Origin of the sequence: Vibrio sp. 10N.247.310.23, from assembly GCF_041467155.1 — a bacterium.
Lineage (GTDB): Bacteria > Pseudomonadota > Gammaproteobacteria > Enterobacterales > Vibrionaceae > Vibrio > Vibrio crassostreae_C.
On record NZ_JBFSTZ010000023.1, the window covers coordinates 57672 to 100349 of the forward strand.

Here is a 42678-nt window from a genome sequence, read left to right on the forward strand (position 1 = left end):
GCCTAAAGGTGCGCAAGAATCCTAATTATAGTTTACGTGACTTAATGCAAATGAGTCGTGTCGTGAAAATAACTTATACGTTCTTAATGTTTATTTTGGCGTTCCAGTTTTTCAAATTGGATAACCCAGTAATATTGTACGCATATATTCTCACTATGGTTGGGTACTTCTTAACACCATTTATTACTGCCTCTACAAGATCGGAGTACGTGTAGTATGGATCAAGTAACTACCGCTCACGAATACATAGAGCATCACTTAACCTTCTTAACTACAGGTGATGGTTTCTGGGCGTTCAACATCGACTCGATGTTGGTATCTTGGATTACGGGTTTACTGTTTATTGGAGCTTTTCGATACGTAGTGACTAAGGGCACCAGCGGTGTTCCAGGTCGATTTCAATGTTTTATCGAACTGATATTTGATTTTGTAAACAACCTAGTAAAAGAGATTTTTCAAGCGGAGGATAAATTAATAGGGCCACTGGCATTAACCACTTTTGTTTGGGTGTTGTTAATGAACGCGGTCGATTTATTTCCAATAGATTTCATACCAGCATTAAGTCGTGCAATGGGTCTAGAACACTTTAGAGATCTACCAACGGCGGACGTAAATATTCCAATGTCGATGGCACTCGGTGTATTTATCTTACTGTTGACTTATACATTTAAAAATAAAGGATTGAAAGGCTTTATCAAAGAGCTTACTACGCAGCCATTTGATAACCCTCTTTTATACCCTGTTAACTTAGTGCTTGAATTAATAACATTAATTTCAAAACCTATATCACTAGGCTTACGATTATTTGGAAACATGTATGCAGGTGAGATGATATTTATTCTGATCGCATTAATGCCATGGTGGATGCAATGGGCACTGAGTGTTCCTTGGGCACTATTCCACATATTAATCGTATTCTTGCAAGCATTTATATTTATGGTACTGACCGTTGTTTATTTAGGTATGGCAACAGAAGAACACCACTAATTAATAACTAAAAAATTTAACTAACAAATTATTTATCGGAGATACAAATGGATATCGTAAGCGCAGTTTTATATGTAGCAGGTGCATTACTGATCGGTTTAGGTGCAGCAGGTGCAGCATCTGGTATTGGTAACTTAGCAGGTAAATACCTTGAAGGTGTTGCGCGTCAACCAGACCTTACTCCAATGCTTCGTACTCAATTCTTCATCATGATGGGTCTTGTGGATGCAGTACCGATGATCGGTGTTGGTATCGGTCTATACATCATCTTCGCCGTGGCTTAATCAAACCGCTTTGAAAGATCGATTTGTAAATAATCAAGATTTAGTGAGGAAGGTATGAACTTAAATGCAAGCATGTTTGGACAAGCAATCTCATTCGTGATTTTTGTTTGGCTCTGCATGAAATATGTATGGCCCCCTCTCACCGCGATGTTAGACGAGCGCCAAAAAGAAATCGCTGATGGTTTACGCCACTCAGAGAACGCTGCGAAAGAGCTAGAACTAGCAAAATCAAATGGCGCGCAACTCATCGAAGATGCAAGAAAAGATGTGACTGAACTGGTTGAACAGGGCCGAAAACGCCGCAATGAAATCATCAGCTTAGCGCAACAAGAAGCCGAGCAAGAAAAGGCACGCATCTTAGAACAAGGTAGAGCTGAGCTAGAAGGCGAACGCCAAAAGATACGCCGTGAACTTCAGGCAGATATGGCAGACGCAGTAATTCAAAGTGCACAGAAACTGATTAGCAAAAACCTAGATTCCGCAACGAACCGAGCGCTAGTTGACCAAATGATTAGCGAACTCTAAGGAGAGGCAATATGTCAGATTACACCAATATTGCTCATCCCTACGCCAAAGCATCGTTTGAATTTGCTTTAGGTGAAAACCAGTTACAAGAGTGGCACTCAATGCTGTCCATTCTTGTGGCTGTCGCGGAAGAAGAAACGATCGCTAGTCAGATTTCTTCAGCAGAAGGTGCTTCTACACACCAAACAGAAGAGCTGGCAAACCTCATCATTCATATTTGCCAAGGACTCGTTGATGACCACGTCATTAATCTTATTCGAGTCTTGGCCGAGAACGGCCGCCTTTCTGTTGTAAGAGACCTGTTTGAATTGTACTGCGAGCTAAAGGACGAACATGAACGTGTAGTGCCTGTCACTGTCACCAGTTCAGAAATGCTGACACAAGATCAAGTTACGTCACTAACAGCTGCACTTGAGAAGAAATTAGAGCGTCAGGTTGAAATGAAGCAGGTTATTGATGACACGTTAGTAGGTGGAATGGTCATCAAGGCGGGTGAAACCGTTATCGATGGTTCTTTAAACACATCAATTGACCGATTGGCTCATCAACTTCACGCGAGATAGGTAACAATTATGCAATTAAATTCAAATGAAATCAGCGATCTAATCAAAGAACGCATCTCGAAATTTAATGTGAGCACCGAGGCTCGCAATGAAGGCACTATCGTATCGGTTCGTGATGGCATCATCACAATCAATGGCCTTGCTGATGTTATGCAAGGCGAGATGATTGAGCTACCAGGTGGCAAATACGCACTCGCACTTAACCTCGATACGCACTCAGTAGGTGCGGTGGTTATGGGCCCCTACACTGACCTATCTGAAGGTATGAAAGTGAAAGGTACAGGTCGTATCTTGGAAGTCCCCGTCGGTAACGGTCTTCTTGGCCGTGTTGTGAACACATTAGGCGAGCCAATCGATGGCAAAGGCCCAATAAGTTGTGACCGACTCGACCCTGTAGAAGTGATTGCACCCGGTGTAATCGAACGTAAGTCTGTTGATCAACCTATTCAAACTGGTTATAAAGCGGTTGATACCATGGTGCCAATCGGTCGTGGTCAACGTGAGCTTATCATTGGTGACCGTCAGACGGGTAAAACAGCGTTAGCTATCGATGCGATCATCAATCAGAAAGATTCTGGCATCAAATGTGTGTATGTAGCGATTGGCCAAAAAGCCTCCACTATCGCTAATGTGGTTCGTAAACTCGAAGACCACGATGCGCTAAAAAACACCATCGTAGTCGTGGCATCAGCATCAGAGTCTGCAGCGCTTCAATACCTAGCCCCTTATGCGGGTTGCACCATGGGTGAATACTTCCGTGACCGCGGTGAAGATGCGCTGATCATCTATGATGACCTATCAAAACAAGCCGTTGCTTACCGTCAAATCTCATTGCTATTGAAACGCCCACCGGGTCGTGAAGCCTTCCCTGGCGACGTATTCTACCTTCACTCACGCCTACTAGAACGTGCAGCACGAGTGAATGCAGAGTATGTAGAGAAGTTCACTAACGGTGAAGTGAAAGGCCAAACAGGCTCATTAACGGCGCTTCCTATTATTGAAACTCAGGCGGGTGATGTATCAGCGTTTGTACCAACCAACGTAATCTCAATCACTGATGGTCAGGTTTTCCTTCAAACCCAACTGTTTAACTCAGGCTTACGTCCTGCAGTAGACCCAGGTATCTCGGTATCTCGTGTGGGTGGTGCGGCGCAATGCAAGATCATCAAGAAACTGTCTGGTGGTATCCGTACTTCATTAGCTCAATATCGCGAGCTGGCGGCCTTTGCTCAGTTCTCTTCTGACTTAGATGAGATGACGCGCAAACAGCTAGACCATGGTGAGCGTGTTACCGAATTAATGAAGCAAAAACAATACTCTCCAATGTCAGTCGCTGAGCAAGCAACGGTTATCTACGCAGCAGAGAAAGGCTACTTGGTCGGTGTTGAGCTAAACAACATTGCCCGTTTTGAAGAAGAGCTGATTGCTTATGCCAAAGGTCAGAACCCTGCGTTGTTCGAAAAAATCAACGCGACAGGCGATTACAATGACGAAATCGACGGTGCTCTTAAAGAGATCCTAGAAGGTTTTGTTGGGATGAAAGCTTGGTAAGTGCTCCGGTTTGTTAGCTGGAAATCAAAACAAATAGGAGCAGATTATGGCAAGTACTAAAGAAATTCGCACCAAGATAGCCAGTGTTAGTAACACTCAGAAAATCACTAGCGCAATGGAAATGGTTGCAGCAAGTAAGATGCGCAAGGTTCAAGACAACATGACGCTAACTCGCCCCTACGCCGAGAACATGCGAAAAGTTATCTCTCATGTTGCATCGGGTTCCCTGGAGTACCAGCACCCTTACCTGCAACAGCGTGAACCTAAGCGTGTCGCTTACATCATTATCTCGTCCGATCGCGGCTTGTGTGGTGGCTTGAACTCAAACTTGTTCAAGAAAGTGTTAGAAGAAATGGAGCAATGGCGCACCAAGGGAGTCGAGGTAGAAACAACCTTAGTGGGATCTAAGGCTATCTCGTTCTTCCAACGCGGCGGCAACGTTATTGCACAAACGTCAGGTCTTGGCGATACACCTAAGTTAGAAGACATCTTAGGTACGGTGAATGCGATGCTCGGGCATTACGACGAAGGTAAAATCGATAGCTTGTATCTCGTTTACAACCAGTTCGTCAACACCATGGTTCAAGCGCCAACGACCTTGCAGTTGCTCCCCCACCCTTCGGATTCTGAGGAAGGTGGTGAGCCTAAAAAAGCGCGTCGTTGGGACTACATCTATGAGCAAGCACCCAAAGACATACTCTCAGAACTGTTACATCGATACATCGAATCGCAAGTGTATCAAGGCATTGTTGAGAGCATTGCCTGTGAGCAAGCAGCCCGAATGGTCGCTATGAAAGCGGCGACTGATAACGCAGGCCAACTCATTGATGACTTGCAGTTGGTCTACAACAAGGCGCGTCAGGCTGCCATTACCCAAGAGCTGAGTGAAATAGTCTCAGGTGCCCAAGCTGTCTAGGGCTAGAAAAGACTGGGTCAAGAACAGAATTTGAGGATTTAAGAATGAGTGTTGGAAAAATAGTTAAAGTAATCGGCGCGGTGGTTGACGTCGAGTTCAGCGGCGGCAACAGCCCACGCGTTTATGATGCATTGAAAGTGACTAGCGACGAAGCAAGCTCGTTAGTATTGGAAGTACAACAACAACTGGGTAGCAATATCGTTCGTTGTATTGCAATGGGTACGTCAGATGGCTTACGTCGTGGCCTAACGGTTGAAAACACAGGCTCTCCAATCACGGTTCCTGTCGGCGAAGAAACGCTAGGCCGTATCATGAACGTGCTTGGTCAACCTATCGATGAGTGTGGTGAAATCGGTCAGAAAGAAAACTACGAGATTCACCGTGAAGCCCCTTCTTATGAAGAACAAGCAAACAGCACTGAGCTTCTAGAAACAGGCGTTAAGGTTATCGACCTTATCTGTCCATTCGCTAAGGGTGGTAAAATTGGTCTGTTCGGTGGTGCTGGTGTAGGTAAAACCGTCAACATGATGGAGCTTATCAACAACATCGCCAAAGCCCACTCAGGTCTTTCTGTGTTTACCGGTGTAGGTGAACGTACTCGTGAAGGTAACGACTTCTACTACGAGATGAAAGAAGCAGGTGTACTAGACAAAGTAGCCATGGTTTACGGTCAAATGAACGAGCCACCGGGAAACCGTCTACGTGTAGCACTTACAGGCCTAACTATGGCTGAGCGCTTCCGTGATGAAGGTCGTGACGTACTGTTGTTCATTGATAACATTTACCGTTACACGCTTGCGGGAACAGAAGTATCAGCTCTGCTAGGTCGTATGCCTTCAGCAGTAGGTTACCAACCAACACTGGCTGAAGAGATGGGCGTACTTCAAGAGCGTATCACGTCAACAAAACAAGGCTCTATCACCTCTATCCAAGCAGTATACGTACCTGCGGATGACTTGACTGACCCATCGCCAGCAACAACCTTTGCTCACTTAGATGCGACCGTTGTACTGTCTCGTAACATCGCGGCACTGGGTCTATACCCTGCGATTGACCCGTTAGATTCAACGTCACGTCAGTTAGATCCGCTGATCGTAGGCCAAGAGCACTACGACATTGCACAAAAAGTACAAACAACGCTGCAACGCTACAAAGAGCTAAAAGACATCATCGCGATTCTTGGTATGGATGAGCTGTCTACTGAAGACAAACAGACCGTATCTCGCGCTCGTAAGATTGAACGTTTCTTAACGCAGCCTTACCACGTAGCCGAAGTGTTTACCGGTCAGAAAGGTGTCTTTGTACCGCTAAGCGAAACACTAAGAGGCTTTAAAGGTCTATTGAGCGGTGAATATGACGATATCCCAGAGCAAGCGTTCTTGTACTGTGGCTCTATCGACGAAGTGCTTAACAAAGCAAAATCACTCTAAGAGGCAGGTGCACCATGGCTATCGGAATTACAGATAATACATTTCAACTTAATATTGTAAGTGCGGAAGGTACGCTGTTTTCAGGTCCAGCGTATGCCCTAGCCGTTTCTGGCGCTGATGGTGAGCTGGGGATCCGCCCGGGTCACTCCCCGCTTCTCAGTAAAATAAAGCCAGGCGTGACCGTGTTTGTCACAGACCCTAAGTCAGAGGGGCAAGTGCTTTATGTTTCTGGTGGGATGCTGGAAGTTCAGCCGGATGTGGTGACGGTGTTAGCCGATACTGCCTTGCACGGCCAAGATATTGACCGCGCTCGCGCAGAAGAAGCGAAATATGCAGCTCTAGAAAATATCAATAAGGGCAATGTAGACATCAACTTTGCACAAGCTCAGCTTGAACTAGCAAAAGCCGTTGCTCAACTTCGTGCATCAGAACTGACGTCTTCTCGCACTCGACACTGAGAATAGAACTTAGATGCTTAGTGCTTGATGTGTAAATAGTCTACCCACTTAAAAAACAGTTTAAGTGGGTAGACTACATCAGGAACCCTTCTCTCCTTTCCAGCTTCCCCTCCCTTTCAACCGTCCCTAGTACATCCTTTTCAACAACGTTTACACCATTACTTCTCTGAAAAACGCGCTTGGTGCGGATCAAGTTCATGACCAAGAGGTTGTGTGAGTGAATGATATAACTCTGGCTTACGGCCACGAATCCAGCGTCTACCAGTACACATGTCTAACTCTTCTGCTTTTAGCTCTGCAATCACCATGTCGTTATCAACACTATCGGTCTCAGCAATGATTTCACCATAAGGGCTGAGGATCATCGCATTGCCTGTTCTTACTTCATCCATATCAACGCCGACACCATTACTAAACACCACAAACATACCGTTGTCGTGCGCTCTTGCAGGCAACCAACGCATTAACCACTCGCGGCCATTCTTGCCCTGCATTTCAGCACGAATCGCCTCTGGGTTTTCATCTCGGTTAAACCATAATTCAGGGTCAATTCGCTTCATCGCATTCGGGCTTCGTGAATGACAACCGCCCGTTTGGTGTGGCGCAATCAAAATATCGGCGCCTTTCAATGCAGTAATTCGTACGTTCTCGACCAAGTTGTTATCCCAACAAATCAAGATACCGACTTTACAACCATGGGGCGTATCGAACACCGTGTATTGGTCGCCGCTGCTCATATGTGGGCTCACAAAGGTGTGCAGTTTACGGTGTTTCTGAACTTCTCCATTGGGCATCACGAACACATAAGTGTTGTATAACTCGCCATCCACACCCTGCTCTATCAAACCAGCCCCAACACTGATGCCAAACTGTGTTGCCAGTGCAATCAGATTTTGAGTCGATTCACCACTCGGCACAGGTTCCGCTAGCGCTTCTATCTCGTCTCGCGACAAAGCAGACACATGCCAGTAGCCAGTGATGCACATCTCTGGGAAACTGATGATCTCCACACCACTCTTCGCAGCTTGTTGAACGTATTGACCTATCACCGACAAGTTATACGCCTTATCGCCTGCATGATGGTTAAACTGAACCGACGCTACTTTGATGTCTCTTTTCATTATTCGTCCTCAAATTTCGCTTTATCTGATTTGGTATGAACTCAGTATAAAAAATCGATTCAATTCCATATAATGAAAGATATTCTTAGTTCAATGAGCATTCGGAATGGAATTTGATTTACTGAAGGCGTTTTGTCAGTTGGCTAAGTCGGGCAATTATCGTATGGCATCAGAGCAGCTCTACATTACTCAGTCGGCACTGACCAAAAAGATTCAACGACTGGAATCCAATATAGGAGCGAGTCTGTTTTCTCGCGGCAGGAACGGCGCAGAACTGACACACGCAGGTAAAACCTTACTACCCGAAGCCCAACGTTTGGTTCATTCAATGCAAGCGTTTGAGCAGCTTTCAGGCTCCGTAGTGAATGGAACGCAGGGGCATTTGAACATTGGTTTTGGCGTATCTAATTATCACGAAGCACCTAAACTGATTGCCGCCTATAAACAACAGTACCCAGACGTTCACATCACCTTAAATGACACACCTTCTAAGCAGCAGACCGACGAGCTATTGAGCCATGAACTCGATATCAGCTTCAATCGAATACCCGACGCCTCGGATTTAAAGAGCCTAACGCTTTTCAATGATTCGCTTGTGATTGCGGTTCACAAAGATATTCTCAAGCAAGCGCCAGGTAACGATCAGGTTCTCTTTGAGTTATCGAAATGGCCTTATCTAAAATTGGCTCAGCACCGTGGCCCCGGATTAGACAGACAGATTCAACAATATTGTCTTGCCAATAAAATCGACTTATCTAAGACACAAGAAGCCGATGATATCCTCACCCTGCTTGCCTTGGTTTCGGCCAATATCGGTTTCACCATCGTACCCAGCAGTGCGCAGTACATTAGTAACACCGATGTGGAATTCATTGCGTTAGAAGGTGAACACGCGACTTGGCCTGTCGGGTTAATCTGGAATGGAGAGAGTGACAACCCACTCAGGGATAGGTTTGTAGAGTTTGTGGCTCATCAAAAAGGAAATTAGACCAGAAGCTAAATTTCACCAACAAAAAAGGCTCACTAAATAGTGAGCCTTTTGATATTTTCTTAACGTAAACCTAAGTCTAAGGTTGATTGCGTTTTGAAAGAATAGCTTTAGATCAGTAGGTTAGAGCTATAACTTAGAAGAACTCAATCGAATTACGGCCGCTTTTGTCATCACGTGTTGGCTTTGGCGTATCCGCTTTCTTTTTCGGTTTCTTCTCTTTTTTCTCTTTCTTTGGTTCAGCCTTTGCGCTTAGCATTTCTGCTTTGCTTTTCTTAGATTCCTTCTTCTTAGAATCCTTTTTAGACTGACCTTTCTTCGCCTTGTTCTCTTTTTTAGGCGTTTCTTTCTTTTTCGGCTTTTCTGATTCTTCTTGTACTGGCTGATCACACACCACTACATAGTATTCTTGGTTGAATTCAAAGAAGTCGCCATCGTACATTTTACGACGCTTACGGGTTTCTAGCTCACCATTTACCGCTACGTAGCCTTCAGAGATGATGTGCTTAGCTTCGCCGCCACCACTCACTAGGTTAGCAATTTTAAACACTTTGTAGAGCTCGATTGGCTGTGATGAAACATCAATACCAATTGCTTCAATTTCAATCTCTTCGCCTTCTTCGCCCAGCTCTTGGCCTTCGTAATCAGCGTCTTCGTAATGTTCTTGGTCCATGGTGACCTCTACCTAAATATGTACTTCTGAAATATTGGGCGCAGTGTAATCTTAAAACAACTAAATGACCATGTTGAATTTATAGCTCAAGCCGAGGAAACGACAAGGCAAAACACGCACCATCCAAGTAACTTTCACCAACAGTGACATGTGCTTGGTGACGGTCACACACCTGTTTAACAATAGCTAACCCTAAACCATGGCCCGTTTTCCCCTTGTTCCTCGCTGCATTAGCGCTGTAGAAAGGATCAAACAAAAAAGGCCAATGCTCCGCTTCAACGCCTTTACCGTCATCATGAACCTCAATAACAAATTCATTGTCGGTATACCACAACTCAATAACGATCTTAGTATCGGCAAACTTAAAAGCATTCCTTACTATATTATCCACCGCCCTATTGAATAACTTTAGATCGACATACAAAGAGGCTGGGACTTTTAGTGGCACCTTAATGAGATCGAGTGTTGTCTCTTTCTCCCAAATGCTAAAACGCTCGTTTAGCCATTCATTGGCATCAATAGGTTGCTTAAGCAATTCAAAGCCCCCTCTTTCCAATCGAGCGTAATACAATAGCTCATCAACCATGTCTTCCATTTCATCCGTATCAGCAAGAATACGGGCTATCGCCTTAGATTGTTGCGGAGTTGGTGCTAAGTCACTCAACAACTCAGCCTGCCACTGAATTCGGAATATAGGCGTCCTTAGCTCGTGAGCAACGGCATTAGTCAAAGACTTATTACTATTGATTAAGTCTCTTATCTTGTCCGCCATAACATTAAAGCTACGGTTTAACGTACCTAATTTTATGCTATTTTTTTCGGAAGCTCTTTCTAGTAGATCCCCATGAGAAAAAGCAACCGTCGCCATTTCAAGGTTATTTAATCGGCGCTTGATTCTCCAAACCAAAAACAAGCCGCTAAACGCGAAACCTGTTATTGCAAAAACCCAAATAAGCCGGTTTTCAAATTTGATTTGCTTCCTCAGATAAGAATTTTTGTTCTTAGATAACTCATATAAATCATCACTTCCAACTAACCTTAACCACAGGAAGTATTCGTCATGGTAGTAAACATTTCGGCCTTGCTGCTGAAACGCTTTTCTCACTAGTTCTGGAGCGTTATCAAAAGGTATGATTCGCAGGTTCTGCCGAGTCTTATCCGCATAACTTTTTAATAGATTCTGCGTTTCAAGCAAACCTTTTTCACGGAAAACCACATCAATTAATTCTTGATAAGCTTCTGCTTCATGGTCTCGTAATATGTATTCGTAGTCAGTGCTTAACTTGTAAACAATAAAAGCATAGGAATATATACTCACTAAGAAGATGACTGTCAGCCCCGCTAGGTATTCAAAATAGATACGTCGCATATTATTTATTCAGCTACCGTTACCAACGTTCTGGTACGAACAAGTAGCCTTTACCTCTTACAGTGATGATCTTTTTAGGTGGGACAGTTATGTCATTAAGCTTTTTACGTAAGATTACGATTTTATTGTCGATAAAGCGGTCAATGCCATCGTAATCAATACCTCTCAACTGTTGAGTCAAAAAATTACGTGATAACACCTGTTCTGGCGAGGAAGCCAATAGCCAAAGCAGTTCAAATTCACTCTCCGCTATGGATATATCTTTTCCAATATGCGTACAGGCTTTGGTTGTGCGGTTTAAATTTAACTTACCAAAAACTAACTCATTCTTACTCACTTCAGCACTTATTGAACTGTCAGGAGTGCGACGCAAAAGCATCCTCACTCGAGCAAGTAATACTCTTTGGCGAATTGGTTTACTAATAAAGTCATCGGCGCCAGTTTCTAACGCTGCAACATGGTCAAAATCATCATCACTAGCTGTAAGAATGAGTATCTTTCCCTTAAACTGACTCCGGACTTGCCTACAGATAGTTAGCCCATCAACTTCTGGCAACATAAGATCAAGTAGAACAATGTCGGGCTGAATATTTAAGATTTGCTCACTCGCTGATGCGCCATCAGAAATAGTGATTACATCAAAAGATTGGCTTTCAAAATATTCCTGTAACATCTCTCTTAAGATGGGATCGTCTTCTACGATCACTAGTTTCGGGTTGGTCATAAATCCTTCTCACCATTCCTATTGCTACCTTGCGAACCCGCGCCTCTCTATTGCGAAATTCAGCATATTCTTTTTACATAGCTTGTATTTATAAAATTAACAAAAACATCTATATAACATATAAATATAAGGTAATGCAGCTAAAAATAGACCAAAAGCTCTTAATTTTAGACTCAAAAAAACCGGTCACCTTAGTAAGGTAACCGGTTCAATTTATGGGTTTAATTAAACATTTGTTGTCTAGTCATCATAAACAGGGAACTGTTCAAATGCGCGACGATAATTCACGTACTCATTAGAGCTCCATAACCTCAATTCTTCTGGGTCATAGTTGTACACTTCTTTATGAGCCGCATTTGTGGAACTGGTGTTGTTATCCGCAATCTGATTACCAAAGATTTGTGCTAAATCGAATATACGTTCGTGCTCTTCATCTTCGAATTTACCAATCGAGCTATTTTGTACCGTCTGCAAACTGGATTGAGAGTTACACTTACGTTTCATGTGATCTTCGGTCGACTCGCCATCGACTTTAAATCGTAAACACTTCTGACCATCTTCATCATATTCTTCGAACTGATTATCAAACATAAAAAAGCGTGCGAAACCAGTGGTGTCACGAAGAGCAACGAGCGCCTCTTTATCACCGACAGCGATAATACGAGCTTCGTTGCGATCTCGCGTATTCTTAAACACAGACAGCGCGTTACGGACTCGGTAAGGCAAACCGTTTAATTTTTCTACGCGAGCTTGCTGCTCTTCTGTGTATAAGGCGCGTGAAGCTAAAGCATTTGCAAGTGTGTTACGTGAACTCAACGAGTAATTTGTCCCTTTCCAAGTAAAGTTAATCCCATCTTCGTCGGCATAACTACTATTTGCATAGTTGACATGGATAGAGTCGCTAAAACCAGATACTGAGTCACTCAAACCATATTCATTTGCACGATTATACTTGTTTAGGTTAGCCAATAAGGTTCCAAAGTACGGCACCTTCGTATCTTGGCTAGCTCCCTCAGTCCAATACACAAATGCTTCATTACCGCCCATTGAGAAATAGCGCTTCATTGGCCACAGGTATGAAGGTGTAGCCTCAATTGTTTCGGTAATGTCTTGTTTGTATTTCAGAACCGTTTCTACGTAATCCCCTTTCCCATCAACAAAGATAGCTTGGCGAGCTTCAGCTCTACCCGTTAAATCGGATAGATACGTATACAAGTGTGAAATTTTGTCTGACATATCAACCAACGCTAAGCTCGAATTCTCAGTTGATTTGAATGGTGTATCACGCCTAACTAACATCTGTGCTGCTAGTAGTTTGTCTGGCCATACGCCTAACAAATCGACAGAAGAAGACGATGTTTGATAAGGGTTGTTCGCTTTTAAGCTCGCCCATACTTTTCCATCTCGAGTTTCAGAGCGAATGACGATCTCGTTAGCTTGACTTGCTAACATCTGAACTAATTCCTCATCGAAACAACTGGTTGGAACATCGCGATTTTGCGACATGCCGCCTTGGTAGGTTAACCAAAGGTCAGATAACTTAGCGAAACGATAGCGGTTAGGAACTCCAACAACACCACTCAATTCTTCTAATTCACAAACTTTATCTGGTGCTGTTAGCACTTCTAAAAAGAAGTCTGCTGCCAAATTTGCTGCATTATAAGTATCACAAATTGGACGAACACCCGCAGACAAGTTCTCTAATGGAATAGCGTTACCGCGAAAATCCACACAGTTGTTTCCGGCTATTTCTTCAAAAACCTGCCCTTTGTTATTCGTCGTATTTGCACCTAAGTAACGAGCAAACATAAAGTCAATTTCACCAACGTTTTCAACGATATCGCGAATTTTTTGGAACTCCCCCATTCGATATAAGAAGTAGCTATATTGATGAAATTGTTCAAATCTCTCACGTCCATTTCTTTGGTTAACCGTGTCGTAGCTATCTTTGTATCGCTGAATTCTAAACTCTGTGGCTTCTTGAAGGCTTGTACCTTCATCAAAACGATCACATAACAAGTTAGTGGTCGTGTGTTCATCCGTACAATAGCGATAGCTCACTAACGAATCTGGAATACCATTTTGACCAGCGTTAGCTCTCAAGTGTGCAATAACACCCGTCGGATAAACCTTATAGTCATTAGATAACTGACGGTCATACTCAGCCAAAGAATAGACTTTGCGCTTTTGTGCTCCTGTGGCGTCTACTACAGCGACATCGTCTCCCTCGCTATTGGTGTTAACGATAAGTTCATTTGTTTCAACCTGACGAGCATAAGCGAAACGTAAAGCGGCCTTGTCATACTTACCGAACGTCAACAGTTCATCAAATATTGATGCACCGTAATCCATGATCGAACTGTACGCAGCTGGCTTATCAAGGTGCCCAATTTTGCTTTGTGCAAGCTCAGCCTCTGTATAAAAATGGCTTTCGTCCGTTGAACCCATAAAGTTATGACGTAAACCAAGGTTATGCCCGAGCTCATGAATCAATGTTGATTTAAACATATGCTTTGAAATCGCTTGGCTTGCTAGCTTCTGCTGATCAATCGTTAGCGCTTCCCACGTTTTCATTTTGCTCTGATCAGCATCGGCGAAGAAGCCACCTTGGATATAGTCTAAACCCTTCACTAAGCCCTTTGACTGGGTACTTAACCACATCGCATCAACGCTATATACATTCTGCTCAGAGAATCGCTTCAACATATCTTGGCGTTTATAGAATGATTGCAAAGCGAGGTCTTGGTTGCTGGTATCGTATTTGAAATCCAAATCGGCTTCAGGCAGTGAATCGACTAAATTATCTTTGCCCACCAAATTAATTTCGCGTTCACTCAACGCTGGAACATTGATCGAAGGTCCTCGATCTTCCTCGAGCATTTTATTGAACAAATCGATTTCGGTTGGCTCAGAGCTTGATTTCGAAGCGTTGCTTTTTTCCGCCACAACCACAGGTTGTACTTTTTCAATTTCTTGGCGGTTGTAACGCTTAGCGAGATCATTCCACGTATGGCGACTTGCGGAACGAATCACACCTAAATATTGGTTAACATGCGCATGAATAATTTCACCCGTTAATGGGTTAGTGGCAGATGGGCCATAGCCAAGAAGGCCGTTGTCAACCGGATCCTCGATCAGGTTGAATACGTTGTAACGTAAGTCACCCGTTTTTACACCCGCTTTCTTGTCACTATTAACAATGTTAATGCGAGGAACACCTGTGCCTTCTAATGACTGATTTACCTCTTTCATGGTATCGAGCGTAAGTTGCAGGTACGCTTCATTGCCATCATCGAAGTAGCTGTCGCTTAAGTAGTAATCGATCGACTCTAACTTGGGATTGAATCGGTTAATATAAGAAAAACGAGAACCCTGTACGTTACTCTCACCAGTGTGAGTTTTTACTTCTTTGCTATCGTTGAAGAACCCAAAGTATGCGCTGTCTTGGCCTTGGTAATAGATAGGTTCGTAATTTTCACTTGCTAACTTATCAAGCTTAACAAGAGAATAGAAAAAACGTGTTTTGAATGATAAGTCTTTAAGCTCGCCACCAAACTGGTATTGATCTTCCGCTTCTGCAGTAAAGGTTCGTTCTACTTCAACGTTAATTACCCCACCTTCAGGATCGTATTCGTATGAAATCAAACGAGGCTCTGCAGACTCCGTAACATTACTGGAGGTATACCAAGCTCTAATTGTGTCTTGAGATAGTGATTTAATCTCTTCATATTTAGGTACAAAGTGTGTGGCTTGATCCCAAGAAACGTCTTCATCTGCGTTAATTTCTTCTTTATTTGTACATTCGCCATAACCGTTCTCAGCACAGCGATACTGACGGAATTCTCCAGGAATTTTAAGCACAGGAGCACGGTTAATTTCCGTATCCCAACGACTTTCATCTGTCGAATTCACTTTGTCGCGATCAACTTCTTCGACATAAATACCATTTGTTTCATCAAAACGAAGCGTCACCAACTTTGGATCGCCTTGGAAAAAGCCGCGCTGAGTCATTGCATAACGAGGAGCATCGCCGGTTGACGGCATGTACATCCAAAGTGATTCCGTATCTAAAGATTGAACAGAAATCTCTTCGGTTGGTTTTTCATAGGTGTCATAGGCACGATCTTCGGCCCCACACCCGCTGAGGATTGTGGCAATACTTGCTGCGATAATTGCTTGTTTAAACATAATTTACCTATATTTATAATTATATTACATTTTTACTTCTAACTATTTAAATTCAATGCGAACGGAGCAATATTAGAATTGATAGTTAATCACTGCGTAATAAGTTGTTTTCTTTAAATCGACTAAATCATTAAGAGGGTTTGAGCCTCTTTCTGGATTGTAATAACTAATGCCATTAGTCAAACCAGCAGAAATAGAAATACTCTTAGTTATTTGGTAACCCACCTCTTCCCCATGTAATAAAGTTGGGTCAAACGTGCTCCCGTTATAATCCCATGACTGTCTAGGCATTACGAAAATGTTAAAATAGAAGTCTTCTGCAAAAACATAATCAAGAGAAAATTGGCTGCTCAATTGGTATTCAATAAGCTGATTACCACCAGCTGTTTTATATTCGTGAAAGTTTTTTCTAAGTAATAACGTATTACTTAATGAAAGCCCTTCAATCCAATTATCGAATGGAGCACTCCACCTGACTTTCAACCTAGTTCCTAACGTTAGATCGTTCCTCCTTGACCATTTGGACGTTGGCAATATTACTCTCACCTCACCACTCAGTGATGAACCATCAGTTGGTTTGAATAATCCATTGCGCCCCCATGAGATGGACGTATCATTCCAGAACTGTCCCCTAGTCCCATATTCATCACCGTCGGACAAGTGGTAACCTGACGCCACAACTTGGAGTCGAGATTTGTCTGAAAACGAATATCGGACAACGCCAGTTGCAGAAGCCGAACGGTTTGCTAAAGACGCACTGTCTTCATATCCGTTTCGAGAATAGTCAGCACTAATGTATCCAGACCAAGGGTTTTCATTGTTTTTGGACTCCCACTCATCTTGCAAATTATTTGCTAGGGCGAGCGAAGGCGCCACCAGCATGAACGCTGGCAACATAAGTAGTTTATTCATATTTTCCTTCTTGTATTACACTTCCGTATTATATCTACATTTTCTTTTTCCAGTTTTAAGCCTGTTTAGCTAACCTCGTTGTTTTTATTTTATTCCTTTGAGATGGATGCGTTATTGGAATCGACGCCAATAGAGTTTTTGTATATTCTTCTTTTGGGTTTTTATAAACGTCTTCCACACTTCCAAACTCAATTATTTTACCTTTTTTCATTACGACCACATTATCTGAAATGTGCTTAACGACAGAGAGATCATGTGAAATAAAAATAATGGAAAGGTTCATCTCTTTTTGTATTTTTAGTAATAAGTTCAATATCTGTGCTTGCACAGAAACATCTAATGCCGATACTGACTCATCGCAAATCAATAACTTTGGCTTTAATGCTATTGCTCTTGCTATGCCTATACGCTGCCTTTGCCCTCCAGAAAACTCGTGCGGATAACGGGTTACGGCGGAGTGAGGTAATCCGATCTTATCGAGTAGATCTAAAACCCATTGCTTTCGGTCTTTCTTTGAACCAATCCCATGAATAATAAAAGGTTCTTCAAGTATGCCGCCTACTGTATGCCTCTGATTCAATGATTCTAGAGGATCCTGAAATACAATCTGCATATCTCGACGAAGTGGACGCATTCTTTTTGTACTGTAATGGGTGATGTCTTCGCCTTCGAAAAAGATCTTCCCAGCGGATGGCTCATACAGTTTAAGTAATGTTCTACCAAGCGTACTTTTTCCACAGCCAGACTCTCCAACCAAACCTAACGTCTCACCTTGCTTCACTGAGAATGAAACGCCGTCAACAGCCTTGATTACATAACCTTTCTTAAATAGGTTCTTACCTGATAGAAAATGCTGCTTTAGCCCTTCAATTCTAATGACTTCTGACATAATCAACTCCCCTTGTATTCTGGGAATTCATTCAAATCAATTGGGTTGATTTGAATGGTTTGTTTCGGCTCGACATTGAGATCTGGAATTAAGCTCAAGAGTCTTTTTGTATACGGATGTTGTGGGTGATCGAAAAGTTCGAAAATTTCTGCATGCTCAACAATACGTCCGTCATACATCACAGCGACTTCATCGCAAATTTCCGCAACAACACCTAGATCATGAGTGATAAAGATCACTGCCATCCCGGTCTCTTCTTGAAGCTCTCTTATCAGTTCCAAAATTGATGCTTGAACCGTTACATCTAATGCAGTCGTCGGCTCATCACATATCAAGATGTCAGGCTTACATGCAAGCGCTATCGCTATCATTACCCTTTGTCGCATCCCACCAGACAGGCTATGAGGGTACTCTTTAAAACGTAGTTTCGGCATTGGAATTTCAACTTTCTCAAGCAAACCAATTGCGTACTCTATCTTTTCAGACTTAGACATCTGGCTATGGTGCAAATCCAGAACCTCGACAATCTGCTTGCCAATTGTCTGAACAGGGTTCAAGGCAGTCATAGGGTCTTGGAAAATGATTGAGATACGGTTCCCACGCATCTTATGCATCTCATGTTCAGGTACCTCAGTAAGGTCTGTATCACGATAAATTATTTTTCCAGCCGTGACCTTTCCATAAGGCTTAGGAAGTAGTCCCATAATAGACATGGAAGTTACGCTCTTCCCACTGCCCGACTCTCCAACCAAACCGAGTGTTTTGCCTGATTTCACGTCAAAGGACACACCTTTCAGTATCTTGACAATGCCCTCATCAGTATTGAACTCTGCTTCTAAGTCACGAACTTTTAATATAATATTTTGGTTCATTCCACGGTCATCCTTAGAGCTTATATCTGTCATCAATGATGGTGATGGGTGGATATGCCTTACCTTCTTTAGAAGCCAACTGAGTTTCTTCTTTTAGGTCTGTATCAATCCAGAAATTACTGGTATCTAAAATATTAAACATGGCGCCAGTCTTCTTCGTCATTGGGTTCTTTGGGAACTTAATCCAACGCCAGTAGGCATCTCGCGTATAAGGCACCATATAGCCAGGCACAATCACATACGCATCCTTTATTTTTCTTTGGATGTTCTGAGATAGCTGCTGTTTTCTTTCCATATCAAACTCAGAAATAAACGCCTCAATTTTTTGATCTAGCTCTGGTGAACTGAAATTTGTATGGTTATTAGTTTGAGGACGGTTGGCATTTGTCGAGTGAAAATACTCTTTGTAAGCTGGTATCTCCCCTCCGCCCATATTAAGAAAAGCAAGCTGGTGCTTTTTCTCGAGAATAAATTTGAATGCAGCAGAACCATCGACAAGGTTTAAGTCGAGCTCTAAACCAGCTAACTTCGCTTGCTCTTTTAGATAGGCAATTCTTGGTGTCCAAATGTTGTAGCCATACGTAATCTTGAAACTCAAACGAAGCCCATTAGCATTCATTCGGATACCATCAGAACCGATATTATCGAAGCCTGCAGATTCAAAATAACCAATCGCAAGTTCAGGCCTAAACGGTGGCGGCTCTACGCCTTCTAAATCGTATTTTCCATGCCCAAACCCCATAGCATGAGGTTTTCTAGAGTAATCGCCTCGTAACACGTTTTTGATCATGCCGTCGAAATCAGTCGCGTACGTGATGCCTTTCCGAACATTAATGTCGTTCAGCAGTGGCATGGATGTATTGATCCATAAACCGCCTGCGCCTTGTGGCCTTTGATTAAAGCCCCAGAATTTCTGTATAAAGCCATGACTAAAAGGTTCTGAGTTAGTTTTCTCATGCCACAGTTGAGGCTGTACCATTGCAAACGTGTCTAACTTTCCTTTTTCAAAATGCTTGCGTGCAATATCACTATCACGAATTACCTTGATGCGAAGTTTTTCCACGTTAAATCGGTTTTTATAATATTTATTTCCGTAACCCCACCAGCTATCACCAACATGTGAAAACGTAATGCTGCGGCCTTTATTTACTTTTGATATAAAATAAGGCGATGTTGTTGGCTCTGCCTTGAAGTTGTATTTGCGAACAAAATTATCATCCATGCCATCCTTATTCCCATCGTTAATATCAACAAAATGATGCTTTGGACGAGGCTGGACTCCGTGACTCGGCATATTGATAAGAGCCATAAGTTCATCATTACTTTTAGGCTCGGCCATCGTAATACTTATCGTATAGTCATCGAATTTTTCAACGGTCGTGATGCTATTGCGGAAAAAGTCGCTATACCAAGGATCAATAATGTCTTTGGAACGGTAATACGTAAGCATAAATAGATAGTCGTCAGCCGTTACAGCTTCCCCGTCAGACCATTTCGCGTCAGGATTCAGTTTGAAATAAACCGTCTGGTGATCGTTCCCAAATGCCCATTCATTCGCCAGTTGTGGAATCCAATTGTCGGTATTTGGATGTCGTTGTGCCAATTTAGGCGTGCCATCCATTAAATAGAAACGAATACCTGAATTCGCGTCGGGGCCCACTGAACGTAATGTTTGTGGGAAACTAGGCATAAAGCTACGTAAAGTACCGCCACGCTTAGCCTCTTCAGAAGCAAAAACGGGATCATCCCAATTACTTTGCCATTCCAAGTTATTTGGTGTTTGTTGTGCTTGAGCTAAGAAACTCAACAACAAAGCGAATAGTCCGTATCTGTACATCATCACTTCCTAGTGCCTATCTATAAACTGTGTATTTTTTGGGATCAAAAGCCGTTCTTATCGCTTCACCGATGAATGTAACCATGACCAACACACCGACTATTGCCGTCACAACAGAGCCAACAATCCATGGCGAATCGAGATTCGACTTGCCTTGTTGAAGAAGCTCTCCCCAGCTTGGGGTCGGTGGAATAAGACCTAAACCTAAGTAGTCCAGTGCAGTTAATGCAGTGATATTGGCTGCAATAGTGAAAGGCGCCAGAGTGACGATCATCACCATCGTGTTGGGTAAAATATGATTGAAGAGGATTCTTGCTGTTGATGCTCCTAGCGCCTTTGCAGCTAACACATACTCTCGAGCAGATTCTCTGTAGGTCATCGTTCGCATGTACCAAGTAATACCCATCCATCCAAAAGTCACATTGATCAATACAAACAGCATGAATGTGGGTTGTGCTATCGAGACCAAAATCATGATCACGTAGAGGAACGGCACCATTGACCAAGTCTCAATGGCTCTTTGAACAATCAGATCAAATTTGCCACCAAAGAAACCCATCGCACACCCCACCGTTACACCAATGCTGTATGCGATGACCATAGTTATCAGAGCAAACCCCATTGCTGTTCTAAACCCGTAAACCAATCGTGCTAAAATATCCCTCCCGATTACGTCAGTGCCCAAATAGTGCTTTGAGTAAGCACTTGGAGCATGTGGCGGATATTCACCAGAGAAGTCTTGTTCATACGGATTCCAAGGCACCAAAGGTAAAATCGCAAAGTCACCATTGTTTTTATCTTTAAGCGCTAATTGAAGTAGTCGATAGTTTGCCTCTCCCGAAGACTCCAAACCAAATGTCTTGCCGGAGTAAACATCAGATACAATTGGAAAGTAATATTCCCCCTGATAACGCACCACTAAAGCCTTACTGTTGATCAACGCTTCAGCAAAAAGAGACAGTAATAACATTACAGATAGAATGATCAGCGACCAGTATCCACGCTTTATTTGTTTGAATCGCTTGATCTGCTTTAGCGTCAACGGATTTAATTTAATCATCATCAAGCTCCAAACTTCACTCTAGGATCGACCAATGCAACGCAGACATCAGACAAGATATTGCCAAGTAGCAATATGCAGGCGTTGATTGCGACAATACCCATAACCACTGGGTAATCTCTTTCTACAATTGATTCATAACCAAGCAGGCCTATGCCATTAATATCGAAAATGACTTCAATTAAGAAAGAGCCCGTCATGAAGAAAAGAAGAGAGTTGCCAAAGTGGCTAGCGATTGGGATTAAACTATTGCGTAGTGCGTGTTTACGAATCGCCTCTCTAAAAGGCAAACCTTTAGCGATAGCAGTGCGAATGTAATCTGACGATAAGTTTTCCATCAAATTATTCTTCATGGTCATGGTTAACGTCGCAAAGTCACCTATCAGATAACAAAGCAAAGGTAAGACCGCATGCCACAAAATATCAGTAATTTGCTCTGAGAAAGTATTGAAGTCGTCGAAGTCATCATCCACAAAGCCCCCCATTGGGAACCACTCTAGGTGATAACTGAAAAACGTAATAAGAAGCACGCCGACCACATATCCTGGTAAGGCATAGCCGACAAAAATCATGATTGATGAAACAGAATCAAAGACGCTGCCGTGCTTCATCGCCTTAAAATAACCAAGAGGAATAGAGACAAAATAACTAATGAAAAAGGTCACACCACCATACATAGCAGAGACGGGCAGGCGCTCAAAAATCATGTCACTGACCGGTTCGTAGTAGCGTGTCGACTCGCCTAGGTCAAAATGAACAAGTCGAACTAGCCATTCGAGATACGCTTCCGTTACCGGCTTATCCAATCCATAAAATTTATTAAGATCGGCGAGTTGGTCTTCAGACAAAGCTGAGTTTTGGCCAACGAGACTAGACGCACCACCATCCCCTTGAGGCTGCATGTTAGCGAGCATCCTCTCGACAGGGCCACCTGGAACAAAACGCGTAATCGCGAATATCAAAATCGTAATACCAAGAAACGTAGGTACAACTAAAGCAAAACGTTTCAGTAAATATGCAATCATCCTAACTAGCCAAATTCCATTTAAAGCAATATTTCATCAATTTAATCAATAAAACAAAGTAGTCAAATGGTTACATTTACCTACATTAACTTACAATTTCATTTAGTTTGGATTAATTTACTTAATAAATTTTAATCTTAATAATCAAAAACTTAAATTGGACACCAGAAAGGAATTTTGAATTAGAAGGTGTGGGTAATCTTTGTTTGTAACTTAGAAAGTGAACTGCTTAGACAATTCAAACATGTTTGTAAGCTGCATTGATATGGTGACAAATCGAAATCAAATACAAAAAAATCGCCACTGTTAAACAGAAGCGATTTATTGGTCTAATGAATGAGGAGTTAATCTATGAATAATGTATTTGGCTACACACCACCAACGTTCGAGAGATTCACCAACTGCTTGGTATATTCATGCTGCGGATTACCAAACAAAGTCTCAGTGTCGCCCTTCTCTATTACCTCGCCAGCTTTCATGACGATGGTGTAATGACACAAGGATTTCACGACATTCAGATCATGACTGATAAACAAATAGGTCAGGCCATACTTTTCTTGAAGTGACTTCAGCAAATCCAATACTTGAGCTTGAACGGTTCTGTCCAATGACGATGTTGGTTCATCGAGCAGGATAAACTCTGGCTTTAAAATCAAAGCACGAGCAATCGCAATACGCTGCCTTTGACCGCCAGAAAACTCATTTGGGTAACGGTGACGCGTTTCAGGATCGAGGTCAACCTCTTTCATTACGTCACAGATGCGTTGGTCGAGTTCGTGCTCATCCAATTGTTGATGCACTAACAAACCTTCGCCAATCACCTGAGCGACCGACATTCTCGGGTTTAGCGCAGAAAACGGGTCTTGAAAGACTACTTGCATACGGCTTCTAAACGGAAGCATCTGTTTTCGATCTAAACCTTGAAGCTGTTCACTCGAGTAAGTGATTGACCCTTCACTATCTACCAGCTTAAGTATCGCCATACCGGTCGTCGATTTACCAGAACCACTTTCGCCAACCAAACCGATTGAGTGCCCTTTCTTCAAAGTGAACTCCATGTCGGTCACAGCTTTAACATGAGAAATGGTGCGCTTGAATAAACCGCCCGTGATCGGGAACCAAACACGAAGTTGATTTACATCGAGTAGCGGTTTGCTTTCGGGTGACACAGGAACGGGCAAACCTTTCGGATCAGAGTTAATAAGTTTTTGAGTGTAAGGGTGAGCAGGCGCGTTAAACAGGGTATGACAGTCGTTACTTTCGACCAAGCGACCATCTTTCATTACTGCTACTCTGTCGGCAATCTTACGAACGATACTCAAGTCATGAGTAATGAAAAGCATTGCCATACCCAGCTCTTGCTGCAGGTCTTTTAGAAGGTCGAGGATCTGCGCTTGCACCGATACATCCAAAGCCGTTGTCGGCTCATCAGCAATAAGCAGCTCTGGTTCATTGATCAGTGCCATCGCGATCATCACGCGCTGGCGTTCTCCACCAGATAGCTCGTGCGGATAGGCTGAAATCTTTTGCTCAGGATAGCGAATGCCAACCTTTGAAAGCCACTCTATCGCCAAGGCTTGTGCTTTGTTGGTTCGCATACCACGATGAATTGCTAAGGTTTCAACAAGCTGTTTTCCAATTCGATGAAGCGGATTTAGGGAAACCATAGGCTCTTGGAAGATCATTCCAATACGACCACCACGAATCCCACGTAGCTGTCTTTCAGAACAACTCAGAATATCGGTGCCAGAGAAATTGATCTTACCGTTTAAGTAATGAGACGAGCCTTTTGGTAACAGCTTTAAAATCGAGTTAGCCGTGACCGATTTTCCGGAACCACTCTCACCCACCAGCGCTAATGTCTCACCTTTGTATATTTCTAAAGAGACATCTTGTGTCACTTGCTCTATCGAGTTTTTTCGCCCGAAACCGACAGACAGTTTATCTATGGTCAAAACCGGAGAAGCAGGCGTTGTATTTGAATTCATAACCTATCCTTACTTCTGTTGATGCGGGTCGAAAGCATCACGCACCGCTTCACCAACGAAGACCAGTAACGTAAGCATCAGTGAAAGCACGACGAAGGCAGAAATGCCAAGCCAAGGCGCTTGTAAGTTAGCTTTACCTTGCGCCAACAACTCGCCTAACGAAGGCGAACCCGCAGGAAGACCAAAGCCCAAGAAGTCTAACGAAGTCAGTGTGGTCACCGAGCCTGAAAGAATAAACGGCATCATGGTTAACGATGCAACCATCGCGTTAGGTAACATGTGACGAAGCATAATACGTTTGTCATCAACACCCATGGCTTGCGCGGCTCGCACATAATCGAAGTTTCGGCAGCGTAAAAATTCCGCTCGCACGATGCCGACTAAACTCATCCAACTAAACAGCACCATAATCCCGAGCAACCACCAGAAATTCGGCTCAATAAAACTCGACAAAATAATCAGCAAGAACAGGGTCGGCATACCAGACCAGACTTCAATGAAGCGTTGTCCGAATAGATCAACCCAGCCACCGTAGTAGCCTTGTGTTGCGCCAACCACGACACCAATCACGCTCGATACAATGGTCAGAATAAAACCAAATAGAACGGAAATACGGAAGCCATAAATGATACGAGCTAATACATCTCGCCCCTTATCATCAGTCCCTAACCAGTTCACCGAATCGGGCTCCGATGGCACCGCACCTGAAATATCGAAGTTTATTGTGTCGTAGCTAAACGGAATGATTGGCCACACGATGTAACCGTTGTCTTCAATGAGCTCGATAACATACGGGTCTTTGTAGTCGGCCTCGGTTTCAAACTCACCACCAAACTCCGTCTCGGCATATTCATTGATAACAGGCACAAACCACTGATTATCATAAGAAACCAAGAGTGGTTTATCATTGGCAATGATCTCAGCGAACAGGCTCAAGCCAAACAAGATGGTAAATATCCAAAGGGAGATAAAACCACGCTTGTTTGCTTTAAAACGTAACCAACGAGCTTCAGCTAAAGGGTTGTTAAACATTTATTATCAATACCTTGTTATTCGTTCGCCATTAACGCGCTTCAAAATCAATTCGAGGATCAACCCAGGTATAAGTCAGGTCGGAGATAATGCTCAGCACCAAGCCAAGCAAGGTCATGATATAGAGAGAGCTGAACACCACGGGATAGTCACGTTGAATGGTTGATTCAAAGCCAAGCAAGCCAATGCCTTCGAGTGAAAACATCACTTCAATCAACATAGAACCCGTGAAGAAAATACTAATAAATGCGCTTGGGAAACCCGCAATAATGATCAGCATGGCGTTACGGAAAACGTGCTTATAAAGAATACTGCTCTCGTCCAAGCCTTTCGCTCTCGCAGTCACTACATATTGCTTATTGATTTCATCAAGGAAGGAGTTTTTGGTCAGCATGCTGAGCGTGGCGAATCCACCGATAACCATGGCGAAAATGGGCAACGCCAAGTGCCAGAAGTAGTCGCCAATTTGCTGATACCAGTTGAGCTGGTCGAAGTTACTCGACACAAGCCCTCGCAATGGGAACCAACTGAAGTAGTTACCGCTTGCAAACAAGATAATCAGAATAATCGCAAACAAGAAGCCCGGCACCGCGTAGCCGACAATCACCACCGCGCTCGACCAAATATCAAAGCGAGAGCCGTGATGTATCGCCTTCATGATGCCTAAAGGTATCGAGATCACGTAGATGATTAAGGTACTCCACAATCCCAAGGAGATGGAGACGGGCAGTCGCTCGATGATCAAATCAATAACGTTGCCGCCCTTAAACAGGCTTTCACCGAAATTAAAGGTCGCGTAGTTTTTCAACATGTCGAAGTAGCGAACGTGAATCGGCTTATCAAAACCAAACTGCTTTTTGATCTCTTCAACCACTTCAGGATCAAGCCCGCGTGAGCCTTTATAGCCACTGGCAGATGCTTGATCACTTTCACTTAAATCAACTTCTTGTCCACCACCAGAAAAACGCTCCATAATGCCAGAGTTATGCCCTTCTAATTGAGCAACAGCTTGCTCTACCGGGCCTCCAGGCGCTATCTGGATGATGAAAAAGTTGATGGTGATGATCGCCCACAGCGTGGGGATCACCAACAATAAACGTCGAAATATATACGCGGCCATGCTAACTAACTCCTAGCGACGTTTTTCAGGAAGCAAAGCCGCCTTCTCTTCTGAAATCCACCATGTATCGATACCTAAATCGTATTTAGGCAATACATCTGGACGCTCAAACTTGTCCCACATTGCTACGCGATACTCGCCAACGTGCCATTGCGGGATGTTGTAGAAATTCCACTGCAATACTCGGTCTAGTGAACGACCTAGTGTAAGAAGCTTTTCAGGGTGCTGTTGGTTACGCGCAATTTCTTCTGTTAACGCGTCAACCACTGGATCGATAACACCTGCAGTATTGTAAGTAGAATCAATGTAGTTAGAGTTCCAAACGATCATTAAGTTCGGGCTAGGATAAGGGTTTGCGGAAAATGACGACGAAACCATGTCGAAATCACGATCACGCAAGCGCTTGATGTATTGAGTGGTATCGATGGTACGGATCTTCATCTCAATACCCATGCGCTTAAGGTTCTTTTGAACCGGCGTTGCGATACGTTCCGTGGTTGGGCTGTAAATCAACAACTCAAATGACATCGGCTTGCCAGTCTTTTCGTTGGTCATGACTTTGTCTTTCAGCACCCAACCCGCTTCTTTCAACAATTTGAAAGCGGTACGCATTTGGCTACGAATACGACCGCTACCATCGGTGACGGGTGGTTGGAATTCTTCGGTGAAAACTCGCGGTGGAATCTGATCTTTGTATTGAGACAACAACTCGACTTCAGCTTCGCTTGGTAAGCCTTTCGCTTCGTAGTCGGTATTTTGGAAGTAGCTACGAGTACGCTTGTACTGACCATAGAACATGTTCTTGTTCATCCACTCAAAGTCCATCGCATAGGTTAACGCTTCACGCACTTTAGGATCCGAGAACACAGGTGATTGAATGTTGAAGACGAAACCTTGAGTCGTTTCAGGCTTCTCGTGGTTGATCTCTTCTTTAATGATGTAGCCTTTATCGAAGTTCGCGCCCGTATAAGAGTTAGCCCAGAACTTAGCCGAATTCTCGGTTCGAAGATCGAACTCCCCTGCTTTAAAGGCTTCCAGCATTACGGTGTCGTCACGGTAGTAATCGTATTGCACTTGCTTAAAGTTATTACGGCCAACGTTAACAGGCAGATCCGCAGCCCAGTAATTTTCATCTAAACCGTAGGTCACACTTTGACCCGATTTATAACTGATGATCTTATAAGGGCCACTGCCCACAGGCGGTTCACTTAGCGGCTCAGACAGCTTTCTGTCTTTCCAGAAATGTTTCGGTAATACACGAGTGCTTTGCGCAAAGCTGAACAGTTTTTCGCGGTTTGGAATGTTCATTTCAATACGAACAACCAAATCAGAGACCGCTTTTACTGACTTAATATCTTTGTAATACACACGATACTGAGGCACGCCCTCGGTTGAGAACTTGTCAAAAGTAAAGGCAACATCATGCGCAGTGATAGGCTCGCCATCTTGGAATTTAGCATTTGGGTTGATGTCGATTTCCATCCAAGTGAAATCACTGGAGTAGCGAACCTTTGAAGCGATCAATGGATAGTACGCATCAATCTCGTCACTCGGAGAAAACATCAAGGTATCGTAAATCTCTCCGGTATAACTTGCAGCAACGCCGCGGGAACCGAATCGATTAAAGCTATCGTACGTACCTATGCTGCCATAGGTCACTTTGCCCTGCTTTGGCGCATCAGGATTAACGTAATCGAAGTGAGTGAAATCGGCTGGATATTTTGCTTCACCAAAACCAACCAGTTGTGTGGTTTCAATAACGGTGACAGCAGGAGTTGATTGGGTTTCAGAAGCGTAAGTAACGGAGGGTTGTAAAGCAATAAGCGGCAACATGATTGCACATGACTTCAAATTAAACCTGAAAAACTGAGTGCGTTGCGAGGCTTTGCGTCGAAAAACTGTTCCCATTTGACTCTCCCTTCAAATGTCATGAATTCTATATTCAAGTTGATTTATCGGCTTTGAATGCATGCCGTTAAATCAAGTATAGGTTCAAAACTAACATCATGTAATAACTAATAAAACCATCAGCACTCTATCTCTGACGGTTTATTTACAAATTACTCGTCACCACTCGAAGTTATTGGATGCAGTGAGCTTTGATTGCTTTGGTTCCTTTGATTGAGTTGATTAGCTTGGTGGCGTTGGAAAGCACGGGGGAAGGCAGAAGCACTAAGATTGCTCTAGCCTGAATGACACAAGCCTCAACGGCTAAGATTCCTTTGGTTGGCTTCTAAAGTGAAATTTAGGCTCTAAATAATCAACAAACTATACTTTTACTGGAGTATCCTTGCAGCCTAGGTCTAAATGGAATGACACTTTGAACAAACCAAACCAAATAACATTCGCAACGTTCAACCTTCTGAACTATCTCGAGCCACCGAATGCTTATTATGATTTTGAGAACATCTACAGCTTCGAAGAATGGCAGAAGAAGCAACATTGGATGGCTGAAGCGATTCGTTCATTAGATTGCGATGTGATTGGCTTCCAAGAGATATTTAGCCCGCAGTCTTTAGAGCAATTGATGAACGACCTAGGTTATCCATACTTTGCAGTGGTCGATAGCGCACACGTTGAAGATGATTACCTATACACCTCACCTGTCGTTGGGATCGCTTCCCGTTACCCGATTGAAAACGTGCAGCCTGTTACGCCAGATTCGAAGTTACTGAAAGCATTCAACCTTGACGACAAATTCTCATTCAACAGAACGCCTGTTCACGCGACGATTACGTTACCCCATTTAGGTTCAACCGACTGTTATGTGGTGCACTTCAAATCACAACGTCCGACAGAGCCAAAAGCAGAATCTGTCGATGCGGACAACACTCAGCAAGGTGCAAAACCACAAAGTGACACGCTCACTCGTTTTCACCAAGAACAGCTTGGCTCTTGGCTATCAAGTGTCCAACGCGGTCTAGAAGCTCAGATGCTGCATCAATACATCACCAACCAACGCTACCAAACCGAGCAACCTGTTGTGTTGATGGGTGACTTTAATAAGCCACTGTTTAATGATGAGTTTAAAGGGCTGTTGAATTACTCAATCAACCGAGACGAAAACAGCAAGCATTGGCTATCCCACTTTCGCTTGAAAGACAGCTGGGATCTTTACCATCAACTGCATGAAGAAGACTTGCTTGAACAGCGAAAGCCAACCCATTACTACGGCGCTTCTGGATCTGTACTGGACTACATTTTGATGTCGAACGAGTTTGATTGTCAGAACTCTTCAAGCTTAATGGAGATCTCTAGCTACACAGTGTTAGACCATCACCTGATTAATCCTAGTTTTGAACACGACCAATTCAGTACCGACCATGCCATCGTGTCTGTCACCGCTCATATTCGTGAAGCCTAGAGTTAAACATAAAAAAGCCGCAGTCAAAAACTGCGGCCTTCCACTTTAGTTAAACGGGTTGAGCCAACCGACGCCCCATTTAGAAACCGATTTACCGTTTAGCAAAGTGTGAAACTTAGAATGTGTACATTGCGCCTAAGTAGAAAGAGTCCAGAACAACAGTATCTTCTGTCTTGTGTCCGTTTTCGTAATCTTCGATATCAAAAGCATCGGCTTCGTATGCTAAGCGAAAGCTCAACGAAAGACATTGTAGGTGGCGTGTATTCAACACCAACACCCATACGGATGCCATCTCCCGAATCATCAAAACCATCTCCTGACGGGCGAGAGCCATCAGCAAGCTTCATGTCTAGATCAATAGTCGACAGACCGATAGTGCCAAATGGACGAATGCCATTATCAAACGTGTAACCGAGGTTCGCCGTTACCGAAAAGATTTGAGGTGTCCAAGTGAAAACCTTATTACCAGATTTCGTTTTCAGGGCGATATCACCAAAATCTGTGTATTGAGCTTCAACCGAAACAATGCGGTTAAATTTGTAACCAGCAATTAATCGGTAAGTATTGTCTTCGGCTTTAAAAGTAATAGGCTCACTGATCGTGTCAGTTAACCCGCCCACTTCGACCATTAGCACACTTAAATAATTACCCGCTCCAACAGCAGGCCAATTTGCTCAATCTCCACAATTTAGAATAAGACGAACAGAAAACACGATGAACCACACAATAGACTTCAACGGCTTAATCATTGATATCGACGCTCGAACGATTACCAACCAGCAAGGAAACAAAATCACTTTGCGCCCTCGCCTATTAGCAGTGCTCTGCTTGTTATTGGAAAATGTGGGAAGACCGATTTCAAGAGAGCATATTGTTGATGTGTGTTGGGACGGACAACTCTCGTCACCACATGTTCTTGCAAACGTAGTCTATAACCTACGCAATGTGTTCGCGCGATTAAGAGCATCCAACGTCCAGATCATTACCATTAGTAAGTTCGGATATGCGCTATCGATTGAACCCACGTAAAAGGATTTATGCAATCAATGGCGGTGACTAAGATCACCAAAAAACGCCCCATCGAAACGTTTCGATGATCATTATCACACTCTAAAACAATCAAACGTGCAAATGATAAATCAGACACTATTATCACTATCGAAACGTTTCGATGGCTTTTCTTGAGTTGTTCTCAACCCATCAAGCGTTATTTTTCGATAGGTCGTGATATGAAAAAAAGTACTTTAATAAACTCTGAACTCTCTTACCTAGTGGCGACTCTTGGCCACACAGATGAAATCACGATTTGTGACGCGGGCCTGCCGATTCCAGACCACGTAACTCGTATTGATCTTGCTTTGACTCACGGTGTCCCAAGCTTTCAGCAAACGGTAAAAACCATGCTGGATGAATCTCAAATCGAAGGCGTTGTGATTGCAGAAGAGTTTGCGAAAGTAAGCCCAGAGCACCACGCAGCGCTGATTGATTTAATCAAGACAGAAGAAGCACGTTGTGGCAAATCGCTTTCTATTACTTACATCACTCATGAAGAATTCAAACAGCGAACGCATGAAAGCCGCGCGGTAATTCGCACCGGTGAATGCACACCATACGCAAATGTTATTTTCCAAGCTGGCGTAACCTTTTAGCTCAAGCAAAACGCAACGACAGCTCAGTGTCATCACTGAACCAAAAACAATACATAGACAGAATAATCAAATACAACTGGCCCCGAGTAAAGGAACCGACATGACTCAAGCCATTTTAGAACTTAACTCAATTGAGAAAGCCTTCCCTGGTGTTAAAGCACTGGATAAGGCAAGCCTCAACGTTTATCCAGGACGCGTAATGGCGTTAATGGGTGAAAACGGTGCAGGTAAATCAACGCTCATGAAAGTGCTGACAGGTATTTATCACTTGGACGGCGGCACTATCGCCTACCAAGGAAAACCTGCTGCATTTAAAGGGCCACGTGATTCTCAACAAGCAGGCATTAGCATAATTCACCAAGAACTGAATCTAATTCCTGAGTTGACCATCGCCGAGAACATCTTCTTAGGTCGTGAAATCACTGGCACCATGGGTCGTATCTTGTGGAACGAGATGTACCAAGAAGCAGACAAGCTACTTAAACGCCTTAACGTGAAACACAGCTCGAAAACGCCTCTAGGTCAGTTGAGCCTTGGTGAGCAGCAAATGGTAGAGATTGCGAAAGCCCTATCGTTTGAATCTAAAGTCATCATCATGGATGAACCAACCGATGCGCTAACCGATACCGAAACTGAATCTCTGTTTAAGGTGATTAACGAATTGCGCGATGAAGGCTGTGGCATTGTTTACATCTCTCACCGTTTGAAAGAGATCTTCGAGATTTGTGATGACATCACCGTGCTGCGTGACGGTAAGTTCATTGGTCAGTGTGAAGTAAAAGACACCGACGAAGATGGCCTAATCGAAATGATGGTTGGTCGTAAGTTAGACGAACAATATCCACGTATCGGCCAGAGCCATGGTGAAACTTGTCTTGAAGTGATTGGCCTGACGGGTTCTGGTGTTCACGATGTTAGCTTTACGCTAAAACGCGGTGAAATCCTGGGTGTATCTGGCCTAATGGGCGCAGGTCGTACCGAACTTATGAAAGTGATTTACGGTGCCCTTCCAAGTGAACGCGGCGTCATCAACCTAGAAAATAAAACCATCAACCCTGTAAGCCCGAAAGACGGCTTGGCCAATGGCATTGCTTACATCTCTGAAGACCGTAAAGGCGATGGCTTAGTTCTAGGGCTTTCTGTTAAAGAAAACATGTCGTTATGTTCACTTGACCTACTAACAAAGAGCGGTCAAATCCAACATAAAGACGAAGTGATTGCAGTAGATGACTTCATCAAGCTATTCAACATCAAAACCCCGACGCGCGAACAGATTATTGGCAACCTTTCTGGTGGTAACCAACAGAAAGTGGCTATCGCTAAGGGCTTGATGACCAAACCAAAAGTACTGATTCTCGACGAGCCAACGCGCGGTGTCGATGTCGGTGCTAAGAAAGAGATTTACCAACTCATTAATAAATTTAAAGCCGACGGCATGAGCATCATTTTAGTCTCATCTGAAATGCCAGAAGTGTTAGGAATGAGTGACCGCATCATGGTGATGCATGAAGGCCGTGTAAGCGGTGAATTTGATGCTAAAGAAGCAAACCAAGAATTATTACTGGCGTGTGCGGTCGGTAAAAAGATCAACGAGGACGCAGCATGAGTACTAAAACCATGAGCAAAACAACTGAAGCTCCAAAGAAAAAACCGTTAATCAGCAAAGAGTGGCTGATTGATCAAAAGTCATTGATTGCTTTGATCTTCCTGATTGTTGTCGTTTCTTTCTTAAACCCGAACTTCTTTACTGTCGACAACATCCTAAACATTCTGCGCCAAACCTCGGTTAACGCAATTATCGCTGTAGGTATGACGCTGGTTATCTTAACCGCGGGTATCGACTTGAGTGTTGGCTCTGTACTGGCACTTTGTGGTGCATTCGCAGCCAGCATGATTGGTATGGAAATCCCTGTGATGATCGCAGTGCCAACCGCTCTTGTAGCAGGTGCAGCATTAGGTGCTATCAGTGGTGTGATTATCGCCAAGGGTAAAGTTCAAGCCTTCATCGCAACGCTTGTAACTATGACACTACTTCGCGGCGTAACCATGGTTTACACCGATGGTCGTCCTATCTCGACTGGCTTTACAGACACAGCAGACGCATTCGCTTGGTTCGGTACAGGTTACGCAATGGGCATCCCAGTTCCAGTATGGATCATGGTCGTGGTATTCGCAGCGGTATGGTACCTACTGAACCACACACGCTTTGGTCGCTACGTTTACGCACTGGGTGGCAATGAATCAGCAACTCGCTTATCAGGCATCGACGTAGACAAAGTAAAAATCGGCGTTTACGCAATCTGTGGTCTGTTAGCAGCGGTTGCAGGCATCATCGTGGCATCTCGTTTGTCCTCAGCTCAACCAACCGCAGGTATGGGTTATGAGCTAGACGCTATCGCAGCCGTAGTTCTTGGCGGGACAAGCTTAGCTGGCGGTCGTGGCCGTATCATGGGCACATTGATTGGTGCTCTGATTATCGGCTTCCTAAACAACGCCCTAAACCTACTAGACGTATCTTCTTACTACCAGATGATTGCAAAAGCAGTGGTTATTCTTCTGGCAGTATTGGTCGACAACAAAAACAAATAAAACCTATTCACACTCTAGGTTAATACAAGTAACACCCTGTTTTACCTTAAAATATTAGAATCTATAAATAATGTAACAACGAGCTAGGACTCACCTCTTAGCTCCCCCTACACAAAGGACTTACACCATGAAAAAATTAGCGACTCTTATTTCTGCTGCTCTTCTTTCTACAACAGTATCTGTGTCTGCACAGGCGCAAGATACAATGGCAATCGTTCTGTCTACATTGAACAACCCATTCTTTGTAACCATGAAAGATGGCGCAGAAGCGAAAGCTGAAGAGCTAGGCTACAAGCTTATCGTTCTGGATTCTCAAAACGACCCAAGCAAAGAGCTGTCGAACATTGAAGATCTAACCATTCGTGGTGTTAAGGCAATCCTGATCAACCCAACAGATTCAGACGCCGTGTCTAACGCAATTCGCATGGCTAACCGTTCAAACATCCCAGTACTAACACTAGACCGTGGTGCAAGCCGTGGTGACGTAGTAAGCCACATCGCTTCTGATAACGTAATCGGTGGTGAAATGGCAGGTCACTTCATCATGGAAAAAGTGGGCGAAAAAGCGAAAGTAATCCAACTTGAAGGTATTGCTGGTACTTCTGCAGCTCGTGAACGTGGTGAAGGCTTCATGAATGCAGTAAACGGCAGCGACCTTGAGCTTCTTGCAAGCCAACCTGCTGATTTCGACCGTACTAAAGGTCTGAACGTAATGGAAAACTTGCTTGCTGCTAACCCAGATGTACAAGCAGTATTTGCTCAAAACGATGAAATGGCACTAGGTGCACTTCGCGCAGTTCAAGCGTCAGGTAAAGAAGTGATGATCGTTGGCTTTGATGGCACAGACGACGGCATCGCTGCTGTTAACCGCGGCCTACTAGGCGCTACAGTTGCACAACAACCTGACCTAATCGGTTCTCTAGGTATCGAAATGGCAGACAAAGTACTGAAAGGCGAAACAGTAGACGAGTACGTACCAGTACCTCTAAAAATCATCGCTAAGTAATCGTTACTAGGTAACGCGATATAAAGCAGGGAGTTCCCTATCTCCCTGCTTTGATTGGCTCGCTGACTCAAACAAAAGCAAACCCCGACAGTGCATCGCTGTTTCTCATTCCGCTCACAAAAGAGAGCGCACTTAACACCATGAGAAAGACCCATGCATTTTCAAATACGATATATCATAAGGCTCGTATCATGACTCAACTGATTGTTTTAGGTAGCGTTAACGCTGACCACGTACTGCAAGTTCCTTCGTTCCCTCGTCCGGGTGAAACCTTGATTGGCGGTAACTATCAGGTCATCCCTGGCGGTAAAGGCGCAAACCAAGCAGTCGCTGCTGCGCGATTAAACGCAGATATCGGCTTCATCGCCTGTGTCGGTGACGACCCATTCGGCATCAACATTCGTCAAGACTTCGCTAAAGACGGCATCAACATCGACGGTGTTATCGTGGCAGACAACACGCCAACTGGCATCGCGATGATCCAAGTATCCGCAACGGGTGAAAACAGCATCTGTCTTTCTGCAGAAGCTAATGACAAGCTGACTTGCGACCAAATCGAACCGCATCTAGAGAAGATTCGCGGAGCCAAATACCTGCTAACTCAACTTGAAACGCCAATTGAAGGTATTGAGTACGCTGCGAAAGTAGCAAAAGAGAGTGGCACGCAAGTCATTCTAAACCCGGCTCCTGCTCGTCCATTATCGGATTCACTGCTTGCTTGTGTTGACGTGATTACACCGAACGAAACTGAAGCAGAAGTGCTGACAGGCATTACCGTGACGGACAACGCGTCTGCTCATCAGGCTGCGTTGGCTCTGCATGCTAAAGGCATAGAAACGGTAATGATCACGCTAGGCGCGAAAGGCGTGTGGGTGAGTCATCGCGGTCAAGGCAATGAAGCCAGCGAAGGTGAATTAGTCGCAGGTTTCCGTGTTGAAGCAACAGACACAACTGCCGCAGGTGACACCTTTAACGGCGCGTTGGTGACAGGCTTGCTTGAAGATATGCCATTAGAACGCGCAATTAAATTTGCTCATGCTGCAGCTGCTATCTCTGTGACACGCTTTGGTGCTCAAACGTCGATTCCAAGCCGTGCTGAAACCGATGCGTTCTTAGCAGAGCGACTGTCTGCTTAGCTTGATACCTATTTGAAGGCCTAACTCCTGAACTAAACCGTAGTTAACGGATGTTAGCCTTCAAATTCGGTAACAACAAATAACAAGCATAAGCCCCTGTTTTCAGGCAGAATATCGCCCAACGTGGAAGGTTATTCCCACAAGGATTTTTTATGGCAACAATGAAAGACATCGCACGGCTCGCAAAGGTTTCGACTTCTACCGTGAGCCACGTGATCAACAAATCACGCTTTGTCAGTGAAGAGATTGCTGAGCGTGTTAACAGTGCGGCTAAAGAACTCAACTATGCGCCTTCTGCATTGGCTCGCAGCTTGAAAATGAAGCAAACCAAAACCTTGGGAATGCTAGTGACCACATCCACCAACCCATTCTTTGGCGAAGTGGTAAAAGGTGTGGAACGTCGTTGCTACGAAAAAGGCTACAACCTTATCTTGTGTAACACCGAAGGCGATAGCGAACGCATGAAATCCTCTATCGATACCTTGCTGCAAAAGCGAGTCGATGGCCTGATGCTAATGTGTTCTACCCTTGAAGGCGAACATATCGATGTATTCGAGCGCTACCCAGAACTGCCTGTTGTAGTCATGGATTGGGGCCCTATGTTGTTTGCGAGCGATAAGATCCAAGACAACTCGCACCAAGGTGGCTACATGGCAACTAAGCACTTGATAGATAACGGTCATTCTCAAATTGGTTGTATCACTGGCCCACTGCACCGTAATCAAGCTTCGTCTCGTTATCAAGGCTTCAAGCAAGCAATGGAAGAAGCCAATTTAGAGATCAACCCTAAGTGGATTGTTGAATCCAACTTTGAATGTGACGGTGGTTTTGACTCTTATCAGACATTGAAAACTCGTGGCGAAATGCCGTCTGCCTTGTTCGTCAGTAACGATATGATGGCGATGGGCGTGATTCACGCTGCGGCGCAAGATGGCACATCGATTCCGAATGATCTGTCTATCATTGGCTACGATGACATCCACCTGTCGAAGTACATGACACCCGCGTTAAGCACTGTCCACCAGCCAAAACATCGTTTAGGTAAAACCGCAGTGGATACGCTTTTGAGCAGATTACAAACTCCAGATGCTTATCCGCAAGTCGTTGAACTTGAACCTACTCTTGTTGAACGAAGCAGCGTAAAAGCCATTTAAAGCGCCTTCTTAGAGATCTAAACAACAAAGGGCAAGGTTAAAAAACCTTGCCCTTTTCGCTCCTAATGCACTTCACTTATCTTCTTAGCGATTCAACACAGATGCGATTTGCTGTATTTCGTCTAACACATCGACGCCATTGTATTGCGGCGCAATCGAGAGATCTTGAATACTCACGGTTTCTACCGATTGCTTGTCGTTAAGTTTAGTCACTAACTCCCCTTTGGGTGAGTAGGCTCGGCTTCCACCACAATAAGTCGCGGTAAACGCATTAACCACATCTTGCCCGACGCGATTACAAGTAACCATGTGACACCCTTCCTCCAAGGCTCTCGCTTGAGCAATGGCAAAACTATGATGCCCACCGAAGTTGGCAGGGTGAAGAATAACGTCGACCGACTGATACCCTCTCATGATCTCCGGGAACCAAATATCAAAGCAAATCGCGACACCAAACTTTAAGCCTTTGTGCTCAAACGAGAGGCGTTCCTCCCCTCTCGAGAAATACTGCTTATCGAATTTGGTTTGACTGATTTTTCTATATTTGTGTCGTAAACCGGAAGCATCCACAACCACGACGCTGTTGTAATATTGGCCGCTATCTTTCTCGGCAATGCCTGCAACAATCAAGGTGTCATGCTTCGCTGCAAGCTGCGTTAATGAATCAATAGTACTGCTGTCGGCGAAGTCTTCAGCCAATTCGTGAATTTCTTCAGCCTCGTTAAAAATATACCCAGTCGTGAACAGTTCAGGCAGTAAAGTAATATCACCGACTGACGGCTCCGCTTGCAAAAGATCAGAGACCGAATCTATATTCTTTTGTTTGTTTTTGTATTCAACTTCAAGCTGAATAAGCGTGATACTGACATTATTCAAAATCGATTCCTTACTAGGTAATACTTAAAGCTGTAATGCTTCAAGCTGGAGACTAAGAACTAAGAACGACAGAGTAGGCCAATCCCCTATCGCTTTCTTATTCGCCCGCCAAAGGTTGAAGCAGGTGCACAGTCCTGTACGTATTTTAAACCTGCCTACGGCGCTAATTTAGGCTCTGGTAAAACCGGAGGCGTGCTGTCCATGTAGGTTAAGAAATTCGCCCACACCTCATGCGTGCGCTGCTTGGTTAACCTTGTCTTACAGGAAAGCGCCATAACCCCTCGAATAGAACCATCACGCCATTGGATGTAAACAGAGTCACAATGTGCTGTCATGTACGCCTGCCAGCTCTCCTGAGCCTTCTTAATTGAAGCGACCAGCTGAGCTTCATAAGCATTGTGCTCAAAGCTGGCTGCAAGGTATTTATCCAGTTCCGCTTGTGCAGATTCCAACTCAATTGCCGCACACTGATTGATCTCGATGGTATTCATCGCATTCTCGCAATCAACAACACCTTCGTCGGCCAACGCAGAGAATGAGAAGCACACCGCTATGAGTGCTGATATCAGTTTTGTCATAATCATCCTTTATGCTGTCACCACCAAAACGAATCGAGTCGTGACTTTATTTATTTATTTATTTATTTATTTATTTAAACGTGGCTCAATATTTAGCTCATTCAACTCATTCAGCCAGACCAAATAACAATAAAATTTATCAGGATATAAGCATTTGTTATCCGCATAAATCATCAAAAATGACGCCTCGCCAACTCAAATAAATGAGATAACGCTCAGATTTTGCTGGTAAAACTAGAAAACATATTATTTATATCAATAATTCGTGCCTGCACTCACACTATTAATTATTTATATTGCTACCTAAACGCTAACTTTATAAATTAAATCGAATGCTCACATAAATCGGTAACGCTTCTCCAACTATGGATATCAAGTACCAAAACATTGCCAAGACTTCATTTTACTTTGCCATCTCTTTCTTTTTTTCCATGGCAATGCTCATTCCTTTTACACCGTATCACTACCAAACATTAACCGAAGACACATCAAGGTTAGTCGAAACCAGGTTAGAAGGGATCCAATCAAGGTTCGACCGTTTTTTATCTGAAGTTAGACCTGAACAGTCATGCGACGCGATCGTTAGACAGCTTCGACAAAACGTTTTTGAAGCCGATTGGGTAAAAGAAGCAGCGGTATTCAATAAACAGAACCGATTTTACTGTTCAACCACCGATGGTGACGTTTCATTTCGCCTATACAGCACCATCAGGCAGCGACTCAATGACGACCCGAATTTAACAACCCTGTCGTATTCCAACTCGGCCATCACGCAAGTTCAGTCCATCATGCTCATTTTCTCGAACAAAGAAGATGCCGGAGTGAGCCTGATGATTCCGCCACACTTCATCTATGACCTTGTTGAAACAAACCTGAGCAGCCATGGAATACAGGCCAAAGTTGAAGTGATCAAAAGAGATATCCACCCTACCGATATTGACTCATCAATCGCCAAGGTGCGGATACAATCAAACACCTACCCATTGACCATCACCTCATACATTGGGTATCAGTTTTATCTTCGCTTCATGTTGAGCTATTTATGGTTTGGCTTTTTGATGGCCGGAATCACCACCATTATTCTCCTTTCCATCAAACATAAAAAGCAGAGCCAACGCAGCTTAGAATATTCGCTTTCAAGTGCGCTAAAAAACCAACACCTTCATGTTCACATGCAGCCTATCGTTAACCAAAACACCAATGAGATCGTCGGCTGTGAGTCACTATTACGATGGAACGACCCAATTGAAGGTAACGTCTCCCCGGCTATTTTCATTCCGCTTGCTGAAAGCTTAGGCTTAATTGAGGAGCTCACCTACTTCGTGCTGCGCAAAGTATTAATGACGTTGAAAAGCAATCAAGATGTGTTCGACTCAAAGTACATCAGCGTCAACATCAGCCGCAACGTAGTGTCTAACAGTAACTTCTCTAACAAGGTGATCAGCATCTTTAAAAGACACCCTGAGATTCTCAAACAGGTAGTTTTTGAAGTAACCGAATATGGTGAATGTTCTGATGCCGACATGGTCAAAATTAGAGACAACCTAACCAAGCTATCGAACAGGGGCGTCAGAGTCGCGATTGATGATTTTGGTACAGGCTACGCAGGGTTAGATTTCGTAAGACAGTTCCCGTTCAGCATTCTCAAAATCGATCGCGTGTTTGTGAAAAACATATCCGACGAATCCAGCTTTGGTCTCCCTTTGCTAGAGTCCATGCTTCAACTATCACGCTCCTTAGGCATGCAAGTCATCGTCGAAGGTGTCGAGTATGAATCCCAAGTGAAAATCTTATCTAAGCTCGGTGTCGACTATATCCAAGGCTTCTATTTTTATAAGCCGATGCCGATAAACCTGACTGTCAGCTTACTCAGGCAGCAGCATTTTGAGTCCGATAACGTTGAGGAACAAACCAACCAGACATTCCTTGTTACATAAGGCACTAAAAAACAACGAAAGAAAATGCGAAGGCTATGGGTCTCCTTTGATGAACATTTAAATCATCGCATCATTGAATGCATCACAAGGGATATCATGGAAAAGACACTTCAAACCAAACTGGCGACTAGCCTACTACTGCTGAGAATCGGCATTTTTATCGTCTTCTTGTTCTGGGGCTTAGATAAGATCCTTGTCCCTGAGCACGCGACAAAAGTACTGTCTGGCTTTTACGGCATCGACATCTCGAACAATGCGATGATGGCTCTGGGTGTCGCGCAGCTCGGATTTTTAGGCGCATTCGTTGTAGGCATGTGGAAAAAGTACACCTACGGAGCCATTTTAGTCCTTCATGCAGGCTCAACCTTTTCCTCTTTTGGAAAATACATGGACCCGTTCAACAACCTACTGTTCTTCGCCTCTTGGCCAATGCTCGCAGCCTGTATCGCAATCTTCTTACTTCGCAATTACGACACTTACAGCGTTGCCAACTAATACAAAGGGCGCCGTTATTGGCGCCCTCTTTGGTTGGGTTGATTCTTAAACGTTTGTTAGCCTAAGCAAACTGAAATTCCCCACCATGCTCTTCTATTATAAATGAAAGGTCTTGTGCGGCATTTTGGAATATTTCTTGGATGATTCCTTGAATACCATACCACTGTTGAGACAACTGATAATCAGAATGTATGGTGTCATCAGAAAAATCAACGCCGCCCAAGTGAGCAACCTTGGCTAAACCAAAGACTAAATCAAAAGTAATGGGCTCACCTAAACGATGTGCTAACCTGTTTCTGATACGATTCATTTCGATCAAAAAATCAGCCATTGATTGCCAAATTAAACCGCGATTAAGCGCTAACTTAACCTTATTAGGAAAACTCATGTTAAATGGGTTTATCTTCTCACTATCATCAAGCTTCAACTCTATTAATTGAACTAATACTGACTCAAGCAATAAATGACCTGTTAGATATGCACCCAACTCAGTGTTGTTGAACAATTCGAGAATGTGCTCAAAATTTGGTGTTTCTCTGTCTTCCCAAATGTTATCTGTCATATAGACTCACTTACTATTGGATTAGGCAAACGCCGCGTAAAGGTATAAGCAACCCAATACCTTAGCGTCCGCATAATACCTTAAACACATAAACCAACGCATAGTAAAAATGCCACGTGTTGCGAATCACTCTTAAGCAACTTGTTATACCGCTTGATTGAGGCTAAAATGACCAAAATAAAGACCACTTAAGAGACCTATTAAATGACCACTAGAATTTTAGCCGATGTTGCTGCAAGCATTACTGAGTTGAAAGCTAACCCTATGAAAGTTGCAACTAGTGCTTACGGTGAACCTGTTGCTGTACTGAACCGAAATGAGCCAGCATTTTATTGCGTACCAGCCGAAGCGTACGAAATGATGATGGACAGACTCGAAGATCTTGAACTACTAACTATTGCGAAAGAGCGTGAATCTGAAGAGAGTATTTCGGTAAATATTGATGACCTATAAACTCGACTTTAAAAAGAGTGCACTCAAAGAGTGGAAAAAGCTTGGCTCAACGCTTCAACAACAATTTAAGAAAAAGCTAATCGAGCGTTTAGATAACCCGCATGTTCCGGCTTCAAAACTCTCTGGAGCTGACAACATGTATAAGATTAAGCTGCGCCAATCGGGCTACCGTCTCGTCTACAAAGTTGAAGACGATGTCATCATTGTAACCGTCTTAGCAGTCGGAAAACGCGAACGTAGCGATGTTTACCGTAAAGCTATGAAAAGGTTAGATGATTGATTGCGGTATCAACGAATGACATGGATTCCCCCTACCGAGGATCTGCCACACTTATGTGGTACTTAAATGCATCGGAGGCACCATGTC

General features: G+C 43.7%; 40 protein-coding genes and 1 pseudogene (1 of these 41 cut by a window edge). 22 read left to right on the forward strand and 19 right to left on the reverse strand.

The annotated features are described in order from the left end of the window. The 9 genes in view from AB6D93_RS17120 to AB6D93_RS17160 are tightly spaced (at most 54 nt apart) and all read left to right on the forward strand, a layout consistent with a single transcriptional unit that may run on beyond the window. Nucleotides 1-215, forward strand: partial view of a hypothetical protein gene (locus AB6D93_RS17120; protein WP_017060837.1) — the 3' portion only. Its footprint begins 187 nt before the window's first position; the window shows 215 of its 402 coding nt (coding positions 188-402); its start codon lies off the left edge, out of view; it ends in the stop codon at nt 213-215. A gap of 1 nt (nt 216) precedes the next feature. Continuing rightward, entirely contained in the window at nt 217-987 is a 771-nt protein-coding gene (gene atpB / locus AB6D93_RS17125) for a F0F1 ATP synthase subunit A (RefSeq protein WP_102332883.1), read from the forward strand. 47 nt (nt 988-1034) lie between these two features. Then, entirely contained in the window at nt 1035-1271 is a 237-nt protein-coding gene (gene atpE / locus AB6D93_RS17130; protein ID WP_004730405.1) for a F0F1 ATP synthase subunit C, read from the forward strand. 54 nt (nt 1272-1325) lie between these two features. Next, a complete protein-coding gene (locus AB6D93_RS17135) occupies nt 1326-1796 on the forward strand; it encodes a F0F1 ATP synthase subunit B (RefSeq protein WP_017060839.1) in 471 nt (156 codons plus the stop codon). Between the two features lie 11 nt (nt 1797-1807). After that, on the forward strand, nt 1808-2359 hold the full coding sequence (locus tag AB6D93_RS17140) for a F0F1 ATP synthase subunit delta (RefSeq protein WP_017060840.1): 552 nt from the start codon (nt 1808-1810) through the stop codon (nt 2357-2359). A gap of 9 nt (nt 2360-2368) precedes the next feature. Then, nucleotides 2369-3910, forward strand: coding sequence for a F0F1 ATP synthase subunit alpha (atpA, locus tag AB6D93_RS17145; protein WP_102332884.1), 1542 nt, complete (start codon nt 2369-2371; stop codon nt 3908-3910). Nucleotides 3911-3956: 46 nt separating this feature from the next. Continuing rightward, nucleotides 3957-4826 (forward strand): F0F1 ATP synthase subunit gamma, encoded by an 870-nt coding sequence (atpG, locus tag AB6D93_RS17150; protein ID WP_017064727.1) that lies wholly within the window; start codon nt 3957-3959, stop codon nt 4824-4826. Nucleotides 4827-4870: 44 nt separating this feature from the next. Then, nucleotides 4871-6256 (forward strand): F0F1 ATP synthase subunit beta, encoded by a 1386-nt coding sequence (gene atpD, locus AB6D93_RS17155; RefSeq protein ID WP_017060843.1) that lies wholly within the window; start codon nt 4871-4873, stop codon nt 6254-6256. Nucleotides 6257-6270: 14 nt separating this feature from the next. Continuing rightward, nucleotides 6271-6714 carry a F0F1 ATP synthase subunit epsilon gene (locus AB6D93_RS17160; RefSeq protein ID WP_004730391.1) on the forward strand — a complete coding sequence of 148 codons (444 nt, stop codon included), beginning with the start codon at nt 6271-6273 and terminating at the stop codon, nt 6712-6714. A gap of 158 nt (nt 6715-6872) precedes the next feature. Here AB6D93_RS17160 and AB6D93_RS17165 read toward each other — a convergent pair whose 3' ends face one another. Next, nucleotides 6873-7835: a nitrilase family protein gene (locus AB6D93_RS17165; RefSeq protein ID WP_102332885.1), complete on the reverse strand. Its 963-nt coding sequence runs from the start codon at nt 7833-7835 to the stop codon at nt 6873-6875. Nucleotides 7836-7941: 106 nt separating this feature from the next. Here AB6D93_RS17165 and AB6D93_RS17170 point away from each other — a divergent pair, with 106 nt between their 5' ends. Further along, complete coding sequence (locus AB6D93_RS17170; RefSeq protein ID WP_102332886.1) at nt 7942-8823, forward strand: LysR family transcriptional regulator; 882 nt, start codon at nt 7942-7944, stop codon at nt 8821-8823. A gap of 136 nt (nt 8824-8959) precedes the next feature. Here AB6D93_RS17170 and AB6D93_RS17175 read toward each other — a convergent pair whose 3' ends face one another. From AB6D93_RS17175 to AB6D93_RS17240, 14 genes are all read right to left on the reverse strand, one after another. Then, the gene (locus AB6D93_RS17175) at nt 8960-9496 is read right to left on the reverse strand and encodes an RNA-binding S4 domain-containing protein (RefSeq protein WP_017064730.1); all 537 of its coding nucleotides are present in this window, start codon (nt 9494-9496) and stop codon (nt 8960-8962) included. Between the two features lie 79 nt (nt 9497-9575). Beyond that, on the reverse strand, nt 9576-10865 hold the full coding sequence (locus AB6D93_RS17180) for an ATP-binding protein (protein WP_017064731.1): 1290 nt from the start codon (nt 10863-10865) through the stop codon (nt 9576-9578). Nucleotides 10866-10884: 19 nt separating this feature from the next. Further along, nucleotides 10885-11589 carry a response regulator gene (locus AB6D93_RS17185; RefSeq protein ID WP_017064732.1) on the reverse strand — a complete coding sequence of 235 codons (705 nt, stop codon included), beginning with the start codon at nt 11587-11589 and terminating at the stop codon, nt 10885-10887. A gap of 240 nt (nt 11590-11829) precedes the next feature. Continuing rightward, nucleotides 11830-15777, reverse strand: a complete 3948-nt coding sequence (locus AB6D93_RS17190) for a zinc-dependent metalloprotease (protein ID WP_102332887.1) — start codon at nt 15775-15777, stop codon at nt 11830-11832. A gap of 72 nt (nt 15778-15849) precedes the next feature. Beyond that, the gene (locus tag AB6D93_RS17195) at nt 15850-16689 is read right to left on the reverse strand and encodes a hypothetical protein (protein WP_017064734.1); all 840 of its coding nucleotides are present in this window, start codon (nt 16687-16689) and stop codon (nt 15850-15852) included. Between the two features lie 55 nt (nt 16690-16744). Then, nucleotides 16745-17578, reverse strand: coding sequence for an ABC transporter ATP-binding protein (locus AB6D93_RS17200; protein WP_017064735.1), 834 nt, complete (start codon nt 17576-17578; stop codon nt 16745-16747). 2 nt (nt 17579-17580) lie between these two features. Next, on the reverse strand, nt 17581-18450 hold the full coding sequence (locus AB6D93_RS17205; RefSeq protein WP_102332934.1) for an ABC transporter ATP-binding protein: 870 nt from the start codon (nt 18448-18450) through the stop codon (nt 17581-17583). A 13-nt stretch (nt 18451-18463) separates the two neighbouring features. Next, nucleotides 18464-20287 (reverse strand): extracellular solute-binding protein, encoded by a 1824-nt coding sequence (locus AB6D93_RS17210; protein WP_102332888.1) that lies wholly within the window; start codon nt 20285-20287, stop codon nt 18464-18466. Between the two features lie 16 nt (nt 20288-20303). Beyond that, on the reverse strand, nt 20304-21347 hold the full coding sequence (locus AB6D93_RS17215; protein WP_029235249.1) for an ABC transporter permease: 1044 nt from the start codon (nt 21345-21347) through the stop codon (nt 20304-20306). Between the two features lie 2 nt (nt 21348-21349). Beyond that, a complete protein-coding gene (locus AB6D93_RS17220) occupies nt 21350-22372 on the reverse strand; it encodes an ABC transporter permease subunit (RefSeq protein ID WP_055319460.1) in 1023 nt (340 codons plus the stop codon). Nucleotides 22373-22740: 368 nt separating this feature from the next. After that, a complete protein-coding gene (yejF, locus tag AB6D93_RS17225) occupies nt 22741-24360 on the reverse strand; it encodes a microcin C ABC transporter ATP-binding protein YejF (RefSeq protein ID WP_102332889.1) in 1620 nt (539 codons plus the stop codon). Nucleotides 24361-24369: 9 nt separating this feature from the next. Next, a complete protein-coding gene (locus AB6D93_RS17230; RefSeq protein ID WP_017060847.1) occupies nt 24370-25392 on the reverse strand; it encodes an ABC transporter permease in 1023 nt (340 codons plus the stop codon). A gap of 31 nt (nt 25393-25423) precedes the next feature. Continuing rightward, nucleotides 25424-26512, reverse strand: a complete 1089-nt coding sequence (locus AB6D93_RS17235; RefSeq protein ID WP_004730359.1) for a microcin C ABC transporter permease YejB — start codon at nt 26510-26512, stop codon at nt 25424-25426. A 12-nt stretch (nt 26513-26524) separates the two neighbouring features. Next, nucleotides 26525-28420, reverse strand: coding sequence for an extracellular solute-binding protein (locus AB6D93_RS17240; protein WP_102332890.1), 1896 nt, complete (start codon nt 28418-28420; stop codon nt 26525-26527). A gap of 412 nt (nt 28421-28832) precedes the next feature. On the opposite strand from AB6D93_RS17240, the gene AB6D93_RS17245 reads away from it, so the two are divergent. Further along, nucleotides 28833-29876: an endonuclease/exonuclease/phosphatase family protein gene (locus AB6D93_RS17245; protein ID WP_102332891.1), complete on the forward strand. Its 1044-nt coding sequence runs from the start codon at nt 28833-28835 to the stop codon at nt 29874-29876. 115 nt (nt 29877-29991) lie between these two features. On the opposite strand, the pseudogene AB6D93_RS17250 reads toward AB6D93_RS17245, so the two are convergent. Further along, nucleotides 29992-30496: pseudogene (locus AB6D93_RS17250) on the reverse strand (outer membrane beta-barrel protein); the annotation flags it as partial. A gap of 94 nt (nt 30497-30590) precedes the next feature. Between AB6D93_RS17250 and AB6D93_RS17255 the strand changes: the two are divergent. From AB6D93_RS17255 to AB6D93_RS17285, 7 genes are all read left to right on the forward strand, one after another. Beyond that, nucleotides 30591-30905: a winged helix-turn-helix domain-containing protein gene (locus AB6D93_RS17255; RefSeq protein WP_017060852.1), complete on the forward strand. Its 315-nt coding sequence runs from the start codon at nt 30591-30593 to the stop codon at nt 30903-30905. A gap of 200 nt (nt 30906-31105) precedes the next feature. Then, nucleotides 31106-31525: a D-ribose pyranase gene (gene rbsD, locus AB6D93_RS17260; protein WP_017060853.1), complete on the forward strand. Its 420-nt coding sequence runs from the start codon at nt 31106-31108 to the stop codon at nt 31523-31525. Nucleotides 31526-31625: 100 nt separating this feature from the next. Further along, nucleotides 31626-33131: a ribose ABC transporter ATP-binding protein RbsA gene (rbsA, locus tag AB6D93_RS17265; protein WP_017060854.1), complete on the forward strand. Its 1506-nt coding sequence runs from the start codon at nt 31626-31628 to the stop codon at nt 33129-33131. After that, entirely contained in the window at nt 33128-34114 is a 987-nt protein-coding gene (rbsC, locus tag AB6D93_RS17270; protein ID WP_017082395.1) for a ribose ABC transporter permease, read from the forward strand. The genes rbsA and rbsC overlap by 4 nt, the downstream gene beginning before the upstream one ends. Nucleotides 34115-34241: 127 nt before the next feature. Further along, nucleotides 34242-35120, forward strand: coding sequence for a ribose ABC transporter substrate-binding protein RbsB (gene rbsB / locus AB6D93_RS17275; protein ID WP_017060856.1), 879 nt, complete (start codon nt 34242-34244; stop codon nt 35118-35120). A 191-nt stretch (nt 35121-35311) separates the two neighbouring features. Further along, nucleotides 35312-36256 (forward strand): ribokinase, encoded by a 945-nt coding sequence (gene rbsK, locus AB6D93_RS17280; protein ID WP_102332892.1) that lies wholly within the window; start codon nt 35312-35314, stop codon nt 36254-36256. Nucleotides 36257-36408: 152 nt separating this feature from the next. Next, nucleotides 36409-37410, forward strand: coding sequence for a substrate-binding domain-containing protein (locus tag AB6D93_RS17285; protein ID WP_017067711.1), 1002 nt, complete (start codon nt 36409-36411; stop codon nt 37408-37410). 84 nt (nt 37411-37494) lie between these two features. On the opposite strand, the gene AB6D93_RS17290 is transcribed toward AB6D93_RS17285, so the two are convergent. Both AB6D93_RS17290 and AB6D93_RS17295 read right to left on the reverse strand, forming a co-directional pair. Next, nucleotides 37495-38286 carry a carbon-nitrogen hydrolase family protein gene (locus tag AB6D93_RS17290; RefSeq protein ID WP_102332893.1) on the reverse strand — a complete coding sequence of 264 codons (792 nt, stop codon included), beginning with the start codon at nt 38284-38286 and terminating at the stop codon, nt 37495-37497. Between the two features lie 155 nt (nt 38287-38441). Continuing rightward, nucleotides 38442-38864 carry a lysozyme inhibitor LprI family protein gene (locus AB6D93_RS17295; RefSeq protein WP_102332894.1) on the reverse strand — a complete coding sequence of 141 codons (423 nt, stop codon included), beginning with the start codon at nt 38862-38864 and terminating at the stop codon, nt 38442-38444. Nucleotides 38865-39229: 365 nt separating this feature from the next. Between AB6D93_RS17295 and AB6D93_RS17300 the strand changes: the two genes are divergently transcribed. Together AB6D93_RS17300 and AB6D93_RS17305 are read left to right on the forward strand one after the other, a co-directional pair. Then, a complete protein-coding gene (locus tag AB6D93_RS17300) occupies nt 39230-40801 on the forward strand; it encodes an EAL domain-containing protein (RefSeq protein ID WP_102332895.1) in 1572 nt (523 codons plus the stop codon). Nucleotides 40802-40897: 96 nt separating this feature from the next. Next, complete coding sequence (locus AB6D93_RS17305; RefSeq protein ID WP_102332896.1) at nt 40898-41296, forward strand: hypothetical protein; 399 nt, start codon at nt 40898-40900, stop codon at nt 41294-41296. 61 nt (nt 41297-41357) lie between these two features. Here AB6D93_RS17305 and AB6D93_RS17310 read toward each other — a convergent pair whose 3' ends face one another. Beyond that, the gene (locus AB6D93_RS17310; RefSeq protein WP_102332897.1) at nt 41358-41858 is read right to left on the reverse strand and encodes a hypothetical protein; all 501 of its coding nucleotides are present in this window, start codon (nt 41856-41858) and stop codon (nt 41358-41360) included. 204 nt (nt 41859-42062) lie between these two features. Here AB6D93_RS17310 and AB6D93_RS17315 point away from each other — a divergent pair, with 204 nt between their 5' ends. Together AB6D93_RS17315 and AB6D93_RS17320 are read left to right on the forward strand one after the other, a co-directional pair. After that, entirely contained in the window at nt 42063-42311 is a 249-nt protein-coding gene (locus AB6D93_RS17315; protein WP_004730320.1) for a type II toxin-antitoxin system Phd/YefM family antitoxin, read from the forward strand. Then, a complete protein-coding gene (locus AB6D93_RS17320) occupies nt 42301-42591 on the forward strand; it encodes a type II toxin-antitoxin system RelE/ParE family toxin (RefSeq protein WP_005377002.1) in 291 nt (96 codons plus the stop codon). Before AB6D93_RS17315 ends, AB6D93_RS17320 begins: the two co-directional genes overlap by 11 nt. The last annotated feature ends 87 nt before the right edge of the window (nt 42592-42678 follow it).

What these genes read in the sequence shown, in the direction of transcription:
- AB6D93_RS17140 (WP_017060840.1), top strand. Translation starts at nt 1,808, where the DNA reads ATGTCAGATTACACCAATATTGCTCATCCCTACGCCAAAGCATCGTTT.
- AB6D93_RS17165 (WP_102332885.1), bottom strand. Translation starts at nt 7,835, where the DNA reads ATGAAAAGAGACATCAAAGTAGCGTCGGTTCAGTTTAACCATCATGCA.
- atpA (WP_102332884.1), top strand. Translation starts at nt 2,369, where the DNA reads ATGCAATTAAATTCAAATGAAATCAGCGATCTAATCAAAGAACGCATC.
- AB6D93_RS17255 (WP_017060852.1), top strand. Translation starts at nt 30,591, where the DNA reads ATGAACCACACAATAGACTTCAACGGCTTAATCATTGATATCGACGCT.
- AB6D93_RS17175 (WP_017064730.1), bottom strand. Translation starts at nt 9,496, where the DNA reads ATGGACCAAGAACATTACGAAGACGCTGATTACGAAGGCCAAGAGCTG.
- yejF (WP_102332889.1), bottom strand. Translation starts at nt 24,360, where the DNA reads ATGAATTCAAATACAACGCCTGCTTCTCCGGTTTTGACCATAGATAAA.
- AB6D93_RS17180 (WP_017064731.1), bottom strand. Translation starts at nt 10,865, where the DNA reads ATGCGACGTATCTATTTTGAATACCTAGCGGGGCTGACAGTCATCTTC.
- AB6D93_RS17315 (WP_004730320.1), top strand. Translation starts at nt 42,063, where the DNA reads ATGACCACTAGAATTTTAGCCGATGTTGCTGCAAGCATTACTGAGTTG.
- rbsC (WP_017082395.1), top strand. Translation starts at nt 33,128, where the DNA reads ATGAGTACTAAAACCATGAGCAAAACAACTGAAGCTCCAAAGAAAAAA.
- rbsA (WP_017060854.1), top strand. Translation starts at nt 31,626, where the DNA reads ATGACTCAAGCCATTTTAGAACTTAACTCAATTGAGAAAGCCTTCCCT.
- AB6D93_RS17215 (WP_029235249.1), bottom strand. Translation starts at nt 21,347, where the DNA reads ATGATTAAATTAAATCCGTTGACGCTAAAGCAGATCAAGCGATTCAAA.
- AB6D93_RS17310 (WP_102332897.1), bottom strand. Translation starts at nt 41,858, where the DNA reads ATGACAGATAACATTTGGGAAGACAGAGAAACACCAAATTTTGAGCAC.
- AB6D93_RS17195 (WP_017064734.1), bottom strand. Translation starts at nt 16,689, where the DNA reads ATGAATAAACTACTTATGTTGCCAGCGTTCATGCTGGTGGCGCCTTCG.
- AB6D93_RS17205 (WP_102332934.1), bottom strand. Translation starts at nt 18,450, where the DNA reads ATGAACCAAAATATTATATTAAAAGTTCGTGACTTAGAAGCAGAGTTC.
- atpE (WP_004730405.1), top strand. Translation starts at nt 1,035, where the DNA reads ATGGATATCGTAAGCGCAGTTTTATATGTAGCAGGTGCATTACTGATC.
- AB6D93_RS17160 (WP_004730391.1), top strand. Translation starts at nt 6,271, where the DNA reads ATGGCTATCGGAATTACAGATAATACATTTCAACTTAATATTGTAAGT.
- atpD (WP_017060843.1), top strand. Translation starts at nt 4,871, where the DNA reads ATGAGTGTTGGAAAAATAGTTAAAGTAATCGGCGCGGTGGTTGACGTC.
- atpG (WP_017064727.1), top strand. Translation starts at nt 3,957, where the DNA reads ATGGCAAGTACTAAAGAAATTCGCACCAAGATAGCCAGTGTTAGTAAC.
- AB6D93_RS17240 (WP_102332890.1), bottom strand. Translation starts at nt 28,420, where the DNA reads ATGGGAACAGTTTTTCGACGCAAAGCCTCGCAACGCACTCAGTTTTTC.
- AB6D93_RS17305 (WP_102332896.1), top strand. Translation starts at nt 40,898, where the DNA reads ATGGAAAAGACACTTCAAACCAAACTGGCGACTAGCCTACTACTGCTG.
- AB6D93_RS17300 (WP_102332895.1), top strand. Translation starts at nt 39,230, where the DNA reads ATGGATATCAAGTACCAAAACATTGCCAAGACTTCATTTTACTTTGCC.
- atpB (WP_102332883.1), top strand. Translation starts at nt 217, where the DNA reads ATGGATCAAGTAACTACCGCTCACGAATACATAGAGCATCACTTAACC.
- AB6D93_RS17320 (WP_005377002.1), top strand. Translation starts at nt 42,301, where the DNA reads ATGACCTATAAACTCGACTTTAAAAAGAGTGCACTCAAAGAGTGGAAA.
- AB6D93_RS17185 (WP_017064732.1), bottom strand. Translation starts at nt 11,589, where the DNA reads ATGACCAACCCGAAACTAGTGATCGTAGAAGACGATCCCATCTTAAGA.
- rbsK (WP_102332892.1), top strand. Translation starts at nt 35,312, where the DNA reads ATGACTCAACTGATTGTTTTAGGTAGCGTTAACGCTGACCACGTACTG.
- AB6D93_RS17295 (WP_102332894.1), bottom strand. Translation starts at nt 38,864, where the DNA reads ATGACAAAACTGATATCAGCACTCATAGCGGTGTGCTTCTCATTCTCT.
- AB6D93_RS17220 (WP_055319460.1), bottom strand. Translation starts at nt 22,372, where the DNA reads ATGATTGCATATTTACTGAAACGTTTTGCTTTAGTTGTACCTACGTTT.
- AB6D93_RS17235 (WP_004730359.1), bottom strand. Translation starts at nt 26,512, where the DNA reads ATGGCCGCGTATATATTTCGACGTTTATTGTTGGTGATCCCCACGCTG.
- AB6D93_RS17210 (WP_102332888.1), bottom strand. Translation starts at nt 20,287, where the DNA reads ATGTACAGATACGGACTATTCGCTTTGTTGTTGAGTTTCTTAGCTCAA.
- AB6D93_RS17190 (WP_102332887.1), bottom strand. Translation starts at nt 15,777, where the DNA reads ATGTTTAAACAAGCAATTATCGCAGCAAGTATTGCCACAATCCTCAGC.
- AB6D93_RS17230 (WP_017060847.1), bottom strand. Translation starts at nt 25,392, where the DNA reads ATGTTTAACAACCCTTTAGCTGAAGCTCGTTGGTTACGTTTTAAAGCA.
- AB6D93_RS17285 (WP_017067711.1), top strand. Translation starts at nt 36,409, where the DNA reads ATGGCAACAATGAAAGACATCGCACGGCTCGCAAAGGTTTCGACTTCT.
- AB6D93_RS17135 (WP_017060839.1), top strand. Translation starts at nt 1,326, where the DNA reads ATGAACTTAAATGCAAGCATGTTTGGACAAGCAATCTCATTCGTGATT.
- rbsD (WP_017060853.1), top strand. Translation starts at nt 31,106, where the DNA reads ATGAAAAAAAGTACTTTAATAAACTCTGAACTCTCTTACCTAGTGGCG.
- rbsB (WP_017060856.1), top strand. Translation starts at nt 34,242, where the DNA reads ATGAAAAAATTAGCGACTCTTATTTCTGCTGCTCTTCTTTCTACAACA.
- AB6D93_RS17200 (WP_017064735.1), bottom strand. Translation starts at nt 17,578, where the DNA reads ATGTCAGAAGTCATTAGAATTGAAGGGCTAAAGCAGCATTTTCTATCA.
- AB6D93_RS17170 (WP_102332886.1), top strand. Translation starts at nt 7,942, where the DNA reads ATGGAATTTGATTTACTGAAGGCGTTTTGTCAGTTGGCTAAGTCGGGC.